The organism is Anabaena sp. FACHB-595 (assembly GCF_048568275.1).
Classification (GTDB): Bacteria; Cyanobacteriota; Cyanobacteriia; order Cyanobacteriales; family Nostocaceae; genus Trichormus.
The window spans coordinates 57,672-103,668 of record NZ_CP183476.1 but is presented as its reverse complement, the minus strand read 5'-3'; the positions used below and the strand labels follow the sequence as shown (position 1 = coordinate 103,668).

The following is a 45,997-nucleotide window of genomic DNA, read 5'->3' as shown; positions in this document are numbered from 1 at the left end:
ATGATGATTCAGCTTGAGTGCTTGAGTGTAACTTATCCTGGCGGAGTCCAAGCCCTCCAGGCGGTTTCTTTAAACTTCAACCCAGGAGAGTTTACAGTCATCTTGGGAGCTTCTGGTTCAGGTAAATCAACATTGCTCCGGTGTTTAAATGGACTAATCCAACCAACAGCAGGGACTATCACAATAGAAGGATACCGTCAGATCAATGACCCCAAGGTATTGCATCAACATCGCCAGCGCACAGGGATGATTTTTCAGCAACACCAGTTAATTGCTAGACAAACTGCACTGCAAAATGTGTTGACTGGTCGTTTAGCCTATCACTCAACCGTGAGGAGCTTTTTCCCATTACCCAAAGCTGACAAATATATAGCCTTGGAGTGTTTAGACAGAGTAGGACTTTTGAGTAAAGCTTTAGCACGAGTAGATAATCTCAGTGGTGGTCAACAACAACGGGTAGGAATTGCGCGTGCATTGGCGCAACAACCAAGATTAATGCTGGCAGATGAACCAGTAGCGAGTCTTGATCCTGCTAGTTCCCACAAAGTAATTTCTTTTCTGCGTCAAATTTGTCAGGAAGATGGGATTGCAGCGATTATGAGCCTGCACCAAGTAGATTTAGCCAAAGCTTATGCAGATAGGATAGTTGGCATATCTCAAGGTCGCATAGTTTTTGATGGTAGTGCCGCAGACATAGAGGAGTGCGAACTGAATCGCATCTATGGCAACGCCGAGAATATTCATTTCGATGATATTCCCAGTAACCAATACCCCATAGCCAGTAACTAAGAATACATACTACTTTGATATCTCAGGAGACTTTTTATGGCGATCGCAATCAAAAAACCCTTACTGACATCTGTGGCTGTAGCTGTGTTGGCACTGGTTGGCTGTCAAGCACCCAATAACACTACTACTAATGGTTCTACTGCTCCTAATGCAAAGAGCGCAGCTGCAATTGATCCTAGTGTCTCTGACCCCAAAACCTTAAAAGTAGCTCTTTTACCTGATGAAAATGCTTCCACGATTATCAGAAATAATCAAGGTCTAGAAAAATATTTGGAAGAAAAAGTGGGCAAAGATGTGGAATTAGTCGTCACTACAGACTATTCTTCGATGATTGAAGCAGCAAGTAACGGACGCTTAGATTTAGCATATTTTGGTCCACTTTCCTATGTTTTGGCTAAGACTAAAAGTAATATTGAACCCTTTGCGGCATTAAGGAAAGATGGTGAAACCACATATAAATCTGTAATTATTGCTAATACTAATAGCGGTGTCAATTCCATTGAGCAAGCAGCAGGAAAAACAGTAGCATTTGGTGATCAAGCTTCTACTTCCAGTCATTTAATCCCCAAATCCATGCTTGCCGAAAAGGGTTTGCAAGCCAAAACAAATTATCAAGAAGTTTTTGCTGGATCTCATGATGCGGTTGCTTTAGCAGTTCAGAACAACAATGCTCAGGTTGGTGGATTGAGTCAACCTATTTTTGCATCTCTAATTGAGCGCAAAATAATTGATAGTAACAAAGTCAAAGTTTTAGCAGAGTCGAAACCATTTCCTCAATATCCTTGGACAATGCGCTCTGATTTAAACCCTGAACTAAAAGCAAAAATTCGTGCGGCGTTTATTGAAATGAATGATAAAGCAATCCTCAAGCCTTTTAAAGCTGATGGATTTAATGCCATTGAAGATAAAAATTATGACGTAGTGCGTGATTTAGGGAAAATTTTGAATCTCGATTTTGAGAAGTTGAATAAATAAAATGTCATGACAACAAATACCTATCACAAATTTGAAATCTTATTAAAACAACAACGACAGCAGAGATATCATCGCTTAATGCAAGTAGCTGTTGTTGTGGTAATTGTGCTGATATCCTTCTTTTTGGTTGGTCTTTTAGATTGGGAAAGGTTGGCTAAAGGTGTCCCCAGTGGGGTGAATTTAATTCGCCAGATGCTACCACCTGATTTTAGTACAGCCAGCAACTGGATTAAGCCACTATTTGACACTCTGGCCATGAGTATCGCCGCCACAGCGATCGCGGTTTCCTTTTCTCTACCATTATCACTATTGGCGGCGGGTAATACTACACCCCATTGGCTAGCATTTCAGGTAGCACGTCTGATTCTCAATGGTTTACGATCTGTACCAGAACTGATTATGGGGATTATTCTGGTGGCGGCGGTGGGGTTTGGTGCGTTACCGGGAGCGTTAGCTGTAGGGTTACATTCGGTGGGGATGGTGGGTAAATTCTTTGCTGAGTACATTGAACACGTCCACCCTGCACCGATAGAAGCTGCACAGGCTGCGGGTGCAAACAAGACTCAGGTGATTTATCACAGTGTTTTGCCGCAAGTTTTACCACAAATGCTAGATGTAACCTTATATCGTTGGGAATATAACTTTCGTGCTTCTACTATCATGGGGGCAGTGGGAGCAGGCGGTATAGGTTTTGAATTGATTGGTGCGTTACGCATCATTAACTATCAGGAAGTTTCAGCAATCCTGCTGGTAATTTTGGTAATGGTGACACTGGTGGACAGTTTCAGTGGCTATTTACGCAGACGGTTAGCTTGAGGATATACCCAATGAAACCAAAGGTTGTGATTACTAATTGGGTACATCCCGAAGTGATTGAACTGCTCAAACCTAGTTGTGAGGTGATTGCTAATCCCAGTAAAGAGGCTTTATCCCGTGAGGAAATTCTGCAACGGGCAAAAGACGCAGAGGCTCTTATGGTATTTATGCCAGACACCATTGATGAGGCTTTTCTGCGGGAATGTCCCAAATTGAAAATAATTGCGGCTGCTCTCAAAGGCTACGATAATTTTGATGTTGCAGCCTGTACCCATCGCGGTATCTGGTTTACTATTGTGCCTTCTTTATTGTCTGCACCTACGGCCGAAATTACCATTGGGTTATTAATTGGGTTAGGAAGACAGATGTTAGAAGGCGATCGCTTCATTCGCACAGGTAAATTTACTGGGTGGCGGCCTCAATTTTACAGTTTAGGGCTAGCAAATCGCACCTTGGGAATTGTTGGTATGGGTGCATTAGGCAAGGCGATCGCAGGGCGGCTGGCGGGTTTTGAGATGCAGTTACTCTATAGCGATCCGGTGGCGTTACCTCCAGAACAAGAGGCAACTGGGAATATATCACGAGTCCCTTTTGAGACTTTAATTGAGTCAAGTGATTTTGTGGTGTTGGTAGTACCTCTGCAACCAGCAACATTGCATTTAATCAACGCCAACACCTTAGCCAAAATGAAACCAGGCAGCTTTTTAATTAACCCCTGTCGTGGTTCAGTCGTAGATGAACAGGCTGTATGTAAAGCTTTAGAATCAGGACACTTAGCAGGCTACGCTGCTGATGTATTTGAAATGGAAGACTGGTATCGTAGCGATCGCCCTCACAATATACCCCAGCCATTATTAGAAAATACCAAGCAAACCTTCTTCACTCCACATATTGGATCTGCCGTTGACGAACTACGGCACAACATTGCCCTAGAAGCCGCCCAAAATATTCTGCAAGCCCTGCAAGGACAAAAGCCACAGGGAGCAGTTAATTATCTTAGGGAATCTTGACTGGTGATTAGGGACTAAGATTATTCTCCCCCTGCTCCCCTACCCCCTGCTCCCTGCCTCCTGCCTCCACCTATGAATTTCGAGTACGTAGAAAGTTTTTTAGCCGTTGTCCACACAGGAAGTTTTCGCCAAGCCGCCAAACAACTGGGAATTTCTCAACCTGCTGTCTCACAACACATTAAAAAGTTAGAAGCATCTCTGAACACTCAGCTGATTATCCGCGATCGCAAGGGTAATCAATTGACTCCTGCGGCACAAAAATTACTTCCCTATGCCGAAAGTCTAGTTTTGGTGACACAAAGAGCAATTTCCGCCCTAAAATCCACAAAATTGATCATTGGGGCAAGTTCTAATATTGGTATATATCTCTTACCACCATATTTGAAATATCACTTGGAACAGTATGCTAACTCCTATGCGGTTGATTTAGTAATTGATACTAATCCGGCGATCGCTGACAAGCTAGAAACTGGATTAGTAGACATCGCCCTGATGGAGTGGTGGGATCATCGTCCTGGTTTTATAGCTCAACTATGGCAAAATGAAGAGCTTGTTCTCATAGTGCCACCGAATCATCCTTGGCGGAACTTGACGAAAGTACCCAAAGCCTATCTAGAAAATATCGAAATGTTAGGCGGAGAAAAAGGAACAGGTACTCGACGCTTGCTGCAACGATTCTTTGGTGAGCAAGTTCACAAGATGCGAATTTCTATGGAATTAGGTAGCACAGAAGCTGTCAAACGAGCCGTACAAGCAGGGTTAGGAGTTTCAATTGTGCTGTCAAAATCAGTTACACAAGAAGTACAATCAGGGTTACTACGCGCCATTTCTATAGATGTAGATAGCAAAACCCTACGCAAAGAATTATTTGTCATATGGCGCAGCAGTTTATCTTTAGATAGTCCAGTCCACCAATTTATTCAAATATTATTACATGAATCAACTTTAAATTTAGATAACATTGTTTCATGTTGAACTAGGTATTAAAAATATATATCCAAGGATTACTGTCTCAAATATCAACCCTCAACCTCCAATTCTTGTTAATGTAGAGCGGCTTGATAAGACAGATATAACTCTATTGATATCCACCATCCAGTAAAAAATATAGCTATGAGTGAGGCTGTAATTCGTAAACAGTATAACCAGATTGCAGATTTATATGACCAGCGTTGGAATACTTACATTACCAAGACACTATCTGTTCTAAAAAATTGGGCAGAGATTGCGCCAGAAGCAACAGTGCTTGATGTTGGCTGTGGAACAGGGGGATTAGAACTGTTATTATTAACAGAAAACCCACAACAAGTAATTATTGGAGTAGATATTTCTGAAAAAATGCTCCTTGTAGCTCAACAGAAATGTCATGCTTATTCTCAAGTTTCATTTCATAATGTAAGTGTATCAAACTTACCTTTTGAGAATAATAGTTTTGATGTAATTGTATCTGCCAGCGTGTTTCATTATTTTGATGATCCTCATGCTGCATTGATGGAAATAAAACGTGTTCTAAAGCCACAAGGAAAACTATTTATTTTAGATTGGTGCAAGGATTATTTATCCTGTAATATATGTGATTTTATATTGAAGCTTGTTGACCCTGCTTACAAGCAGTGTTACACCCAAAAAGAGTTTCATAATTTACTAACATCTACACAGTTTGATATTGAGCGTGCAGCTAAATTTCGTTTTAATGTTGTATGGGGAATGATGATTGTCCAAGCAATACCACAAACTTAAAATAACATTTAAATTATTTTTTCAGGTTTGTAATTGTAAGTATTTCGGCGTTAATATCATTATTAAATGAATTTATGGGGTAATTGTTTAGCTGAATGTAATGGAGTAATACAATTGGATTAAGCGTGAAGGGGAATTCAACTATTGACCGATTCTGTAAATTGCTTAGTAAAACACTCGTATTTTCCACAGAATTGCTGTATCTTATTTATTCTGTGCAATTTTTCAGCACTCAACTACATCAGGGCGACAGTTTCTTTTTTCTCCATCCCTTTGATACTTTTATAGATATGAAACTCATCAAAAAACCTGAAAAGCTTACCCTGAGACAGATGAAGGAAATCGAAGAGGCTGAAGATCAACTTCTTCAATCTAAAAGTGTTAACTTATTTTTTGTTACGGGCGCGATCGCTGTTTAAATTACTCTACAAAGCTGAAATTATTCAAAGCTAACACTAAGCCTTAGAAACAAAGCCACACACCAAAAAGTAAATTGTGATTTTGAGAATGTCTCTTTACGTAACCTTATATCCCAATTTGGGACACAAAGCCTAGCTTTAAAACCTGTTTGCCCCAAAGTTGATCTAGTTGTCCTAAAAAAGTTTCAATAGCTTCAACTAGGTGATCAATCCTTACTAGGCGTTGCGGATATTCTCCAATACTTTAACTGCTATGTAAAAATCCATAACATTGAGTAAATTTTGTCATTCCTAGTAAAATGTGAGCCTCCCACGGGCGCGATCGCACGCTCCCGCAAAATATGAAACAAGCACATTTTACCGATATTTCTCAAAGCTTTACTGTGTAAGGGTTTTAAAATGTGCAAGTTAAGAGCTAGTAGAGGTAAGACAACCTGTGAGTGAAGTACGAGCCGATTACGATGGTGCTTGGAAAGAAGGCGTAGAACAATATTTTGAGGCGTTTCTTGCATTCTTCTTTCCAGAGATTCAAGCAGAAATTGATTGGGAACGAGGCTATGAATTTTTAGAGCAAGAACTCCAGCAGTTGATAAAAGAATCTGAAGTTGGTAAGCAATTTGTCGATAAGCTAATCAAAGTTTGGCTAAAAGATGGAAAGGAAACTTGGTTGCTGATTCACCTGGAAATTCAAAGTCAAGTAGATCCTAACTTCACTAAACGGATGTTTTCGTATCACTACAGAATTTTTGACCGTTATAACCAGGAAGTGGTTAGCTTGGCAATTCTGGGGGATAATCAAGCTAATTGGCGACCGCAAGAATATAGTTATGGACGTTGGGGATGTCGTTTGAGTCTTCAGTTTCCCATTGTCAAGCTACTAGACTATGAATCTCGTTGGTCAGAATTAGAACAAAGTGATAGTCCTTTTGCTGTACTGGTGATGGCGCACCTGCGAACACAAGCGACAACTCAAGATTTAACTGGTCGTTTGCAATGGAAGTTGAGCCTAATTAAACGAATGTATGAGGTAGGCTATAGTAGAGATAAAATCCAGCAAATCTTCCGGTTGCTAGATAGATTAATGACTCTACCACCGGAATTAGACTTAAATTTTCAAGCCGAATTGGAGCGTTTTGAGGCTGAACAAGAGATGACATACATGACAAGCATAGAACGCATAGGCAGAGCGCAGACTCTACAGGAGTCGATCACTGAAGTTCTAGAAACTCGATTTAATAACGTTCCACCTGAATTGATTGAGCAACTAAAGAAAATTTATGAGCTTGACAGACTCAAGCAGTTGCTGAAACAATCTATTACCATAAGCTCAATTTCTGAGTTTGGGCAACAATTAAGTCAAGAAAATACAAACACATAATTTTCAAGTGGTGCTGGAAGTAGTTTCCATAGTAATCAAGCCCAGCAAAAGGTAAAAATAATTGTGATAATGACTGTTTACCTGTTTGCCCCAATGTTGGTTTAGCTGCCCCAAAAAATGCTCGAAAGGCTTCAATTGGGTCATTAGTCATGAGCGAGGCGGAATGCCAAATTTGTGTTGTAGAGTCGCCAAGGCTTGCTCGGCAGGAATCCTTTCACCCTGCTCAAACTCATCTAATCCTTTACGAATACCTACGATAGTTTCTAAGTAATCAATGCGTTCTAAAAGTTCTCTGTATGTAGCTAGGGGCTGTTCTGGGGTTGCTTTGAGTGATTTTAAAAACCCAAGTAGATCCTCTAGCAATTCGTTGGGGGTATTTTCAATTTCTTGTAATAGCAATTCTTTAATCGTCATTACAGTTAAGATATAAGACTGATTTTTCTAGTATGGCGAGGGCAACCCTTAAATTTCTCCATCATGACTTTGCCATCGGAGTTAGACTTAAATTTTTAAGCCGAATTGGATCGTTTTGAGGCTGAACAGCAAATGACATACATAACAAGCATAGAACGCATAGGTATAGCAAAAGCTACCCAGAAAAATATTTCTCAAATCCTAACAATTCGATTTAAAGATGTTCCTACTGAATTAGTAGAAAAATTAAATAAATTATATGATATTGAGTTGTTGAATCAATTGTTAGAAAAAGCCGTAACTATAGGTTCAATATCTGAGTTTGGGCAACAACTAAGTCAGGAAGATAAAAAAATAGATAATGAAACTAGCAAATAAAAAGCTTTTCTAGTCGGAAACTGTTCTATGACGGAAACGAAAGACAAACAACTGTCGAGAATAGTTTTAAAAGGCTTCAAGTCAATCGCCAAGTGTGACCTAGAAATCTCTAGAGTGAACATTTTGATTGGCGCGAATGGGGCGGGGAAGTCCAACTTTATCGGTTTCTTCCGCATGGTTGGGCAGTTGGTGGAGGAGAATCTGCAAGTGTTTGTTAGTCGCCAAGGCAGTCCTGATGCGTTATTACACTTTGGACGGAAAACAACAGAACATTTAGAGTTTCAGTTATACTTCGGCAATAATGGATACTTCGCTACCCTTGAACCAACCCAGGACAATCGCTTGATGTTCGCTAGGGAATCTTTTTGGTGGAACATGAGTGGTGAGCATGAAATAGGTAGGGGTCATTTCGAGACAAAGGTTTTAACCAGCACAAGAACGGGAATTGACGAATACGTTTTGTCTGCCATGCAGCAGTGGCGGGTTTATCATTTTCATGACACGAGTGAGAGTGCCTACATCAAACAGCCTCACGGGATCAATGACAATGCTTACTTGCGTCCTGATGCCCGCAACCTTGCATCTTTCTTGTATCTGTTGCGTAACAGTTACCCGGCTTCTTATCAAAGAATCGTCAAAACTATTCGGCTTGTTGCTCCGTTCTTTGGGGACTTTTACTTGCGTCCTGCACCCCAAAACAAGGAAGTGATTGAGTTGGAATGGTTCGAGCGGGGGCAGGATATTCCATTTAAGGCATACTTGCTTTCGGATGGTACGCTGCGTTTTATGTGTCTAGCAACGGTTTTTCTGCAACCTGAAGACCTCCAGCCGGAAACAATTCTTGTTGATGAGCCAGAATTAGGTCTTCATCCCTATGCTATTACGGTACTGGCTTCGTTGATGCGTACTGCCTCGAAACAGGTAATTGTTTCTACTCAGTCTATCGAACTGCTCAACCAATTTGAGGCCAAAGATGTGATTGTCGTAGACCGCTCGGAGGGAAGTTCTTATCTGCGTAGGCTCAATCAAGGCGATCGCATTCACTTTACAGGTTATTCTTTATGATTCCTACAGATCCAGTAAGGGAAAAATAGGGGCTGTCTGTTATTTTAACTAATTTTAACTGTAGTGACAGTTTTAAAAAACACAATTAAGATATAGGCGGTTACATCATGATCTGTATCAGCTAGATGAGACTAGCTAAATATATATACATAGCTATTGAGTCTTTGACTAGATATGTAAGGCAATTGACTCGTAACTTTATGTAGTCATTGGGTTGATTTAAAAAATTTAGCAGCATATTTGAGCATATTAGACCTAACGAGTCATCGCTAGGAATTTTACTATGCCAATTTGCTTCATACTGAAGGAAATTAAAATTTCATGTCTACACTTAATCGAAGACAAATTTTAGTCTTTTTTGCTGGTAGTGTTGGTGCTGCTGTCTTGGGAGACAAAATTCTAGATGGTTTTTCCAGTCAGGCAATAGCACAAACTACATTAACTTTTACACCTGTGCGTTTACCCCATCCTCTACCAGTTTATCAACAGATAAATAGTTTTTTACCCACAGGAATAGGACAAGGGCAAGTACTTGGGGCATCAAGTGATGTTAAATTAACTAGTTATAACGTCATTGATGATGTAGTTGTACCACCAGAATATGAACGTTATGTAATTGTTGGCTGGGGGGATAAAGTATTTCCTAACCCTGATGAATATGTCGGCTATAACTGTGATTATACAGGCTTTGTTCCCGTCGTTAGAAGTGCCGATGAAGGTTACTTGTGGGTAAATCACGAATATGTAAGTTTCCCGATTTCCGGTTTAGCGCCCGAAACCCCCTCTGACGTGCAAGCACTAACCACCACATTTACACCAGTAATTGGTCGTTCTTTACCATCTTCTAGAAACTTAGAACTAGATGGGGAATTTTTATACAACTTAGGTGGTTCAATTACCCGTATTTCTCGCCGTAACATAGCCAGACGTTTTGTAGTTGTTGCTGATGCCAAAAATCGTCGTATTCATGGGCTGTCTGGGTTAGGCATCAACAGTCAAAGAAGTGATGGATATCAGAGTATCACGGCTTGGGGTGGACGAAGTTATCAACAAGGCGACCAAAACTATTTAGAAGGTACTGGCCCAGCCGCTACACAAGTATTTAACCTCAGTTCTGATGGACTGGGTAACAAAATCATTGGTACTGCTTATAACTGCTCTGGTGGTACAACCCCTTGGGGAACTATCTTATCGGCGGAAGAAAACTTTCAAGGCGGTGGCCCATTTTTTATGGGTGTAACAGAAGCCGTTAAACCAGATGGGACACAAGTCGGTTATACAGCAGGAACCACAGGCACAACCTTCGGTTTAGTTGGCGAAAAATACGGCTGGATGGTAGAAATTGACCCCGTAAATCCTAATTTTCGTCCTAAAAAGCATACTTGGTTAGGTCGTTATCGTCATGAAAACATTGCCATGCGGGTAGAAGCAGGTAAAAAATTAGTTGCTTACCTGGGTGATGATAGACGCGGTGGACACACCTGGAAATTTGTCAGCAATGGTAATGTTGGCACAATCAGCAGTAAAACCAATAGCGCTTTATTTGAAAACGGTACTCTCTACGTTGCCAAATACAACCCAGATGGCACAGGGGAATGGATACCTCTACTATTAACTACTCCTACTAATCCTATTCCTCCCACCACCCTTTCCTCCGTGGAATTTGCCGCTTTAGGTTCAGCCCAAAGAAACGGTCTTTTACCCTTACCTAGACGTAACGGTATCGCTGGGCAAACTACTGATGGTGGTACATTTAGCTGTACACGTACCAACGAAGCTACTGCACTTCCAGGTTATCAGAACAAGACATTACAGAATTTTTACACCTCCCAAGGTGCTATTCTCTGTGATGCCTTTCTCGCAGCTAATCTAGTTGGGGGAACTCCCACCGCCCGTCCTGAAGACATCGAAGTTCACCCCACAACTAAAGAAGTATTCATTGCCTATACTGATGGCGCACCTGGTAGTGATGGTTATCCCGATTCCCGTATTTTCCAAGTTGCCAAATTAAGCGGTAATGTCAACGCTACCCAACAATCAGGCGGATTATACAAAATTATTGAAGGTAGTGCCGATGGTACAGGTACAACCTTTACATGGCAAAAATTCGCTCAAGGTGGGGAAGCTGGTTCAATTGGTGGTGCGGGTTTTGCTAACGTTGATAACTTGGCTTTTGACAACCAAGGTAACGTTTGGGGTGTAACTGATATGTCCACCAGCACCCACAACGGTTTTAATGTTGGTGCGTCTGGTAATCAAAACACCATTAATCATAGTGCTGCGGGTAATGTTTCCAACTTTACGGGTGTGTTTGGTAATAACTGGCTATTTTACATTCCTACTAGTGGGGCTGATGCTGGAAAAGTCATACCTTTTGGCTATGGGCCAGTTCGTTGTGAAATCACAGGCCCAACTTTTTTGGGTGATACTCTGATTGTTTCTGTGCAGCACCCAGGGGAAGATTGCCCGATTAACGATGGTACGATACTCAGTCGCAGCATTGAAATGTTGGATTTGAACGGCACTACATTTAATCAGACTCGCACTGTACCGCGTGGTAGTAGCTGGCCTAGTAATATGCCCACAGCCGACGGTGGACTAGGACAATCTACAGGTGTTCCTCGTCCTTGCGTAATTGGGATTCGCCGTAAAAATTCTACCAGTAGGTTTGTTTAATTTTTGGGTTTTGAGAGACGTTGCACTGCAACGTCTCTAGGTTAGTTTTTTATTTTTTTTAATCACCATAAAAAGTCTAACTTCCGACTTTTGGCTTCATTGATTTACCAGGGTTTACTAATGAATAATCTGCAATATTTAGGCTACATAGCTTTCTTAGGGGTGTTGGTTTCTGCTTCTACAGTATCTGCTCAAACACCCGCATCAACGACAGCACAAGTGTTTACACCCCGTGTGGGAGTACGCTACACCACTGAAGGTGCAGGATATGAATCTTTTAGTAGTTTTGAGGGATTTTTGCCTGTTTTGCAAATACCAGGAAATAGTCTAACTTTTCTACAGGGCAAACTTTTATTAGACAATGACTCAAATTTAGCTACCAATATCTTATTAGGACATCGAATTTTTAGTGAAGAAGCTAATCGTGTCATTGGTGGTTATATCTCTTACTCTACTCGTGATACTGGAAAGAGTAATTTTGATCAATTAGGATTGGGTTTTGAAACTTTAGGTGTTTGGGATTTTCGTTTTAACGCCTATCTTCCTTTGAATGGTTCAGAAAACCAAGTTGAACAGGCGAATCTGCCATTTTTTCAGGGTGATTCCTTAATGGTACAGCGATCGCGCTTTTTAGAAGTGGCTATGTCCGGTGTCGATGCGGAAGTTGGAACACGACTAGCTAGTCTGGGTAGTGGAGACTTGCGGGGTTATGCAGGCGTGTACTACTACTCTGGCGGAGAATCACGGGAGGCGTTTGGCTGGAAAACTAGAATAGAAGCTCGTCCTAATGATTTTTTGGGTTTCAGTCTGTCTCTGCAAAATGATGACTTATTTGACACGAGACTAGTTTTTAGTATCGGTGCTAATTTCCCTGGTAGCGGTGCAAGAAGAGGTAAGCCATCTAAAAATAGTGCTTTAACACGAATGGCGCAATCAGTAGACAATCAAGCTACCATCCTAGTTGCTGTGGAAAATAGAACGGATGTTTTTGCAGCAATGGTTGAACCAGAGGAGGAAGGTTCTACGAATAGTATTGATACTCCTACAAATAATACTGATAATAGTGAGCAATTAATCATTATTCACGTAGCTCCTGGTGGTACTGGTAACGGTACGTTTGAATCACCTTATGGCTCAATTGCTCAAGCTTTGGCGGTAGCTAAAGCAGACAATGTAATTTATGTCCGTTCTGATGAAAATACTGTCTTTCCACCATTTACAATTCCCAATGATGTACGCGTATTCTCTAGTAGCCCTGTACAAGTAGTTAACGTCAAGGGTTTAGGTATCGTCACTTTACCTTTATCCGGTAGCGGGATACATCCAACAATTACTGGAACTGTTAATAGTGGAAACGGACTGATTACTTTGGGTAATAATTCCGTGATTTCTGGATTTAATCTGCAAGTTGCTGGTAATGAGGGCGCAAGAGGTATACAGGGTATTAATATTAGCAATGTCATCATTGACAATAATAAGATTAGTAATCCTTTTGGAGAAGGTATTTATCTAGAAAATATTGCTGGAACAACCATCATTCACAGCAATACTATTAACAATGTTGTTGGTAATGCAATCAATCTATCTCAAGTCAGCACTACTGAAATTACTAATAATTTGATCAACAATATCACTGGTACAGGCATCTTGCTCACAAATGTCAGTGATACAAGCAGTATTACTAATAATACCATCAGTAATACAACTGGAGACGGCATACAGCTATCTCAAGTAATTTCACCTACAATTACTAACAATAGTATTACTAATTCAGGTAATCGAGGTATTTTCATAGAAAACTCTACTGGCACGATAAATATTAGTGATAACACCTTAACTGATAATAACCAAGAAGCTATAAAATTAACCGAAGTTACAGGCACAACTACTATTAATCAAAACACTATTAATGGTAGCAATAATAGTACAGGCATTGATATCGCTAATACTACAGGTGATATAAATCTGACAATTGCCAATAATAATTTGTCGGAAAACTTCAATGATATTCGAGTAGATTTATCTACTACCACTGGTACGTTACAAATTAACAACAATATCATTAGCAATCATGGCACAGCTATAGATTTGCAGTTAGTAGAAAATACCAACCTCACCAACGCCACTATTAACAATAACCAAATTACAGGTACAGCTACATCAACTACATCTCAAGGTATCCATCTCCAGGCTTATGATAATGCTGCTATTGGTGATTTTGAAGTTTCCGATAATACTATCAGCAATATGACAAATGGGGATGGAACGAACTTCCAACTCAATGGGAGCAGTACAGCTACATTCAATATTGCAGGTAACACAATTAGCAATATTCAAGATACTGATCCTGGAGACTTCAACTTTACTGAAGGCATCAATGTAGAAGTATTTGATAATGCCAAAGCTGAGATTACAGTTGCCAATAACAACATTTCCCAAGTTCCTGTGGGTAATGGTATTTATATGCAGTTTGCTGGTGGTGATAATGCTGGGAGTATTGATATTACAGATAATACTATTTCTCAAATCACTACAGAAGGAAATGGTATTGATTTACAATTCTTTGATAACTTTGACTCCAACACTAATATCAATACAACTGTAAATATTGCCAGAAATAATATCTCTGATATTCAAGGAACTGGCATTAATGCTTTCAACGAAACTCCAGATAATACAATCATTGTAACTGTTGATCAGAACACCATTAGTAATTCTTCTGGAGATGGCATCAATTTAAACGGTGTCAATAATGCCCAAGTTATTAATAACAACATTACAAATGCAGGTGAGCAAGGTATTCAAGTAGAAAATGCTAATGGGACTATCAATGTTGATAGCAATACCATTACTGATGCTCAACAAGAAAGCATTAGCTTATCGGAAGTGACGGGTACAGTCAGCGTTAGCCAGAATATCGCTAATGGCAATAACAATCATAATGGAATTGCGATCGCTAACACTTCAAGCACAACAAATTTAACTGTCAATAGCAATCAACTGACGGAGAACTTTAATGATATTCGTGTAAGTTTATCTGATACAATCGGCACATTGCAAATTAATGACAACACCATCAGTAATAATGGTACTGCTATGGATGTACAGTTAGGAGCAAATACTAACTTAACCAGTGTTAGCCTCAACAATAATCAAATTACAGGGGTAGATGCTGATATCACATCATCAGGTATTAACCTCCAAGCTTTTGATAATGTGGTGGCTGGTAATGTGACTGCTGCTGGAAATACTATCAATACTATCACCAATGGCGATGGTATGAATTTCCAACTCAATGGCACTAGTACAGCTACTTTCCAAATCGCTACTAACATAATTAGCAATATCAGGGATACTGATGCTGGAGATGCCAATTTCACTGACGGTATTAACTTTGAAATTTTTGATGCTGCTGGTTCAACAGTAGAACTATCCAACAATGTAATTGATCAAATTCAGGGATATGGTATTAGTATTACCATTTTTAGCTCTGGTAGTGTTAATGTAACCATCAGTAATGATAATCAGATAACTAATACCCAAGACGGTGAAGTCTTTATTGCTCCCTAATCCCTAATTTTTCAAACCAGAGAGACGCAAAATTTTGCGTCTCTACAAGTTTTAAATTCTTGCTAATACTGGTTGATTTTGAACTGCACTAACAGCATTTGATTCTGTATCTGTGCAGTAAATTTCACAAGAGTTATTTGGACTTTCGATGAGTTTGACTTTGTGGAGCTTCGCGCCTAAATTTTGAATAGGTGATCGCAGTAAATTACTAATATAGCGGTTCTCAGTTGGGTGCAATATAGTAACAGCAGTGGGTAAACCAGCCAATAATGTCTTATTTTGTCTTCTCAGGCGTGATCGCTGCTGTTATGACTCAAAGCATAAGATGAGCAATTGACTTACCTTATGCTTTCAAACAAGTTGGGGTGAAAGTAGAGAGCCTGATATGAGCCGCCACGTAATCTCTGAAAGTATTGCTGTGAAAGGAGGATATCACTCTAACAATACAGAGATTCAAAAAAATTGCCTGTAGGCAGTTGTCAAATGAGAGTGGTTAGAACCTCGACTTCTTGAAGAAGTCAGGGTTATTAAAGCTGATCAGATGTTAATACTGGTGATGATTTCGCATGGCTTTATGAATTTTCTTCCAGCGTTCTTTCTGGGCTAATTGCGCCCTTTGTTCTTGTTTGCGGACAAGATAGTTAAGTTCTTTTTGCAATTTTTGGTAGCCCAGAAATCTGGAATAATCAAGTTCACCCTCAAGTAATGCTTGTTGCACTGCACAACCGGGTTCGTTGTGGTGCTGGCAATTGCGAAAGCGACATTCTGGGGCTAAGGTTTCGATGTCAGCAAAAGTTTCTTGCAAACTTTCATCACCTGCCCAAATTTGAATTTCTCGCATTCCTGGGGTATCAACAATTAAACCGCCTGTTGGCAGTAATATCAATTCTCGATTTGTAGTGGTGTGTCTACCTCGGTCATCACCTTGGCGCACTGGTTGCACAGCTTGCACTGATGCACCTTTGAGTTGGTTAGTGATTGTAGATTTACCCACACCAGAAGACCCTAACAAAGCAACTGTTTGTCCTGGTTGGAGGTATGCTTTCAAAGTATCTATTCCTTGATTGTTGGTAGCACTTAATACTAGAATTGGTACACCAATGGCAACAGCTTCCACTTCAGATATACACTCATCTAAAGAGTTGCACAGGTCAGCTTTATTTAAAACGATGACTGGATTTGCCCCACTTTCCCAAGCCAAAATTAGATAGCGTTCTATTCTTCTAGGGTTAAAGTCGCCATCAAGTCCACAAACCAAGAACACGGTGTCAACATTAGCTGCAACAATTTGTTCTTCGGTTTTACTACCAACTGTTTTCCGTGAAAACTTACTTTTTCTGGGCAAAATTCCGTGAATGGTAGCACATCCTTCTGACTCTCGCGTCTGAATGATTACCCAGTCTCCAACTGCGGGAAAGTCTTGTGGTTGAGTAGCTTGATGTCGCAGTTTCCCTGTAACTTTTGCTGCTAGTTCGCCTTGTTTGCTATAGACGATGTAAGTATTTCTGTATTCAATAGCAACTCTACCAACGCTAAATCCTTGTTGGCGATAGGGTACGAAACTGTGAGTAAAAAAGTCACTCCAGCCTAATAAATCCAAATTCATTGATATTTCCTCGATGTGTGCTGCTTGCTATGCACAAGGCGCACAGAGGCGGACACTTTTTATAGCAGAAGGCAGTTAGTGTCTGTTAATTCGAGTATCATTCCTGTAAATGGAGGACTGAATGCAAATCTGTGCGCCTTGTGTTGGTTTGTTTGAAGAGAACCCGGACAGCTAGAAAGACACTCATCTTTTTTCCCCGCTCTTATACTACAAAAATAATCTACATTACTACATTATCTCATTTCGGAAAAATTACCCTTAAAAGCTTTCTTGCACTCGCATATTACCTGATGAGTCTGGCGGTTGGGTATTCATTAAGGGTTTAGCGTACTGTCCAGATTAGGCGACTCTTTATGGACAGTTAACAACTCAGTGAAGAACTGGGAGTCTAAAGCAGGTGGTGTCAGGGACGGGCAATAGATGCCAGCAAAGCGATGGTCTACGATCAACCGGAGTTCATCGCCCAGAAATTTAGCCGAATGTAATAAAGTAATACAATTAGATTAAACATGAAGAGAAATCCAGTCGATTCAGTTAAACAAAGCGTCAGCCAGAAGCGAACACTAGCAGCGAAGAAAAAATGACACAGGTAACAGCAATCACAGAAGCGATTACCAGTTTGAGTGAAGCTCTAACCCGCTTTGGTTTAGTCCGCATTGAGTCAGAGGATTTTTTCCCAGAGTGGAAGAGTGAACTACCCGAAATTACGGAAGCAGAAAAAGCGTCCCTGGATGTACTGCGACGCAGATATCTATACCACCGTGGTGAAGGTGATTTATTAGAAGGAACAGTCATGTTGCTAGTGGTGTCGCCGTTACTAGCACTGTCTGGATTTTACGATCCACCATTCAGGATTAAAGCAGAATCATCTGTGGATTTAGTACTGGATGATGGCGAGGAAGTGCTGCGTGGTCGGATTGATGTTTTGATACTACAAAATCAGTTGTGGGTGATGGTATTAGAGTCTAAAAAAACCACACTTTCGATTTGGTCGGCTGTACCGCAAGCCCTAGCTTATCTAATGGCTAACCCTCAACCAGATAAACCTGTGTTTGGGATGGTAACGAATGGGGACGATGTTCTATTTATCAAAGTAAAGCGAGAAGCAGGCACACCACAATATGACTTGTCACGGGTGTTTGCTTTGTTTACATCTGTCAAAGAACTCTACAATATTTTGCAGATTCTCAAGCGTATTGGTCAAGTAATATCTGACGCATCATAATCTGTTATCAGTATCAACTACAGAAACAGATTGACAACAACATCAATTGTTATGAACAAAGCATTGATTTTTACCTAGTTTTAGTAGTTGACTTGGGTGTAACTGTTAGTCGGCAATCAGGATATTGATAAAAATAAACCCCACTCAGAGGTAGGGCTTGATACTAGGCCAGCTAAGGAGGTACTTATTAGTATAATTGTACTATAAAGTAATTATCCAGTCAAGAATGGTACTAAGCGCGTGACCAAAGAAGGGAGGGGTTCGGGAAGTTGCTCTTGAGTCTGGTGGAATGGGAATGTTCTGCTATTAGTTTTCTGTCCCCTCTCCAACAGCTACCCCACTCAAGAAAGTTATTTTCAATAGATATTTGTTATTTCTAAAGTTAGATTAATTAATGAGCAAAATTATATCAAAAAACCGTTGACAAATTTTCATCATTGGATGCGGTTAGTATTGTCTATTTATAGTATTTGTCTGTGCCTAATAGAACCTCTCAAAATACCTGGAACTTTTCCAAGGGAGGCTGACGAATAATAAATATTTTATCAATTATTATTATTATATTTTGTCCAAATAATTTTATAATCTAGCAAGCCTGGTGTAAGTAAAAAATCCAACTAATTTCTGAAGCTATGACCAAAGTAGCCTGCATCTACGAACTAAGAAATTATCAGCATCAATGGATAAAGGATATTTGGAACTCTTGGAAACGAGGAAATAGAAGGGTACTGGCTCAGTTACCCACAGGAGCAGGTAAGACCATCTGCTTTGCTCATATCTGTCAGAAATTTTTTCAAAAACAGCAAAAGGTATTAGTTATCGCCCACCGCATTGAATTAATTACTCAAGCCGCCGAAAAGTTAGAACAGATTGTAGGGGAACCAGTAGGCATAATTAAAGGAGGATGTGCGGCGCATCCAGAGCGGAGGATTCAAGTAGCTAGTATTCAAACATTAGCCAGAAGAGATATATTAGAACTACCATTAAACATCGGACTATTACTGTTTGATGAAGCACATCACAGCAGCGCATCATCATATAGAAGGCTAATAGAACATTATCAAGAAGCCCAGATATTGGGTGTAACTGCCACGCCCCAAAGAATCGACGGTCAAGGATTTCAAGAATTATTTGATGATTTAGTAGTAGGCATATCCACATCAACATTAATTAAAGAGGGATATTTAAGTAAATTTAGATTATTTACCACCAACCAAACTATTTCTACTATTGGGGTAAAAAAGTCTCGCGGGGATTTTAGAGCCAAGGAACTAGCAGTTGCTGTCACCAGTCAAATCGGGGTAGATGAAATATTTCAAAATTACTTAAAATATGCAAAAAACTTGCGGACAGTTATATTCGCCTGTAGTTTAGAACATAGTAGAGCGTTGGCGGCAAAATTTCGCCGTAATGGAATTAAAGCCGAACATTTAGATGGGGAAACTCCGCCAGAATTAAGAGTTCAAATTTTAGAACGATTCCGTGGTGGGGAAACCCAAGTAATTACTAATTACGAAATATTAACAGAAGGATATGATTGTCCCAACATCGAGTGTATTTACTGTGTGCGTCCAACAGAAAGCTCCACCTTATGGCTTCAGATGACAGGAAGGGTGTTGAGAACACACACACTCAAACCAACGGCGGTGATCATAGACGTAACAGACAACTGGAAAAAGCACGGACTCCCAGACGAGCAGCGTCAATGGAGCTTAGAAGCCAAAACTCTTACCGCCTCAAGTTCCTTGGGTTTAATTCAATGCCCACATTGCACCCATGCTTTTAAACCTCTGTCTCATGAACTAGCGATTGTGGATGGAGAAATCGGTGAAGACGGTTTACTGATTGAACACCACGAAGCCATTTGCCCGAATTGCGGTCAAGCAGTTGAGTTTACGACTAAAGAAACTACAGAACCTATCCTGGAGAAAACTTACAGAATTCGCATCAGACATAGCCTGAATATTGACCTCACAGAAATTGACTTATCTGTGTCAGGAACTAGACTAGAAATGGTCTACGATATGTTGTACGAACAGAGATTGAAAAATGCTCAACCTGCCAAAATCTACAAAGCTATATTCATGACTTTTATCGAAAGAATGTCAGAGTTTACTTTAGGAGATTGGCGAGCAATAGTAAAAATGATTGAACCCACTGAATTAGCAATTACTAAAAAAGCTTGGGAGCTATATCAAGAAGCACTAGATAGACATAAAAATAGACTGCTAGCTTTGTCTTTTATTGAACAACGAAAATTAAAGAATCAAGATAATCCACAAGGGATAAAAAGCACAACAGATAAGCCGCAAACCCTGGGATCTACTAGCAAAGAATCAGTGCCAAAACAACAACCGCAATCACCGTTAATTAAAGAAAATTTAGGGAATGTTTATTTCCAAAGAAAATATGCCCAAGAATGGCAAAAATCCTTAGCTAAATGTTCGGTGACAACAGCCGAATTTTTGAGTCAGAATGCGGGATTATTTCATGTAGAGACAACACCGAAATTCGTGAACATTTCTTTGGAGATTGAAAATGTTCCTGACCTGAAATTAAAGCTGAAAGAAGTTTATAATTCCACAGAAATTCAGTCAGCTTTTAGTCAGGGTTTTGGTAAACAGGCCAAAGTGATGCTGAGATTAGCTCCCAGTCAAACCCAAAGCCAGTCGGCTTGAGGAGGTATTCATGCGGGAACGATTGTCAAAACATTTCAAAATTCAAAATTACCTCTGAAGCATCGCCCACACAAAATTAGCTCCCCGACCTTGAACTCTGGCCATTTTAATCCACAGCAGAGTCATGTGTTCTAGATGCAAACTCATAGAAAGATTGCCCACATCAACAGCTTCCCAACCCAGTTGTTGGCAGAGAGTAGAGACAACTTGCTTTGCGGGGACATCATTCCCAGCAATTAACATAGCAGGTTTGAGGTTGCCATAACCAGGATAGGTATTATGTTCAAAGTTTTCAAAGCCATAAATCGTAAATGCTTTGACTACTTTGGCATGAGGTACAAAACTTTGAACAAGTTCACTACCGGATTGTTCACTTTTGAGTCCGTGAGTCAGATTTACCCCTACAGGATTAGTGCAATCAACCAGAATTTTGCCTGATAAATCCCCAACTTCTGCTAAAGCTGCTTGATTAGCAGTAAACGGGGTAGCTAGAAAAATCACCTCAGCTTGAGCGATCGCCTCTTGGGGAGAAGAAACTTGTAGTTCTGGATATTTAGCTAAAGCCGTTTTGACACTATCTGAATTAGAGTTGCGTGCAGCAATAGTTACAGTGTGGTCTAACGACAGTAATTGACTAGCTAATGCAGAACCGACTTGTCCAATACCGATAAATGCAATCTTCATTATGAGACTCCTGTAATCCCCAACGCATCTAAGACGAGTTTGGCGGTTTCTGTCCCAGAGTTCTGTTGTTGTCCCGTGATCAGATGTCCATCTCTGACAGCATGAGGTGCAAAAGCTTCTTTAGTGACGAAGTTAGCACCTAACTTTTTGGCTTCGTCTTCAATGCGAAATGGCATGACTTTTTGACCAACGACATGATCCGCATAATCTTCTTCGCTATTAGCAAACCCCGTCATTGTTTTGCCTTGAATCAGAGGTGAGCCATTGTTTAACTTAGCTTCTAATAGTAAACAGGTACCGTGACATAAAGCTGCACTGGGTTTGTGATCTGCGTAAAATTTGAGAAACAGATCCACCAAAACGGTGTTTTGACGAAAAGTAAACATAGGGGATTGCCCACCGCACACCACAATTGCATCAAAATCATCCGGGTTGAGGCTGGCGATCGCAGGTGTATTTTCCAGTAATTGCATGAATTTGGGTTGCTGAATATACTCCAGTGACAGTGTGTCATCTTGGGAATAACCAGAAGCATCACGAGGATCGCTGAAATTATCAAATTCCACTTTGCCCCCTTGGGGACTAGCAATAAATACTTGCAAGCCAGCTTTTGTAAATACATCGTAAGGATGTATCAGTTCTGATGCCCAAAACCCGACAGGCACACCCAAAGTAGTTGAAATGGAAGGGTTGGCCACAATCATGAGAATCTGCTTGCTCATGGAAATCGTTGTCCTAATTACGACCACAGTGATAATTTCATCCTGGATCAGGGATGATATATTTGTCCAATGGATAATTTGTATGAGTAATATTCACCACATCAATTTAGCCGGGATAGATTTAAATTTGCTGGTAGTTTTTGATGCACTGATGACTGAGCAGAACGTCACTCGCGCCGCTCTCAGATTGGGGTTAAGCCAACCAGCAACAAGTAATGCTCTAGCTCGGTTACGTAATTTAACAAGAACCGCGTAATTCCCCTTCCTCAGCTTTTAGCAGGGAGGGGATGTAAGCGGGTCAAAAGCGAAACGTCCCATTGGTAATTTTTACCGCAGGTAAAACAACCAATGGGACAGTTGAGCTTTTGACAACATTATCTTTCGGGTTTGTCCTGAGAACGGATATATTCTTTGACTATTTCTAGCGGTGCGCCACCCACTGAATTGACAGAGTAGGCATCAGTCCAAAAACTAGGGTCTTTCTCTTTCCAATAATATTGTTTTAGATAATCTTGAAACTCTTTTCTAATAATGCGACTTGATGCTGATTTGAGTGAACCAATTAGCTGTGAAATATTGTTGTCAGGATGCACGTCTATCAACAAATGCACATGGTTGTCTTCGCCACTAAACTCAGTAAGCAAGCATTTACGTTTCTCGCAAACACGGTTGAATACTTCTTGTAACTTAACAAGTATTTCCTGTGTAATAACTTCTTTACGATATTTGGCAATAAGTACAACGTGTAAGTGAATGCTAAAAACAGCATGGGACGCTTTTCTAAACTGAGTTTTCATGTTGACAACTGAATTTCACCAATGGTACTATACCATGAGTCTTGATTACTACAGGGGGTGATATTTAGTGGCATTGCGTAGAGCAACTTTTAGGTTATATCCAACCAAGAAAGTGAATGATTTATTGCACTATCACCGGAGACTTCATAAAGAACTCTACAATGCCGCAGTGTCTAATAGAATTACGTCTTACAAGAAATTTGGTAAGTCAGTTTCGTACTTTGATCAACAAAATTGCCTACCAGATTTTAAGGAAGTTTGGACTGAATATAAACAAATAAATTCCCAATCATTGCAATCAACATTAAAACGTGTTGATTTAGCATTCCAACGTTTCTTCAAAGGTCTAGGTGGTTATCCTAAATTCAAATCAATTCGCCGCTATTCTGGTTGGAGCTACCCATCTTTTACAGGATGGAAATGTCATAGTACAGGCGATAACGGCTATCTAGAACTAGCTAAGATTGGTTCTATACAAATGCGGGGTAAGTCTAGGTTGTGGGGTCATCCCAAAGCACTAGACATAGTTCACCGCAATGGTAAATGGTACGCATCTATAGTTTTGGATGTAGATGATGAGATGCTGAGAAGTAGCCGTAAAACAGATAGTGGTGTGGTTGCAATTGATTTGGGTTGCAATGATGCAATTGCTTGGACTAACGGAGAAGAAAACGGGTTAATTTCTGCCCCTAGATTTTTTAGGAATGCAGAGAAGAAAATCAAACAATTAAGTAAAGCCAAACGTCGTAAGCGTTCACCTAATTACAAGAAAAGACAGAAAGCTTCTAGGAGATGGAAGAAAGTTCAATCGCGGATTAGTAAGTTATAGAGAACTGCACAGAATGATTGATCCTATGATCAGAGAAAGATAATTTCAGTGTGCAGCCTACCTCATGTCTCCAAAATCTATCATTCAACTCACAGAGAACCTAAAATCTCTTTACATCAAAACAGCGAAAAAACTCAAGGGAAGCGACCGACGACAATTCATGGCAGAAGTGGTCAAAGGTTTGGGAATTGGTGGACAGACTTTAGTAGAACGCGAGTTGGGATGGAATAGGCGTACTATCCGTAAAGGGATGCAGGAGTTGGAGAGTGGCAAGCCTTTTATTGATGGTTTTGAGCGTAGTGGACGTAAGCGGGTGGAAACAAAATTACCAAACTTGTTGGAGGATATTAAATCGTTAGTAGACCCACAAACTCAAACTGACCCCAGTTTTAAGAGTACACGCTTATATACACGCATGACGGCAAGTGTTGTACGTCGTCAACTAATTGAACAATTTGGTTACAGTGACAAAGAACTACCTTCATCAGAGACAATTCGACGACGATTGAATGATTTGGGTTATACCTTAAAACGAGTTCTGAAAACCAAGCCTATCAAGAAGATTCCAGAAACAGAAGCCATTTTTGAACAAGTCGAGCAAATTAATACTGAAGCTGATAATGACCCTCATACTCTCCGGATCTCCATTGATGCGAAGGTGGCAGTCAAGATTGGAGAGTTTGACCGAGGTGGTAAAACTCGAATCCCAACTACCTCATTAGACCACGACTTTCCGACCGAGATGACTCTGATTCCCTACGGCATTTTTATACCTGAGTACAACGAGTTATTTTTATTTTTCGTTTCTTCCAAATTAACTGCTGATTGTATTGTTGACTTGCTTGAAAGCTGGTGGCAAAATGTCAAACACCGATTTGCTCATATTCAAAAACTGGTAATTAATCAAGATAATGGACCGGAAAATCATTCTCGTCGCACTCAGTTTATGAAGCGGGTTGTAGATTTTAGCACATCATCTCAACTGACGTTACAACTTGCTTATTATCCGCCGTATCATAGCAAATACAACCCAATAGAACGTTGCTTTGGTTGGTTAGAACAGCATTGGAATGGTAGTTTACTTGACACCGTTGAGACCGTACTGAATTTCGCCCAAACTCTCACATTTAAGGGTAAAAATCCGGTTGTCACACTGGTAGAAAAAGTTTACTCCACAGGAGTTAAACTTACAACTTCAGCTATGGAAGAAATTGAAACCCAGATTAACCGCCTCCCCAATCTCAAAAAATGGTTTGTGGAAATTTTTGCTAAACCAGCATAGCTATTGGATCATCTTTTTTGTGGAGTTCTCATATAGAAAAGTAGCTAATCAGCGTCAGAACTGGGTTCATCAAGTTACTACACGAATAATTAGCGGTAATAGCACGGTGGTAACTGAACAACTAGAAGTCAAAAATATGAGTGCCAAAGCTAAAAAGGGTAAACGCAAGAAGCAAAAATCTGGTCTGAACAAATCAATTCTTGATGTTGGTATGGGGATGATAAAACAATCCCTCAAGGCTAAGTTGGATGATTTTAGTGGTGTGTTTTCTGAAGCACCAACTAAGAAGATAAAACCATCACAAACTTGCCCTAAATGTGGGCATCAGGAAAAGAAAACTTTAGACCAGAGAGTGCATATTTGCTCTAATTGTAACTACACTCAGCAGCGTGACATCGCTTCTGGCGAGGTTATGTTGCTTTGGCACTCAGGAAGACTACCGGGATTTGGAACGAGTCTCGAAGGCGTAGATGATTCTAGCTCTACTTCACGTACCCGCAAAACTGCGGGAAGCATGAAGCAACTGGGTCAAAGGAAACGTCAAAAATCTCAGGCTACGCTAGGGGATGTAGAAACCCCTGGCTCAACGAAGTAGCCAGGGGTAGTTCATCTTAATATTTGCTTTCGTCTCAGTAATAATTGCGCGTTGTGACTCAGGTGGTATCTGGTTACCGTTATACCTCAAACATCAGAAAAACCTGATGATGATACATTTACTCTCGATTTTGATTTGTGAAGATTCACTCTGAAAATATTTTATGAGAGATGTATTCTGAATTCTTCTTCGGTAAATCTACAATGGTAGTAATCTGTATATATAGCGAGATTAACTGATAATATTGAAATTAATATGCCGCACCAAAAAAAAGACCGTAGTGGATGTGGGTGCCTAAATATTCCATTATCCGTAATACTAGCTGTCGCGGGAGGTGGTTACTGGTGGTTCAGTCAAGCAGAAAATTTAGATATGTTCAGCAGATTTTTATCCAAGGATGAACGAATAAATATCCCAATTTTCAATCCTACTCCAACGTCCCCCTCAATTTCCATACCCACTGCTTCTGCAACTCCAAAGAATTCTTTACCTACATCTGTAAATGTAGCTTCTAAAAATAACAAAGCTTCAAGCACAATAACACAAGAGAGAAAAACAGTATTACCTCCAAATCCTTGGGAGAAAAAACTAATTAGAGGGATTTATTTAAGTCGTTATCAAGCTACAAATAATGCCGATGAGCAAACGATTCGTCAGAGAGTTCGCTACTATCGTTCTCAAGGTATCAATACCATTATTCATGGTGTTTGGGGTAATGGTTGTACGATGTACAAAAGTGATGTGATGCAGCAAACTTTAGGATATAGCAGTTGTCCTAACCAATTTCAAGAAAAATGGTTAAATTGGTTGATTGATGAAGCACATAAACAAGGAATGCAAGTTCATGCTTATTTTGAGAAGGGAATTAAAATAGATAAAAATAGTCCGATTTTTGATTTAGCTGTTGCTAAAAATTGGATGGTGCCAGGAATAGATAAAACTTATGCCGGGATTGACCATTATGTACTTGATGTAGAGAAACCAGAAGTTGCTACTTTCTTCAAAAATATTTCAGTTGAGTTCGTTAAGAAATATCCTAATGTTGATGCAGTTCAATGGGATGATTATCTAGGATATTATGCTGAATTACCGGGAAAAACTGACAGAACTAAGCATTTAACTAAGTTTGTACAACAAATGACAAGCTCGATGAAAGAAGCGAATTCTTTGGTAAGTTTTGATATTTGTCATCATAACCCTTATTGGGCTAAAAAATATTTTGCGGCTGATTGGGAACAGTGGGGTGTAGACCGAGTATTCATTCAAGCATATAATGATAAGAATTTTACTGAAGAACTAAATTACGCCCAAAAATATGCTGGAATTGCAATTACAGATAAGCAGCTTAGTCGTTTAAAAGAATTAGTGAATAATCCCAATATTCAGAGTATTTTAGTTTTCCCATTTTCCGGTAATCCAGAAAAGACAGCTTCTAATTTAAAACAAGCTATTTGAAATGTGAAGCACAGCTATATCTGCTATGGGAATCATATTTGATTTCTGAAACAAGCTACGAGAGAATACGTAACAGCCAACATCTTTACGTTCGTGCGAAAGTTTAGCTAAATAAATTAGTTAAAAGTTATACCCATTTGTTAGTAAAAATATATCTAGGTTAAATAGCTTTAAAAGTATATTAAAAAGGCATTTATTTTACCTAGACAATATCTATATATTACTGAGAATCAATATTTTACTGCCTCAATTAATACATCAGGGCGAACGCATCTAAAGTACTCTCAATGGCAAACAAGATTAAGAGCTGATGAAAAAATTAATATTTCTGGTTTGATTTATTTCCCAAGCCTGGAAGCGATTGCTTTATTATGCTTACTGCTTGGAGGTGAATGAGTATTCGTGCCAATCGCTTAAGGGGCGATACCCAATCGCTTGATAAATATGATTGGCTGTGGAATTAGCTAAATCTGCTATGAGGAAACAATGGCGGCATCCCTGATCTAGCAGTTTTTGGCTTAATGCAGCGACACAGGTAGTGGCATATCCTTTACGACGATACTCTGGTGGTGTATAAGCTAAATTGATCCGACCAATTGTAGGTAACACTTGTTTACTAGACGCAACTGAAACTGGAGTGCTATCAACCCAAAAATAAGTATTCTGCTGTTTCAACCGATTATCTACCTGGTGTTCGACATCTTCGCTCACCGCCTCATCGATCTCAGATAAAAATGCAGAAAGCCACTTAGTCAAAATAGAGCGATCGCCTTCAGTTGCCAGTCTAAGATATCCTCTGGACGTTGAGACTGTTTGCACTGCCGTTAATTGGTAAATTTTCATTACCACCGACCGTTGATAGAATTGTCCTGTCAGGGCTTGCCAAGTCTGCGAGAATATTTCTGCTTCAGTTGCCAGTCCCATACTTCCTGGCAGTTGCTCTTGACGCAAATCTTGAGCAATCAACCGCAAGGCATCCATATTCTGGGCTTTGGATAGGATCAATTTTTGGGGTGGGGTGCGGATGGCAACAGCCAGAATCTCACCACTTGTTTGGACAATTGCTAAATAAGGCTTGCCTAGATAACGTTCTGGGTTATGCAACAAGGTATGCGAGATACTGAGCAAAACATTGTTTTCTACCTGATGCTGGAGCAAGTAAGCCTGAGTGGAGTGCCAGAACTCCTGAATGTTGTCGAATCGATGTAGTTGCATAATTTGCCTGACTCACGAACCAAGAAAAGAGTTGTGTTATCTACAGTAAACCAAAAAGTTTTTTTGGATAGTGATGCCTGTGGCGGGCTGCGCCTACGCAGAAGGACGCTTTTTCCTGACTGTCCAGAAGTAAGCAAATAATAATAATCGTTTTGAGGGGGGGGTGAGGTTTGTGGCAACCGTAGGCTGCCAGGGCAATGTGGGTTCATTTTTGTAGTAAATTCAAGAGTGCGAGAAAAAAAGAAGAACTACCGTACCACTCTCTTCATGAAGCTCAAGCCCAAAATCACGATTACTGACCACTTTGCACAGATGGAAGATCCAAGAGTAGATCGGACAAAACGGCACAAATTAATTGACATTCTCACCATTGCTTTATGTGCAGTGATATGTGGAGCGGACAGTTGGGTGGCAATTGAATTGTATGGCTGCACAAAATATGAGTGGTTGAAAACGTTTTTGGAGCTACCAAATGGAATACCATCACACGATACATTTGCACGAGTCTTTGCACAATTGGATTCACAGCAATTTCAGTCATGTTTCTTAAACTGGATAAAGTCAATAAAGATCAGGACGGATGGTGAGGTAGTAGCAATTGACGGCAAAACTTTATGTGGCTCCCATGATAGAAGCAGTAACCAAAGTGCAATACAAATGGTAAGTGCGTGGGCAACTACAAATAAGTTAGTGTTAGGGCAGGTAAAGGTGGATGAGAAATCAAATGAAATTACAGCAATTCCCGAATTAATAAAAGTATTAGAACTATCTGGTTGTATTGTGACAATTGATGCCATCGGTTGCCAGAAGGAGATTGTGAAGTTAATTAGCCAACAAAACGCAGATTATGTAATTACCCTCAAAAAGAATCAAGGTAATCTGTATGATGAAGTAGAGCAACTATTTAAAGCAGAGATAGGCAAAGGTTTTCAAGATTTTCAACATAGCACATACAAAACAGAAGAACATGGGCATGGTCGTCATGAAATCCGCAACTACGCGATGTTAACAGGAATCTAATCCCGACTTGACCCTGATTCAGCTTGGTCAAAGTTTAATAGTATTGGGATGGTAGAATCCGTCCGGCAAGTAGATGCTAAAACAACAGTGGAGATTCGTTATTTTATTAGTAGTCTTGAAGATAATGCCAAACAATTTGCTAATTCTGTTCGCAGTCACTGGGGAATAGAAAATTCATTGCATTGGATATTAGATGTAGCTTTAAAAGAAGATGACTGCCGGATTAGGAAAGATAATGCTCCACAAAATTTTGCAGTAATGCGGCAGATAGCAGTAAATCTTTTAGGTAAAGAGAAGCGTGTGAAACGGGGAATCAAAAATAAACAGTTTCTGGCAGCAATGGACAATAAATATTTAGAAAGAGTTCTAGCTTTAGCGTAAACTAGCCTATCAATAATTTAGTTATGATTGTTGCTTATTTTTAGGGATAAGCTTACTTACTCATGGCTAAATAGTTAACTAATTTACCCTTAGACAACAGTTATTTCATTAGAGATAAGCTAATTTACGTATTAGCAAAAGAATCGATTTGTTCTGTTTATCTTTGTGTCAAGTTTTGCACTTACATAAATAATTTTGAAATCCTGATTAGTTTTTGTTAGGAAATAAGGTGCGTTTCCCCTGATTAATACATAAAGCTTAGTGAACCAAACCTCTAAAAGACAAAATGCTAATTCTGCCGCGCTCACTAAAACAGAGGTGCAAGGGCTATCGTCCTTTAGCCCAAGGGAAAGATGGTTGCAGTCTTAACTTACTTAAACGATAAGTTAACATTACCTAGATGCAATGTGAAGCAAGGCAAACCGTGCAGATTGATACGTTATGTAAAGTATTAACCAAAATGCAGATACTAATGATAAAGAACAGCTAATATAAGATGTGGGCTAGAAGTATAGGTAAACGCCCAGCCATATCCCCTGAATTTCCCGTAAAGACTTTAGCTACATTCTATAAGTCAGCAACGGACAGAAGATGTCCGAAAATCGGTGTTGTCAAGAATCCTCGGTTTTAATCGTAGTTTTCATCGTATAAAAGATAAGGGTATCTTATTTTTTATTTAAGGATTTTGTAATACAAATGTAGTATAAATAATGCAAAGCTAAGAGGATGTAAAACTACGATCATTGCGTGGCCTCATTACACGAAATAGCCCATTAGCGGAATGCGGAATTAAGAGCAGAAGATATGTGGTAATAAATTAATAGAATCCTGTGCTGATGAGGTTGTACATGGAACCACTTACTGCTGGTGTAATCGTTACTCTTGCTTTTACTAAAGCTTTTGAGACGACAATAGAGAAATTCACTGAAGCAGCCCTTGTGAAGATGGATGAGTTACGTCAGAAAATTTGGAATAAGTTACGAGGTAATCCAAGAGCAGAAAAAGCACTAACTGCGGTTGAACAAGGAAATAAGTCAGAGTTAGAGCGTCTAGCAGTCTATTTACAAGATGTGATGGATGACGAGCCACAATTTGCTTCCCAGGTACAAGCACTGGCGCAAGAGATTAATGTGGGAAAACTGTTAGACAACAGCAACATGACCCAAAATAACTATGACAACAGTACGGGCTACCAAACTAAAGTAGAGACTGAAAAAGGTACAACAAACATCGGTGGTCATCACACTCATAACTACCATACTTGACTACAGCCGCCCGTTGGAGAACGGGTAAAGTTAGAAAAACCTTTCCAAGCACCACCTTTACCAATTAATTTTGTAGAACGTCCCTTACACCATGAAGCAGTAAAAGCAGTTTTACTGGGGCAAGAAACAAATAGTCAAGGAACTTTAGTTGTTAGTGCCATTTATGGATTAGGTGGAATTGGTAAATCAACATTAGCTGCGGCTATAGCCCATGATAATGAGGTTCAAGCTTATTTTAAAGATGGGGTTTTGTGGGCTACTTTAGGTCAAAAACCTGATTTGTTGCCATTATTAAGTAGTTGGATTCTGGCTTTAGGAGACAATAACTATAAACCCATTCAATCAGATGATGCAAAAAGACACTTGCAGACCTTACTTTATGATAAGAAAGTTTTGCTGGTGGTAGATGACGCTTGGAATCCGGAACACGTTGAATATTTTCAAGTAGGTGGTGCTGGTTGTCGGGTACTTGTAACTACACGAGAGGCTGTGATACTAGCGGCAAGCCGCTATGATCTGGACGTGATGACAAAGAGCGAATCGCTAAAGCTTCTAGAAAGTCAACCACATCTGAAGCAATTTACCCAAGCAGAAAAACAGCAGGCGGAACTTTTAGCAGAAACGGTTGGTTATTTACCCTTAGCGTTAGAATTGGCAGCAGCGCAGCGAGCAGATGGAATAGCCTGGGAAGAATTGCTAAAAGATTTAAAGGCAGAAATAGCTCATTTAGATACACTTGACTTGTTTGTAGATTGTAGTAGTGAAGAAAAGCGCAAAAAGTATTCTCTGGTAGCTTCTTTTAATCTCAGCTTGAATTCTTTAACTCCAGAATTATTACAACAATTTGCTTGGTTTGGAGTTTTACCAGAAGATGTGGTTATTACCCATGCAATGGCGGCAACGCTTTGGGGTGTTAATCCTAGACAAGCTTTGACAATATTACGTCAATTACGGTCTAAAGCATTACTGCAAACGGGAACAATACAGTTTGACAAAAAACCAACTTACAGGCTACATGACTTAATGCACGATGTAGCTATTGGATTACTTATAGGAGAGAAAGTTCCTAATCAACCAGGAAAACTACCAGGACTGGGATTCAGTTTGACTGTTGCTCATTCGGCGTTATTAGACCGTTATCAAGAAAAAACTCAATCAGGGCAATGGCATACATTACCTGCTGATGATTATATTCATGCTCATTTAACTTGGCATTTCCAGCAAGCGAACCAATTAAATCAGATACATCAACTTTTACAAGAGGAAACTTCAGCAGGCGGTAATGGTTGGTATGAAGCGTGCGCGAGCTTGGGGCAAACTGCCAATTTTGTAACTGATATTGCTCGTGCTTGGCAATCGGCAGAAGGCTCCTGGACTCTTACATCCCTACCTGAAGTCATTGGGATGCAATGTCGCTATGCTTTGATTATTGCATCCCTTAATAGTCTGGCAGCTAATTTACCAGCCCAACTGTTGATTGCGTTAGTTCAAAAAAATGTCTGGACTCCCCAGCAAGGACTCGCTTACGTGCTACAAAGCTCGAACCCAGAAAATAAAGCCTACTTGCTTACACAGCTAGTCAATCATTTGCCACCAAACCTAAAAGAATTAGGGCTAAGGAAAGCATTGGCTGCTGCTAGGGAGATTCAGGATGAGTCAAATCGCGCCAACGCCCTAAGTAGTTTGGCTCCTCTACTGCTACCTGAGTTTTTAAGTGAGGCACTTGCTGCTGCTAGGGAGATTCAAGCTGAGTTAGAGCGTGCCTATGCCCTAAGTAGTTTAACTCCTTTACTGCCACCTGAATTATTAAGTAAGGCACTGGCTACTGCTAGGGAGATTCAGGATGAGTCAAATCGCGTCAGATCTCTAAGTAGTTTGTCTCCTCTACTGCCAGAGTTGTTGCCAGAGGCACTGGCTGCTGCTAGGGAAATTCAGGATGAGTATAAGCGTGCCAAAGCCCTAAGTAGTTTGGCTCCTCTAATGCCAGAGTTGTTGCCAGAGGCACTGGCTGCTGTTAGGGAGATTCAGGATGAGGAGGGTCGTGCCTATGCTTTAAGTAGTTTGGCTCCTCTAATACCAGAGTTGTTGCCAGAGGCACTGGTTGCTGCTAAGGAGTTTCAGGATGAGTATTATCGCGCCAAAGCCCTAAGTAGTTTGGCTCCTCTACTGCCAGAGTTGTTGCCAGAGGCACTGGCTGCTACTAGGGAGATTCAGGATGAGGAGGGTCGCGCCTATGCTTTAAGTAATTTGGCTCCTCTACTACCACCTGAATTGTTAAGTGAGGCACTGGCTGCTGCTAGGGAGTTTCAGGATGAGTCAAATCGTGCCAACGCTCTAAGTAGTTTAGCTCCTCTACTGCCTGCTGAATTGTTAAGTGAGGCACTGGTTGCTGCTAGGGAGTTTCAGTCTGAGTATTATCGCGCCAAAGCCCTAAGCCGTCTGGCTCCTCTACTACCACCTGAATTGTTAAGTGAGGCACTGGCTGCTGCTAGGGAGTTTCAGGATGAGTCAAATCGTGCCAACGCTCTAAGTAGTTTAGCTCTTCTACTGCCAGAGTTGTTGCCAGAAGCACTTGCTGCTGCTAGAGAGATTCAGTCTGAGTATGATCGCGCTTTAGCCCTAAGCCGTTTGGCTCCTCTACTGCCACCTGAATTGTTAAGTGAGGCACTGGCTGCTGCTAGGCAGATTAAGGATGAGTATTATCGCGCCAAAACCCTAAGTAGTTGGGCTGGTAAGTTGCCAGAGTTGTTACCAGAGGCACTGGCTGCTGCTAGAGAGATTCAGTATGAGTATGATCGCGCTTTAGCCCTAAGCCGTTTGGCTCTTCTACTGCCACCTGAATTGTTAAGTGAGGCACTGGCTGCTGCTAGGCAGATTCAGGATGAAGAGTATCGCGCTTTAGCCCTCAGTAGTTTGGCTCCTCTACTGCCACCTGAATTGTTAAGTGAGGTACTGGCTGCTGCTAGGGAGATTCAGAATGAGGAGTATCGCGCCAACACTCTAAGTAGTTTGCCTAATAAATTGCCACCTGAATTGTTAAGTGAGGTACTGGCTGCTGCTAGGGAGATTCAGAATGAGGAGTATCGCGCCAACACTCTAAGTAGTTTGCCTAATAAATTGCCACCTGAATTGTTAAGTAAGGTACTGGCTGCTGCTAGGGAGATTCAGAATGAGGAGTATCGCGCTTTAGCCCTCAGTAGTTTGGCTCTTCTACTGCCAAAGTTGTTGCCAGAGGCACTTGCTGCTGCTAAGGAGATTCAGTCTGAGTATGATCGCGCTTTAGCCCTAAGCCGTTTGGCTCCTCTACTGCTACCTGAATTGTTAAGTGAGGCACTTGCTGCTGCTAAGGAGATTCAGGATGAGTATTATCGCGCTTTAGCCCTAAGCCGTCTGGCTCCTCTACTGCCAAAGTTGTTACCAGAGGCACTTGCTGCTGCTAGGGAGATGCAGGATGAGTATTATCGTGCCTATGCCCTACGTAGTTTGGCTGATAAGTTGCCAGAGTTGTTAAGTGAGGCACTTGCTGCTGCTAAGGAGATTCAGGATGAGTATTATCGCGCCAAAGCCCTATGTAGTTTGGCTGATAAGTTGCCAGAGTTGTTAAGTGAGGCACTTGCTGCTGCTAAGGAGATTCAGGATGAGTATTATCGTGCCAAAGCCCTACGTAGTTTGGCTCCTCTACTGCTACCTGAATTGTTAAGTGAGGCACTTGCTGCTGCTAAGGAGATTCAGGATGAGTATTATCGCGCCAAAGCCCTAAGCCGTCTGGCTCCTCTACTACCACCTGAATTGTTAAGTGAGGCACTAGCTGCTGCTAGGGAGATTCAGGATGAGTATTATCGCGCCAAAACCCTAAGTAGTTTGGCTGATAACTTACCAGAGTTGTTAAGTGAGGCACTAGCTGCTGCTGAGGAGATTCAGGATGAGTATTATCGCGCCAAAGCCCTAAGCCGTCTGGCTCCTCTACTACCACCTGAATTGTTAAGTGAGGCACTTGCTGCTGCTAAGGAGATTCAGAATGAGGAGTATCGCACCAACGCCCTCAGTAGTTTGGCTCCTCTACTGCCACCTGAATTGTTAAGTGAGGTACTGGCTGCTGCTAGGGAGATTCAGAATGAGGAGTATCGCGCCAACACTCTAAGTAGTTTGGCTACTCTACTGCCACCTGAATTGTTAAGTGAGGCACTGGCTGCTGCTAGGGAGATTCAGTCTACGCATAAGCGCGCCTATGCCATAAGTAGTTTGGCTGATAAACTTTCACAAATACAAAAAACTCCACTTTTTGATCTCTGGCGAGATACTTTGAACATTTTATCTATTCACACTCGCCCAAATTTACTGAGTGATATAAATGCATTAACTCCTGTGATATTTACTTTAGGTGGTAAACAAGCAATGAAAGATACAGCTTCTGCTATTCAGGATGTGTCACGATGGTGGAGATAAAGAAGAACATCTTGAGTGAGAGAACGCAGTACATATAAGAGCCATAACGTGTAATCTCTAGGGTTGAGAAACTTTTTAATCCACCTCTAAAAGCTGAAAATACCAAATCAGCCGATTATTTTACCCTGATGAAGTGTCCATATTAGGCGGCTAAAAACGGACAGTTAACAACTCGGCGAGGAACTGGTAGCCGCTCCGCTTAAAGCAGATGGTGTCAGGGACGGGCAATAGATATCTCATGGATTAATTACTATAATTGCCACCCGCCCCTGACACTACGCTAACGCCACCTGCTTTACTCCCAGTTAAAGAACTTGTCGTAGCTCAACACTGGTAAGCTTGCTGCTGCCACCAGTCCAGCAGAGAAGCAATCAGCGCCTCCTTTCTCAAATCCTGCCCATTGATTTTTTGAGGCAGTCCCAACTCACTAGCCAGTCTTCGCGCAGCCCGTAGAGTTAAATTCTTGATACTGTCGATAGTTAAAGTATGATTGTTCAGCGCTTCCAGCTTTTGATAACCGTAACAGTGTATTTGCTCAAAAGTATAAACCTCTGAACATCCGTTATCACCATCTATTTTGGCTACAAGGTTGGCAGGAGCAACACTTTCTAAATCAAGACATAGCTGTACTGCAACCGGGGGCTTTGGTTTACCGTTGTTGATGTAATCAAAATACTGTTTATCTAATTGTTGTTGTTGTTGAAAAGCCCAACGTTGAGCATGATCCTTAAACCACTTGGTAATAACACCAAGAATAGGAGTTTTATTTTCTTCAACAGATTTAACTTCATTAGGCGCAAACAGTTCAGGCTGTATTATCGTACCTGAAGGTAACAGATTAAATGCCTCACTCCATAACCGTTCTACTTTCTGTGCAACATAACCAGCAGTTCTGGAAACTCTAATATAGGCAGTATGTAAATACTTAACTACAGTTTTGACAACTTCAACAGCTTTTTGGTTATCCAAATCTATACGCACCAAATGATTAATTGAGTTAGCAGCATTTTTCACAAGCTTGTGAACTAAGATTGCTTCATTTTGGATAAAAAAGTATTGTTTATCTTTCTCTAGAGAGACTATCTCTTGAAGCGCCGACTTTAAATTTTGAGCAAGGCTTTCAATTGCTGAGAAATTAACTTGACGGAATCTTGTAAAAACTGTCATAACTCATGCCTTTTTTGATGGGTTTAATTAAGCATTTGTAGGAATTAATGTAATAAAAGGAAGTCAGGAGTCAGAATTAAGAATAATCTATCTATTAAAAGATGGGAGTTTCAAGAAGTAAGTAAATTTTATTTGAGTTACAAGAAATGAGCTTTTAAAATTGTACTCATTACTTAGTAGTCTAAAATCAATACTGAGTTCTGACTCCTGACTTCTGAATTCTTATTTAGGGATTTTTAGCTAATACTAATTCAATCTAGATATCTGCCGTGAGTTTCGTGCCTGCCGTAACTTGCCGTAAATATGCCGTAGGCTAAAATGCTTTGCTGGTAAGCCATGCCGTGATTTGAGACTATGCCGTACAAAGAGGATAAATCACTTAAAGGTAGCATCTAGAACTTACGGCACTACGACAGATGCTTTACCAATCAGGTAATAAATAAGTATTATTTTCACCAGCTAAGAGCTTTTCAGCCTGAATTAATTCCTGTAAACCAGCAATTAATTCCTGTTCTGAGTAGCTGATAAGCCTGTCAGCTTTCTTTAAATCACGTAATGTCTTAGGTACTTTATTTTTCACATTATGGAAGTATTCTAAAACTTTATTGGCTGCTTCACTTAATTGTTGTTGATGTTTTAATTGTTGACCGTTCAATTCTAAATTAAACTCTAAGTCAAAAACTCTATCCTCATAAGGTATTTCATCAGCAATAGAATCGGACTGCTTTGATAGTTTAGGCATCAGTGCCACAACAAAACCACCCAAAGAAGCAATCAAGATGGGACGGAAATTTTTATAAGATATAGGTTTTATCTGAAGGTATCTAGACTTAATGTCTTCCCGTTCTTGCTTGCCTGGGATAATGTCACCCCTATTTAAAATTAACTCCAGCACTCCATAAGATTCTTGTTCCCTACCATTTTTGATATACCTGTTACCTAATAACAGTAAATTGAGGCAGAGACGAGTTTGAGAATCCATCTTTTCAATACCTAATGCAGCCAAATTAAAAGACTGAAGGGAAGCAAAAAACTTAGTGTTAAACTCTCTACCAATCAGTAAGACATCAAGTAACTTACTTCCATAATTCCAGTCCGAGAAAGCTTTACTAAGTTGGTCAGCGATAACTAACCAATCATCCAAAATCAGAATTAACGGTGGTAATGATTCCCGTTTATGTTCAGGTAACTGCTTACGTTGCTTGTAGCAGTCATAAAAGTGATCAATTGTGCGTTTAGTTGCTTCTGGTTGCTCCTGATCAAAGACAATTACCTTACCCTTGTCCCGTAAACCACAAAAGCTATCATTTTTGGCACTGATGACCCAAATATCAGCACTATTGTCACTATCCAGAATCCTCCGAATCAGGTAATCAAGGGCAACGGATTTTCCTGAGCCTGGGGCAGCAACTAAAGCAGTAGAACCATCAGAACGGGCTATACTTTGCAGAGTAGTTAGTGCAACGCTCTCCGATAGGTGAAGATAATCGCCTGTTGGTACATCTTGAGGTGCAAGCGTTGACTGTTGTACTTGCTCTTGCACAGTGCCGGGTGTGCCGTGTGGTAATTGTGCGGCTGGCTGTTGCTGTGGCTCAAATTTCTCAAAGCTTTGACCCCCATCTAACAAGTGACCAAACTCATAATAATCGTCAGCCGACATCGCCATAAGTAGGGCTGTCTGCTGTTGTGGGGTAATGCTGGCGATAAACTGCTGTCTGGCTTCCGCAATTTTGATACCACGCAAGTATTTCAGCAATTCGTTACCAGATAGTTCCAACAATTGCTCACCCAGTTTGACACTGTAAGAGGCTTTTACACCTTCAAATTGCTTGGTAGCTCGGTAATGCGGTCGAATATCACTAAAATAATCTTGTGCCTTACTAGTGGCCCACAAACCTATCCCTCCAAATGCGATCGCTGCAATACCCAAATGAATCTTAAATGGATTGTCGGCTGGCAGTGAGCGGAATATATACAAGCCTTCATGCTGGAGGAATGCCCAAGGGTTATAGTTTGGGTTGCTGGTGCGGTACTGGTTAGCCTTCAAATATGGTTCGGGAATTTGCGATCGCTGTTCGTAGCGACAATATTTTTTACCCAGCAATAGTTCTTCTGGATTACCCTCACCTGCGAGTATGGGCGCATCGTGGATTCTGGCTGATTTGGGGTAGAAACAGATGTCCTTCTTGGCTATACCGTCACCGATATGGGCAGCTATGCCACAAACTAAAGCACCTGCCACAGATAGTTTAATAACCAAACCTAAACGTGGTGGCAGACTGTAGGAGCGTTGATCTAATTGGCTCGGTTTAACATCTTTCATCATCGCTTCTTCCGTAAAAATAAAAACAGTGCCAGGGCTGCACATACCCAAAACCCCAACAAGAAGCCGAAATGATTTTGACTAGGTTGCTCAATACCTTCAAACTCTCTCACCTGCTGGGTAAATACTTGAAAACTGCCACGGGCTATAGAGTCCATCTGTTGGGCATCCCCGGTTAACTTGTAAGAACTAGCAGCCAGCATTGCAGTACGAGTGACACCAATAGCCAACTTTTGACGATTGGTAATTTTGGGAATCAGACTTTTTTCAAAACGCAAGTAGCAGAGAGTGGCAGCTACTGAAGCACCTACTGGTAAACCAGCTACTACTGCCGGGAACAGTCCTACACAGCCAGCCAGATACAGCGATTGGGTTGAAACCAGTTGAAAACCAGCTAAAACTGCACCTTGGGCAATGCCACGAAATATAGTTATAGAACTGTCAGTGGAGGCGATCGCCTGTTGTAAGAGTTGAGAGTCGTATTCATCCCCGGTTAAAGATGTAGGCGACTCATCAACAATCTCAGCATTGAAGTAAATAGGTGTTTTCTCATTTTTGGTCAGCATTGGCCAAACCCTGTAAAGATTGATTCCCAAGGATGAACCAAATATCGTTCGGTGAAGACATCTCTTCGCTCTCGGCAGCAGAGGAGCGGGGGGGCAGAGGAGCAGAGGAGAAGGAAGAGGTAGAGGGAAGGAATTGGGCAGAGGGGAAGAATTAGTATAAGATTTCTCCTCTGCTCCCTTGCACCCCTGCACCCCTGCTTGCCCTCATGAGCAAATTTGTTTGCTGAACGGTATTGAGGGTTCATCCTTGGGAATTTACTTGTTAGTCAATCAAGCGTCTAAAGAAACCTTTCACAGAGCGCATGGCGTTAGAACCGTGTCTGTGAATGTCCTTGAGTGTTTCTTTGGCTAGGTCTGCTCCTGAAAGACCAAGCTGTTTATCCTTTACCTGCTGCCAAACCTGAGATTGTGCCTTTGTTGCATCAATCTCAATCACTCTAAGGGCGGCGCGGTGAGATTCCCCCAATAGGTTAAGCGTCCGTCCATGCCGGAACTGTTCTTGGGCTAGTTGGTTATCAGATGCAATAACTTTTTGCTGTAGTCCATAGCCCAAACGCGCATCGCTGGCTCTGACCTTTGACCAACCATCAGCCATTTTGTTGATGCTTGCACCTGCGGTGGTGAGAAACTGGGTTTCTTCAGCCATGACTGCCTCAGTTGCTTGTAACCCTTGGTTTAAGTTGCCGAATACAGCTTTGGCATTTTGGGCGCGTTGAGTTTGTTTGATTCGGAAATCTGCTACCTCTGCGGCAGCTGTCTCGTTGCCATCAAGTGCTTGAAATATGGTTTCTTGGCTGATGTTGGTTAAGGATTGTAAAGCAGCATAGGTGACAGGTGCATCCAGTTTGAGTTTTACGGTTCGGTTCATGGTTTACACTCCAAATTCATAGCAGTGCCATAGAGATATAAAGAATACCGTTCGTGGTTGTCGGCACGGAAAAAAGGAGTGTGGAGAGGGCAAGCTAGAGGAGAGGCGATCGCTAGTGCTTCGCCACGCAAACTTTGCGTGGTGGCAAGCAGAGGGGCAGAGGTGCGGAGGGGCAGGGGGGAAACTTGTACAAATCTCTCCTCTGCTCCCCTGCTCCCCTGCTCCTCTGCCGACCAACAAGACAGCATTTTTTGGTTGGCGAACTCCTAGTTGTGTGTACCCATCCCAAGACGGATCATCAATCTCAATCCTTGATGTGAGTTCAGGCGAATATCTACAAAAGCCGTTTGCTTCGTCATTAAGACAAATATAATTAATGACTACTTCTATGGTTCCCATGCTCCTAGCTCCTTAAGTCTGTTAAAGATGTCACTAGCCTGCTGTTTAGTCCCACCATCAGCAATATCAGAAAGTGCTGTCTCATCTCCTTGGGCAAGTCTCCAAATAGTTTCGTCCGGTAGTTCTCCCCCAAAATTTCCTAAAAATTGTCCGTGAGTAAGAGGATTGGGCGTTGAGTCGATAGTTTCAAATTGGTCATAAATTCCTCCAGATTGCAGGTATGGCAGTGCTTCTTGAATAATCTGCTGCTGCTCTGGTGTTCTGCCTAAGTCTGGTTGAAATGGATCATCATTAGCCACAATAAATGCTGCTGACTGAGCCAATCCCTCTGGGCATCCGTTATTAGTTAGCGCGTTCAAGGCTACAGAAAATATGTTGTCGCTCATCTTGCTAAGATCCTTTATATTGATACCTGATGCTATTAGCTGGCGATTCGCATTACTGATTGGCGTTAGTAGAGCGATCGCCTTTAATTTCACATTCCGATTGCAAAGTATTGAAAAACTGATTAACGTCACCCAAAGTGAGATCACAATCAAATTCCAAAGCTTGGTATTGTGGATGCTGATGAATTTGTGTGAGCAATTCTTGGACTTGGACAACTAATTGAGGTAGCGATTGCCGACTCATATTCACCTCAAAATAATGACAACTGCTGTGATTGTTGATTGACTACAGAACCGTTTACAGATAAGCCTTCTACGGCATAACAACGAGTACTTAAAGCCTTGTGATTCAACTTGATATCCTCTTTCTTTTTCTCTCCAGCAAGAGGACGGAAGATATACTGTGGTGCTTTGAGCGTGCCTATTTTTTCTATGTATCGGTACAAAGTTCTATCTATTTGATAAACGCCAGACTCAATCAGTGATGCTGGGTCATCAATGCGAGTGAGATTTTGCATTAGCTTTCACTCCCACCTTTTAAAGAACGAACAAGAGTATCACCATAGTTAACTAACAGGATGGTGAATAGTTGTGAATATGTATTGATTCCTGTTTGCTCAATGATTTCTTTGGCTAATGGTATGTGCTTCTCGTCCAAGACTACACGGGTCTGATTCATAACTTAAGACTCCTAACTAATAGCTGACCTTTCGGTTTTTCGTTCGTTTGTTCTGGTTGAGATATTTGTGGAGCTAATGCAATATTTTCTGTTTCAATTTTTTGAATCTGAGGCAGAGCATTTATCGTATTGCCTGCTAGATATTCACTAATCAAGAGATTTGTGGCAGATGTGACGCTAATTCCTCTCTCGATTGCATATTGAGACACCCAAGCTTGATGGCGTTCATCTAGTCTGACTTTGGGGTTAATTGTCCCAGTTTGGGGCAAGAATGACAGATTTAGATGCCATCGATGTCTGATTGCATCCAACAGCAGATTTACAGTGTCAGTCAGTTTGGAATAGTTAAGTGAAAGACGGACTCCTTCAACTTTGCTGGCGACTTGAGCCGCTAAACGTACTTGCATTTCACATAGCCAACAGTGCTTGAATATTTGACAGTTGTGGATTGGCAGGAATGTAAAACCCTTGCTTAGAACTCAGTTTTTGACGGACTAAATTTGCACATCCACCAATCAGCATCACGTTGGTAATGTCAGCGAGATAGTCATTTGCAGCTGTAGAAATGCTATCCATCAGGTTGTTAAACCAGTTTTCCAACAACCCTGGAAAGACTGAGCTAAAGTCATACTTACGCCCGTAGATGAAAGAAGCATCAGCAATGGCATCCATCATCTTCGCCACTTTAAAAGCAACGTTATCGCGCTTGGCGAAACTCTGCATCAAATCACTATTGATGATGTCGTTAGCCAGAGAAACACCACCCACTTTCGGAATTGAACGCCGGGTGAGAACGTCCAAGGATGGAGTGATGACGACATAATTAGTTGTACCGCCGCCGATATCAATAGCGAGTGTGTCACCATCCATATCCAGCTTGCCGTTCCTGTAAGCATTAACTACAGCCACATCAGTCTCAAGGAAAAATTCAACATTTTTAATTCGGTGTCTGTAGTTTGTGCCGTTGACAGTGATTTGATGGTCTGCAACTAGAGTTCGTCTGATAGTGTCTTCATGCCATTGAGAATGTTCTGGAACAAGAAACCGGACAATACCATCAAAATCTTGGCGTAATCCAGCCAAAGTAAATGGTTTAAAGAATTCTGGCAGGTCTTTACCCCTTTCTGCGGCGGTTTGTGAATTTTTCTGCTTCGTGGCGCGGTCTCCAAGGACTAAAACCTTATCATCAAGTTTGACAGAGGGTGAGTTGTCACTGTCGTAATCTCTGGCGCTGGTGTAAGTTACGTCTTGGATGACTGAGCGCATAACGCGAGGTTTTTCACCTTTGAGGGCGGTAATGCTGCTGTAGTTGCCGATATCTGCACAGTAAATATTGATCACTTGCAATCTCCTAATAAAGCTAGTAGCAGCCTTTTTTGGCTGTTGCTAACCTCTCTAGGTGGCTATGTCGGTTGTTGTGAAATTTTGTCTCACTTGTACTAACTCGTCTAATAGAATCTCACTGACGCTTTAGAGTTGTGCTTACTTCAGGATTAGTGACAACTTCGTAGTTTTACAATTCAATTATGGTCTGATTGTTTTACATCCACTCAATGCAGTATAGCGTCTAATGGATGTAATGGATGTAATGGATCTATTGGATCTATTGGATCTATTTATCTATTACTTAATAAAACATAAGATTGTGATATACCTAACAAGTATACAAAGATGGATATATTGGATATGTTGGAGGTAAGAGCTTGAGTAAAAAGGAAAAAGAAAATGACACGGTGGAACTTAGAGTTTTTGTCCCTGGAGACTTAAGGAATCAATTTAAGGGGGTATGTGTTACTCAGGGGCTGACCATGAGCCAAGTAATCACTGAATTTATGAAAAATTATGTTGACCAGCAACACAAAAATAAAGATAAATAATTTCCCAATCGTTAATTTCCGGTCAAGGTAATTTAACTGAAATCGTTGTATTACCTTCATTAGACAAAGATTCTAATCGTTGGTTGCTAATTCAGTGGTGTGGAGAAGGAATTAACTGAGCTAAAAATGTGGCTTAGTGATAGGTGATCTCTGACTATTAACCTGGTCAACAAAATTAACTTAATGCCTTCAAAAGACGTAAATACAAGAAATGGATTAATTGCAGCATGAGTAAGACACTCTTAAAAATACTTAACATTCTAGGAGGGCTATTTAAAAAAGCGACCACTCTGTCCAAGGAGCGATCGCTGTTTATATGTAATTGTTTAAATTTCTGCTATGCGGTTTGTAAACCTAAAACACAAGACAGACAAATCTGTTTTTATAAGGTCAGACCGCTTTTCATGCTACTCTAGCGAGAGTAAGTTTGCACGTAAAACTGCAATTAGTCTTTACAAGGGAGGTAGTAACGACAAAAACAGTGTATTCGGATAGTCAAAATAGATGTGAGTCGTTGTAGAACATTTTGGAGTTAATAAGACTTGCCGATCAAGACACCAAATTTGTTCCAAACTGAGGACTCACGACTCGTTCATTCCCTGTTGGCAATCTTAGCACACAGGGCGGGACACTTTATGCTTTTTTTTGGACAAATAGTAAAAAAAGCATCTACCGCGACAATTAATCCCCACTCTGAGTTAAAGCTGAGTATTGGCAAAAGCTATTAAGCCAAGAATAATTAAGGGATGATTTGACGGCTAGATGCCTCGCAGAAGAGGATAACGTCGTGAATAATAGATTTTTTCAATCAAAAACTGGAATTATCACCCTAAAAAGGACACAGAGGGCTGATTTCTGCTTTATTTACTATGCACAAGTTAGCGCCAAGGCTTACACCAGTCGCTCTTAAAGTTGTGTCAAGTAAGTAAAGAAAAGAAATCGGCTAGCTGCCCACACGCCAGACATATGTTTAGCGGTTAACAACTAACCGCCAAGATTTTATTTTTAAAAGCAATTTCAATGTAGCAATGTCTGGGTCATAAAGGCAAAATTAGTGCAACCTGAGTCAGGTGCATCAACCCTCTAAAATTGACCATAAGAGTATCAGGCTAAGAATTTCAGCCATTTTCATCATAAAAATTAATTTTTGAGCGAATGGGAAATTTTTGGTTGATAGCAGTTGGTGACATTTGATATTAGCACCGCTAATGGAAGCTCTAAATGAGGGGATAGGGTGTAACAAGCAAGAAGGGCTGAAGGTATTAAATCAGTGAACAGTTATCACAGTTTCAGTCGGAGATTTAAAGCCGATAGAAACAATCCATTTTTAGAAATGAGGGACTCTAACTCCCAAAGGAAAAATTAACTGATAACTGTTGAGTGTGGGGTCTAGAGAAAAATTCTCCACCCCACCCCGAAAATCCCAGACCTTCAAAGATACACCCCAAACCTCAAAAGTGTGGGTAGCTCCGATGAACCAATCATCATCGGAGAGAGAAAAATGGCAAAAGCCAAAGCAAACAAAGCATTACAACCCGCCTTAGAGCCATTAGAGCCATTAGGACAAAGGTTTATAAAATACTTCCATCACGGCTGGGGATTCATTTACGCCCCCACCCCGAAAAGTGGTGAACGCCCACAATGGCAAACAGAAAACCGCTACCCGATACAGCCGCGCAACCTGTGGCAACAATACATAAACCCAGATGTCATGCTGGGACTGCGATTTGCCAAAGAAACGAACTACCTAGTAATAGACCTAGACAGCAAAAGCCAGCTACACCCATCAAACAGCCGAATAAAATACCAGGAACTACTAGCAAGCCTAGAAGAAATCGGCTTATGCAGACCAATACCGATACAATCAAGCGATAGTGGGGGACTGCACATATATTATTTCTTGGAAGAAAAACAACATTCATACACCCTAGCCTGTGCAATCAAGCAGACGTTAGAAGCAGCAGGATTCAAAATCAAAGGAGGAGAACTAGAAATATTCCCTAACTGCAAAGTGTACAGCAAAGGCAACCCCAGTAACTTTAACGCCCATCGCTTACCCTTACAGACAGGCTCATACATACTAGACGATTGCCTAGAGCCGTGGTCAGACGACATAGAAGACTTCCTCAACGCCGCCGACTGGTCAGCCGCAGGGCAAGACTACGAAGCATTAGCCCAAGCACTAATCCAAGCCAGTAATAAGAAAATCGTAAAATTCCCGTACCGTCAGCGCAGTGCAGCAGAGCAATGGAAGCAAGACCTAGAACAACGCATATGTGAAGGATGGACAGGACAAGGACAG

General features: G+C 40.9%; 39 protein-coding genes and 3 pseudogenes (1 of these 42 running past the window's edge). 23 read left to right on the top strand and 19 right to left on the bottom strand.

Annotation, left to right across the window (positions count from 1 at the left end; translation table 11 throughout):
• The 7 genes from phnC (at window position 1) to ACN222_RS30155 (ending at window position 7,127) form a co-directional block, all read left to right on the top strand.
• Entirely contained in the window at window positions 1–789 is a 789-nt protein-coding gene (phnC, locus tag ACN222_RS30185; RefSeq protein ID WP_010994147.1) for a phosphonate ABC transporter ATP-binding protein, read from the top strand.
• 36 nt (window positions 790–825) lie between these two features.
• Entirely contained in the window at window positions 826–1,764 is a 939-nt protein-coding gene (gene phnD / locus ACN222_RS30180; protein ID WP_010994146.1) for a phosphate/phosphite/phosphonate ABC transporter substrate-binding protein, read from the top strand.
• Window positions 1,765–1,770: 6 nt separating this feature from the next.
• Window positions 1,771–2,580: a phosphonate ABC transporter, permease protein PhnE gene (phnE, locus tag ACN222_RS30175; RefSeq protein ID WP_010994145.1), complete on the top strand. Its 810-nt coding sequence runs from the start codon at window positions 1,771–1,773 to the stop codon at window positions 2,578–2,580.
• Window positions 2,581–2,591: 11 nt separating this feature from the next.
• The gene (locus ACN222_RS30170; RefSeq protein ID WP_010994144.1) at window positions 2,592–3,590 is read left to right on the top strand and encodes a phosphonate dehydrogenase; all 999 of its coding nucleotides are present in this window, start codon (window positions 2,592–2,594) and stop codon (window positions 3,588–3,590) included.
• A 72-nt stretch (window positions 3,591–3,662) separates the two neighbouring features.
• Window positions 3,663–4,565 carry a LysR family transcriptional regulator gene (locus ACN222_RS30165; RefSeq protein ID WP_010994143.1) on the top strand — a complete coding sequence of 301 codons (903 nt, stop codon included), beginning with the start codon at window positions 3,663–3,665 and terminating at the stop codon, window positions 4,563–4,565.
• Between the two features lie 138 nt (window positions 4,566–4,703).
• Window positions 4,704–5,330, top strand: a complete 627-nt coding sequence (locus ACN222_RS30160) for a class I SAM-dependent methyltransferase (RefSeq protein ID WP_044520342.1) — start codon at window positions 4,704–4,706, stop codon at window positions 5,328–5,330.
• Between the two features lie 855 nt (window positions 5,331–6,185).
• Window positions 6,186–7,127 carry an Rpn family recombination-promoting nuclease/putative transposase gene (locus tag ACN222_RS30155; RefSeq protein WP_010994140.1) on the top strand — a complete coding sequence of 314 codons (942 nt, stop codon included), beginning with the start codon at window positions 6,186–6,188 and terminating at the stop codon, window positions 7,125–7,127.
• Window positions 7,128–7,274: 147 nt separating this feature from the next.
• On the opposite strand, the gene ACN222_RS30150 is transcribed toward ACN222_RS30155, so the two are convergent.
• Window positions 7,275–7,541 carry a hypothetical protein gene (locus ACN222_RS30150; RefSeq protein WP_010994139.1) on the bottom strand — a complete coding sequence of 89 codons (267 nt, stop codon included), beginning with the start codon at window positions 7,539–7,541 and terminating at the stop codon, window positions 7,275–7,277.
• A gap of 105 nt (window positions 7,542–7,646) precedes the next feature.
• On the opposite strand from ACN222_RS30150, the gene ACN222_RS30145 reads away from it, so the two are divergent.
• The 4 genes from ACN222_RS30145 to ACN222_RS30130 all read left to right on the top strand — a co-directional run bounded on the left by ACN222_RS30145 (window position 7,647) and on the right by ACN222_RS30130 (window position 15,230).
• Window positions 7,647–7,919: a hypothetical protein gene (locus ACN222_RS30145; RefSeq protein ID WP_231865449.1), complete on the top strand. Its 273-nt coding sequence runs from the start codon at window positions 7,647–7,649 to the stop codon at window positions 7,917–7,919.
• Window positions 7,920–7,946: 27 nt separating this feature from the next.
• Complete coding sequence (locus tag ACN222_RS30140; protein WP_010994137.1) at window positions 7,947–8,984, top strand: AAA family ATPase; 1,038 nt, start codon at window positions 7,947–7,949, stop codon at window positions 8,982–8,984.
• 321 nt (window positions 8,985–9,305) lie between these two features.
• Window positions 9,306–11,660: a PhoX family protein gene (locus ACN222_RS30135; RefSeq protein WP_010994136.1), complete on the top strand. Its 2,355-nt coding sequence runs from the start codon at window positions 9,306–9,308 to the stop codon at window positions 11,658–11,660.
• A 120-nt stretch (window positions 11,661–11,780) separates the two neighbouring features.
• On the top strand, window positions 11,781–15,230 hold the full coding sequence (locus tag ACN222_RS30130; protein WP_190449696.1) for a beta strand repeat-containing protein: 3,450 nt from the start codon (window positions 11,781–11,783) through the stop codon (window positions 15,228–15,230).
• Window positions 15,231–15,281: 51 nt separating this feature from the next.
• Here the strand turns inward: ACN222_RS30130 and ACN222_RS30125 are convergent.
• Window positions 15,282–15,446: pseudogene (locus ACN222_RS30125) on the bottom strand (6-pyruvoyl tetrahydropterin synthase); the annotation flags it as partial.
• Between the two features lie 328 nt (window positions 15,447–15,774).
• Window positions 15,775–16,836 (bottom strand): ribosome small subunit-dependent GTPase A, encoded by a 1,062-nt coding sequence (rsgA, locus tag ACN222_RS30120; RefSeq protein WP_010994134.1) that lies wholly within the window; start codon window positions 16,834–16,836, stop codon window positions 15,775–15,777.
• A gap of 580 nt (window positions 16,837–17,416) precedes the next feature.
• Between rsgA and ACN222_RS30115 the strand changes: the two genes are divergently transcribed.
• Both ACN222_RS30115 and ACN222_RS30110 read left to right on the top strand, forming a co-directional pair.
• Entirely contained in the window at window positions 17,417–18,061 is a 645-nt protein-coding gene (locus ACN222_RS30115; RefSeq protein ID WP_010994133.1) for a type I restriction endonuclease, read from the top strand.
• Between the two features lie 632 nt (window positions 18,062–18,693).
• Window positions 18,694–20,739: a DEAD/DEAH box helicase gene (locus tag ACN222_RS30110; RefSeq protein ID WP_010994132.1), complete on the top strand. Its 2,046-nt coding sequence runs from the start codon at window positions 18,694–18,696 to the stop codon at window positions 20,737–20,739.
• 48 nt (window positions 20,740–20,787) lie between these two features.
• On the opposite strand, the gene ACN222_RS30105 is transcribed toward ACN222_RS30110, so the two are convergent.
• Together ACN222_RS30105 and ACN222_RS30100 are read right to left on the bottom strand one after the other, a co-directional pair.
• A complete protein-coding gene (locus tag ACN222_RS30105; RefSeq protein WP_010994131.1) occupies window positions 20,788–21,423 on the bottom strand; it encodes an NADPH-dependent F420 reductase in 636 nt (211 codons plus the stop codon).
• A complete protein-coding gene (locus ACN222_RS30100) occupies window positions 21,423–22,145 on the bottom strand; it encodes a type 1 glutamine amidotransferase domain-containing protein (RefSeq protein WP_010994130.1) in 723 nt (240 codons plus the stop codon). The genes ACN222_RS30105 and ACN222_RS30100 overlap by 1 nt, the downstream gene beginning before the upstream one ends.
• Window positions 22,146–22,227: 82 nt before the next feature.
• On the opposite strand from ACN222_RS30100, the pseudogene ACN222_RS30095 reads away from it, so the two are divergent.
• Window positions 22,228–22,386 (top strand): annotated as a pseudogene (locus ACN222_RS30095) (LysR family transcriptional regulator); the annotation flags it as partial.
• 133 nt (window positions 22,387–22,519) lie between these two features.
• Here the strand turns inward: ACN222_RS30095 and tnpA are convergent.
• Window positions 22,520–22,942, bottom strand: coding sequence for an IS200/IS605 family transposase (gene tnpA, locus ACN222_RS30090; protein ID WP_010994128.1), 423 nt, complete (start codon window positions 22,940–22,942; stop codon window positions 22,520–22,522).
• A 67-nt stretch (window positions 22,943–23,009) separates the two neighbouring features.
• Between tnpA and ACN222_RS30085 the strand changes: the two genes are divergently transcribed.
• From ACN222_RS30085 to ACN222_RS30070, 4 genes are all read left to right on the top strand, one after another.
• Window positions 23,010–23,771 (top strand): RNA-guided endonuclease InsQ/TnpB family protein, encoded by a 762-nt coding sequence (locus ACN222_RS30085; RefSeq protein WP_010994127.1) that lies wholly within the window; start codon window positions 23,010–23,012, stop codon window positions 23,769–23,771.
• A gap of 82 nt (window positions 23,772–23,853) precedes the next feature.
• Window positions 23,854–25,053 (top strand): ISAzo13 family transposase, encoded by a 1,200-nt coding sequence (locus tag ACN222_RS30080; RefSeq protein WP_084789056.1) that lies wholly within the window; start codon window positions 23,854–23,856, stop codon window positions 25,051–25,053.
• A gap of 19 nt (window positions 25,054–25,072) precedes the next feature.
• Window positions 25,073–25,648: a zinc ribbon domain-containing protein gene (locus ACN222_RS30075; RefSeq protein ID WP_010994126.1), complete on the top strand. Its 576-nt coding sequence runs from the start codon at window positions 25,073–25,075 to the stop codon at window positions 25,646–25,648.
• A 255-nt stretch (window positions 25,649–25,903) separates the two neighbouring features.
• On the top strand, window positions 25,904–27,103 hold the full coding sequence (locus tag ACN222_RS30070; RefSeq protein ID WP_010994125.1) for a family 10 glycosylhydrolase: 1,200 nt from the start codon (window positions 25,904–25,906) through the stop codon (window positions 27,101–27,103).
• Between the two features lie 375 nt (window positions 27,104–27,478).
• Here ACN222_RS30070 and ACN222_RS30065 read toward each other — a convergent pair whose 3' ends face one another.
• Window positions 27,479–28,318 (bottom strand): GNAT family N-acetyltransferase, encoded by an 840-nt coding sequence (locus ACN222_RS30065; RefSeq protein ID WP_010994124.1) that lies wholly within the window; start codon window positions 28,316–28,318, stop codon window positions 27,479–27,481.
• A 267-nt stretch (window positions 28,319–28,585) separates the two neighbouring features.
• On the opposite strand from ACN222_RS30065, the pseudogene ACN222_RS30060 reads away from it, so the two are divergent.
• From ACN222_RS30060 to ACN222_RS30050, 3 genes and pseudogenes are all read left to right on the top strand, one after another.
• Window positions 28,586–29,719, top strand: a pseudogene (locus ACN222_RS30060) (ISAs1 family transposase).
• An 848-nt stretch (window positions 29,720–30,567) separates the two neighbouring features.
• Window positions 30,568–30,984: a hypothetical protein gene (locus ACN222_RS30055; protein ID WP_044520337.1), complete on the top strand. Its 417-nt coding sequence runs from the start codon at window positions 30,568–30,570 to the stop codon at window positions 30,982–30,984.
• 63 nt (window positions 30,985–31,047) lie between these two features.
• Window positions 31,048–35,430, top strand: coding sequence for an NB-ARC domain-containing protein (locus ACN222_RS30050; protein WP_419756921.1), 4,383 nt, complete (start codon window positions 31,048–31,050; stop codon window positions 35,428–35,430).
• Window positions 35,431–35,754: 324 nt separating this feature from the next.
• Here ACN222_RS30050 and ACN222_RS30045 read toward each other — a convergent pair whose 3' ends face one another.
• The 12 genes from ACN222_RS30045 to ACN222_RS29990 all read right to left on the bottom strand — a co-directional run bounded on the left by ACN222_RS30045 (window position 35,755) and on the right by ACN222_RS29990 (window position 43,159).
• Window positions 35,755–36,597 carry a hypothetical protein gene (locus tag ACN222_RS30045; RefSeq protein WP_010994119.1) on the bottom strand — a complete coding sequence of 281 codons (843 nt, stop codon included), beginning with the start codon at window positions 36,595–36,597 and terminating at the stop codon, window positions 35,755–35,757.
• 251 nt (window positions 36,598–36,848) lie between these two features.
• Window positions 36,849–36,989, bottom strand: coding sequence for a hypothetical protein (locus tag ACN222_RS30040; RefSeq protein ID WP_158303705.1), 141 nt, complete (start codon window positions 36,987–36,989; stop codon window positions 36,849–36,851).
• 29 nt (window positions 36,990–37,018) lie between these two features.
• Complete coding sequence (locus tag ACN222_RS30035) at window positions 37,019–38,965, bottom strand: hypothetical protein (protein WP_149028796.1); 1,947 nt, start codon at window positions 38,963–38,965, stop codon at window positions 37,019–37,021.
• On the bottom strand, window positions 38,920–39,486 hold the full coding sequence (locus ACN222_RS30030; RefSeq protein WP_044520334.1) for a hypothetical protein: 567 nt from the start codon (window positions 39,484–39,486) through the stop codon (window positions 38,920–38,922). The genes ACN222_RS30035 and ACN222_RS30030 overlap by 46 nt, the downstream gene beginning before the upstream one ends.
• Before the next feature lie 262 nt (window positions 39,487–39,748).
• Complete coding sequence (locus ACN222_RS30025; protein ID WP_010994116.1) at window positions 39,749–40,354, bottom strand: hypothetical protein; 606 nt, start codon at window positions 40,352–40,354, stop codon at window positions 39,749–39,751.
• Complete coding sequence (locus ACN222_RS30020) at window positions 40,351–40,602, bottom strand: hypothetical protein (protein ID WP_010994115.1); 252 nt, start codon at window positions 40,600–40,602, stop codon at window positions 40,351–40,353. The genes ACN222_RS30025 and ACN222_RS30020 overlap by 4 nt, the downstream gene beginning before the upstream one ends.
• A gap of 138 nt (window positions 40,603–40,740) precedes the next feature.
• Entirely contained in the window at window positions 40,741–41,139 is a 399-nt protein-coding gene (locus tag ACN222_RS30015; RefSeq protein WP_010994114.1) for a hypothetical protein, read from the bottom strand.
• Window positions 41,140–41,191: 52 nt separating this feature from the next.
• The gene (locus tag ACN222_RS30010; protein ID WP_044520332.1) at window positions 41,192–41,383 is read right to left on the bottom strand and encodes a hypothetical protein; all 192 of its coding nucleotides are present in this window, start codon (window positions 41,381–41,383) and stop codon (window positions 41,192–41,194) included.
• A gap of 7 nt (window positions 41,384–41,390) precedes the next feature.
• Window positions 41,391–41,657, bottom strand: a complete 267-nt coding sequence (locus ACN222_RS30005) for a hypothetical protein (RefSeq protein ID WP_010994112.1) — start codon at window positions 41,655–41,657, stop codon at window positions 41,391–41,393.
• A complete protein-coding gene (locus ACN222_RS30000; protein WP_010994111.1) occupies window positions 41,657–41,818 on the bottom strand; it encodes a hypothetical protein in 162 nt (53 codons plus the stop codon). The genes ACN222_RS30005 and ACN222_RS30000 overlap by 1 nt, the downstream gene beginning before the upstream one ends.
• On the bottom strand, window positions 41,815–42,225 hold the full coding sequence (locus tag ACN222_RS29995; RefSeq protein WP_010994110.1) for a hypothetical protein: 411 nt from the start codon (window positions 42,223–42,225) through the stop codon (window positions 41,815–41,817). Before ACN222_RS29995 ends, ACN222_RS30000 begins: the two co-directional genes overlap by 4 nt.
• A 1-nt stretch (window position 42,226) precedes the next feature.
• Window positions 42,227–43,159, bottom strand: coding sequence for a ParM/StbA family protein (locus tag ACN222_RS29990; RefSeq protein WP_010994109.1), 933 nt, complete (start codon window positions 43,157–43,159; stop codon window positions 42,227–42,229).
• A 362-nt stretch (window positions 43,160–43,521) separates the two neighbouring features.
• Here ACN222_RS29990 and ACN222_RS29985 point away from each other — a divergent pair, with 362 nt between their 5' ends.
• Entirely contained in the window at window positions 43,522–43,695 is a 174-nt protein-coding gene (locus ACN222_RS29985) for a copy number control protein (protein ID WP_126987717.1), read from the top strand.
• A gap of 1,501 nt (window positions 43,696–45,196) precedes the next feature.
• On the top strand, window positions 45,197–45,997 hold the 5' portion of the coding sequence (locus ACN222_RS29980) for a hypothetical protein (RefSeq protein WP_044520331.1). It continues 1,377 nt past the right edge of the window; 801 of the gene's 2,178 nt are visible here — the first part of the coding sequence; its start codon is at window positions 45,197–45,199; its stop codon lies beyond the right edge, outside the window.

What these genes read in the sequence shown, in the direction of transcription:
- phnC (WP_010994147.1), top strand. Translation starts at nt 1, where the DNA reads ATGATGATTCAGCTTGAGTGCTTGAGTGTAACTTATCCTGGCGGAGTC.
- phnD (WP_010994146.1), top strand. Translation starts at nt 826, where the DNA reads ATGGCGATCGCAATCAAAAAACCCTTACTGACATCTGTGGCTGTAGCT.
- phnE (WP_010994145.1), top strand. Translation starts at nt 1,771, where the DNA reads ATGACAACAAATACCTATCACAAATTTGAAATCTTATTAAAACAACAA.
- ACN222_RS30170 (WP_010994144.1), top strand. Translation starts at nt 2,592, where the DNA reads ATGAAACCAAAGGTTGTGATTACTAATTGGGTACATCCCGAAGTGATT.
- ACN222_RS30165 (WP_010994143.1), top strand. Translation starts at nt 3,663, where the DNA reads ATGAATTTCGAGTACGTAGAAAGTTTTTTAGCCGTTGTCCACACAGGA.
- ACN222_RS30160 (WP_044520342.1), top strand. Translation starts at nt 4,704, where the DNA reads ATGAGTGAGGCTGTAATTCGTAAACAGTATAACCAGATTGCAGATTTA.
- ACN222_RS30150 (WP_010994139.1), bottom strand. Translation starts at nt 7,541, where the DNA reads ATGACGATTAAAGAATTGCTATTACAAGAAATTGAAAATACCCCCAAC.
- ACN222_RS30140 (WP_010994137.1), top strand. Translation starts at nt 7,947, where the DNA reads ATGACGGAAACGAAAGACAAACAACTGTCGAGAATAGTTTTAAAAGGC.
- ACN222_RS30135 (WP_010994136.1), top strand. Translation starts at nt 9,306, where the DNA reads ATGTCTACACTTAATCGAAGACAAATTTTAGTCTTTTTTGCTGGTAGT.
- ACN222_RS30130 (WP_190449696.1), top strand. Translation starts at nt 11,781, where the DNA reads ATGAATAATCTGCAATATTTAGGCTACATAGCTTTCTTAGGGGTGTTG.
- rsgA (WP_010994134.1), bottom strand. Translation starts at nt 16,836, where the DNA reads ATGAATTTGGATTTATTAGGCTGGAGTGACTTTTTTACTCACAGTTTC.
- ACN222_RS30115 (WP_010994133.1), top strand. Translation starts at nt 17,417, where the DNA reads ATGACACAGGTAACAGCAATCACAGAAGCGATTACCAGTTTGAGTGAA.
- ACN222_RS30110 (WP_010994132.1), top strand. Translation starts at nt 18,694, where the DNA reads ATGACCAAAGTAGCCTGCATCTACGAACTAAGAAATTATCAGCATCAA.
- ACN222_RS30105 (WP_010994131.1), bottom strand. Translation starts at nt 21,423, where the DNA reads ATGAAGATTGCATTTATCGGTATTGGACAAGTCGGTTCTGCATTAGCT.
- ACN222_RS30100 (WP_010994130.1), bottom strand. Translation starts at nt 22,145, where the DNA reads ATGAGCAAGCAGATTCTCATGATTGTGGCCAACCCTTCCATTTCAACT.
- tnpA (WP_010994128.1), bottom strand. Translation starts at nt 22,942, where the DNA reads ATGAAAACTCAGTTTAGAAAAGCGTCCCATGCTGTTTTTAGCATTCAC.
- ACN222_RS30070 (WP_010994125.1), top strand. Translation starts at nt 25,904, where the DNA reads ATGCCGCACCAAAAAAAAGACCGTAGTGGATGTGGGTGCCTAAATATT.
- ACN222_RS30065 (WP_010994124.1), bottom strand. Translation starts at nt 28,318, where the DNA reads ATGCAACTACATCGATTCGACAACATTCAGGAGTTCTGGCACTCCACT.
- ACN222_RS30055 (WP_044520337.1), top strand. Translation starts at nt 30,568, where the DNA reads ATGGAACCACTTACTGCTGGTGTAATCGTTACTCTTGCTTTTACTAAA.
- ACN222_RS30045 (WP_010994119.1), bottom strand. Translation starts at nt 36,597, where the DNA reads ATGACAGTTTTTACAAGATTCCGTCAAGTTAATTTCTCAGCAATTGAA.
- ACN222_RS30040 (WP_158303705.1), bottom strand. Translation starts at nt 36,989, where the DNA reads ATGCTACCTTTAAGTGATTTATCCTCTTTGTACGGCATAGTCTCAAAT.
- ACN222_RS30035 (WP_149028796.1), bottom strand. Translation starts at nt 38,965, where the DNA reads ATGTGCAGCCCTGGCACTGTTTTTATTTTTACGGAAGAAGCGATGATG.
- ACN222_RS30030 (WP_044520334.1), bottom strand. Translation starts at nt 39,486, where the DNA reads ATGCTGACCAAAAATGAGAAAACACCTATTTACTTCAATGCTGAGATT.
- ACN222_RS30025 (WP_010994116.1), bottom strand. Translation starts at nt 40,354, where the DNA reads ATGAACCGAACCGTAAAACTCAAACTGGATGCACCTGTCACCTATGCT.
- ACN222_RS30020 (WP_010994115.1), bottom strand. Translation starts at nt 40,602, where the DNA reads ATGCTGTCTTGTTGGTCGGCAGAGGAGCAGGGGAGCAGGGGAGCAGAG.
- ACN222_RS30015 (WP_010994114.1), bottom strand. Translation starts at nt 41,139, where the DNA reads ATGAGCGACAACATATTTTCTGTAGCCTTGAACGCGCTAACTAATAAC.
- ACN222_RS30010 (WP_044520332.1), bottom strand. Translation starts at nt 41,383, where the DNA reads ATGAGTCGGCAATCGCTACCTCAATTAGTTGTCCAAGTCCAAGAATTG.
- ACN222_RS30005 (WP_010994112.1), bottom strand. Translation starts at nt 41,657, where the DNA reads ATGCAAAATCTCACTCGCATTGATGACCCAGCATCACTGATTGAGTCT.
- ACN222_RS30000 (WP_010994111.1), bottom strand. Translation starts at nt 41,818, where the DNA reads ATGAATCAGACCCGTGTAGTCTTGGACGAGAAGCACATACCATTAGCC.
- ACN222_RS29995 (WP_010994110.1), bottom strand. Translation starts at nt 42,225, where the DNA reads ATGCAAGTACGTTTAGCGGCTCAAGTCGCCAGCAAAGTTGAAGGAGTC.